Annotated in this window: 41 protein-coding genes (1 of these 41 running past the window's edge); 22 read left to right on the top strand and 19 right to left on the bottom strand. The window is 66.7% G+C overall.

Annotated elements, in window-relative coordinates; genetic code table 11:
* On the top strand, positions 1-1090 hold the 3' portion of the coding sequence (locus U4Y88_RS30215) for a methyltransferase domain-containing protein (protein WP_321788439.1). Its footprint begins 161 nt before the window's first position; 1090 of the gene's 1251 nt are visible here — the last part of the coding sequence; its start codon lies beyond the left edge, outside the window; its stop codon occupies positions 1088-1090.
* Between the two features lie 467 nt (positions 1091-1557).
* Complete coding sequence (locus tag U4Y88_RS30210) at positions 1558-2436, top strand: peptidylprolyl isomerase (protein WP_321788437.1); 879 nt, start codon at positions 1558-1560, stop codon at positions 2434-2436.
* A gap of 136 nt (positions 2437-2572) precedes the next feature.
* Here U4Y88_RS30210 and U4Y88_RS30205 read toward each other — a convergent pair whose 3' ends face one another.
* Both U4Y88_RS30205 and U4Y88_RS30200 read right to left on the bottom strand, forming a co-directional pair.
* Positions 2573-4594: a Cache 3/Cache 2 fusion domain-containing protein gene (locus U4Y88_RS30205; protein WP_321788435.1), complete on the bottom strand. Its 2022-nt coding sequence runs from the start codon at positions 4592-4594 to the stop codon at positions 2573-2575.
* Positions 4595-5003: 409 nt separating this feature from the next.
* Positions 5004-7601: a heavy metal translocating P-type ATPase gene (locus U4Y88_RS30200; RefSeq protein ID WP_321788433.1), complete on the bottom strand. Its 2598-nt coding sequence runs from the start codon at positions 7599-7601 to the stop codon at positions 5004-5006.
* Between the two features lie 330 nt (positions 7602-7931).
* Here U4Y88_RS30200 and U4Y88_RS30195 point away from each other — a divergent pair, with 330 nt between their 5' ends.
* Both U4Y88_RS30195 and U4Y88_RS30190 read left to right on the top strand, forming a co-directional pair.
* Positions 7932-9365 carry a DUF1254 domain-containing protein gene (locus tag U4Y88_RS30195; RefSeq protein WP_321788431.1) on the top strand — a complete coding sequence of 478 codons (1434 nt, stop codon included), beginning with the start codon at positions 7932-7934 and terminating at the stop codon, positions 9363-9365.
* 343 nt (positions 9366-9708) lie between these two features.
* Positions 9709-13503, top strand: a complete 3795-nt coding sequence (locus U4Y88_RS30190) for a DUF748 domain-containing protein (protein ID WP_321788429.1) — start codon at positions 9709-9711, stop codon at positions 13501-13503.
* Between the two features lie 82 nt (positions 13504-13585).
* Here U4Y88_RS30190 and U4Y88_RS30185 read toward each other — a convergent pair whose 3' ends face one another.
* Positions 13586-14074, bottom strand: a complete 489-nt coding sequence (locus tag U4Y88_RS30185; protein ID WP_321788427.1) for a GNAT family N-acetyltransferase — start codon at positions 14072-14074, stop codon at positions 13586-13588.
* Positions 14075-14269: 195 nt separating this feature from the next.
* Entirely contained in the window at positions 14270-15799 is a 1530-nt protein-coding gene (locus U4Y88_RS30180; RefSeq protein WP_321788425.1) for a PLP-dependent aminotransferase family protein, read from the bottom strand.
* A 173-nt stretch (positions 15800-15972) separates the two neighbouring features.
* On the opposite strand from U4Y88_RS30180, the gene U4Y88_RS30175 reads away from it, so the two are divergent.
* The 4 genes from U4Y88_RS30175 to U4Y88_RS30160 all read left to right on the top strand — a co-directional run bounded on the left by U4Y88_RS30175 (position 15973) and on the right by U4Y88_RS30160 (position 20434).
* Positions 15973-17076: an ABC transporter ATP-binding protein gene (locus U4Y88_RS30175; protein WP_321788423.1), complete on the top strand. Its 1104-nt coding sequence runs from the start codon at positions 15973-15975 to the stop codon at positions 17074-17076.
* A gap of 88 nt (positions 17077-17164) precedes the next feature.
* Positions 17165-18190: an ABC transporter substrate-binding protein gene (locus U4Y88_RS30170; RefSeq protein WP_224013785.1), complete on the top strand. Its 1026-nt coding sequence runs from the start codon at positions 17165-17167 to the stop codon at positions 18188-18190.
* A 113-nt stretch (positions 18191-18303) separates the two neighbouring features.
* Positions 18304-19581: an ABC transporter permease subunit gene (locus U4Y88_RS30165; protein ID WP_321788605.1), complete on the top strand. Its 1278-nt coding sequence runs from the start codon at positions 18304-18306 to the stop codon at positions 19579-19581.
* A gap of 13 nt (positions 19582-19594) precedes the next feature.
* Positions 19595-20434: an ABC transporter permease gene (locus tag U4Y88_RS30160; protein ID WP_224013763.1), complete on the top strand. Its 840-nt coding sequence runs from the start codon at positions 19595-19597 to the stop codon at positions 20432-20434.
* Between the two features lie 86 nt (positions 20435-20520).
* Here the strand turns inward: U4Y88_RS30160 and U4Y88_RS30155 are convergent, their stop codons facing one another.
* Positions 20521-21996 (bottom strand): amidase, encoded by a 1476-nt coding sequence (locus U4Y88_RS30155; RefSeq protein WP_321788421.1) that lies wholly within the window; start codon positions 21994-21996, stop codon positions 20521-20523.
* Between the two features lie 382 nt (positions 21997-22378).
* Between U4Y88_RS30155 and U4Y88_RS30150 the strand changes: the two genes are divergently transcribed.
* Together U4Y88_RS30150 and U4Y88_RS30145 are read left to right on the top strand one after the other, a co-directional pair.
* On the top strand, positions 22379-23110 hold the full coding sequence (locus U4Y88_RS30150) for an AzlC family ABC transporter permease (protein ID WP_224013759.1): 732 nt from the start codon (positions 22379-22381) through the stop codon (positions 23108-23110).
* Positions 23103-23402, top strand: coding sequence for an AzlD family protein (locus U4Y88_RS30145; protein WP_321788419.1), 300 nt, complete (start codon positions 23103-23105; stop codon positions 23400-23402). Before U4Y88_RS30150 ends, U4Y88_RS30145 begins: the two co-directional genes overlap by 8 nt.
* 13 nt (positions 23403-23415) lie before the next feature.
* Here U4Y88_RS30145 and U4Y88_RS30140 read toward each other — a convergent pair whose 3' ends face one another.
* The 4 genes from U4Y88_RS30140 to U4Y88_RS30125 all read right to left on the bottom strand — a co-directional run bounded on the left by U4Y88_RS30140 (position 23416) and on the right by U4Y88_RS30125 (position 30324).
* Complete coding sequence (locus U4Y88_RS30140; RefSeq protein WP_321788417.1) at positions 23416-26043, bottom strand: fused MFS/spermidine synthase; 2628 nt, start codon at positions 26041-26043, stop codon at positions 23416-23418.
* Positions 26044-26105: 62 nt separating this feature from the next.
* Positions 26106-27803, bottom strand: a complete 1698-nt coding sequence (locus U4Y88_RS30135) for an arylsulfatase (protein WP_321788415.1) — start codon at positions 27801-27803, stop codon at positions 26106-26108.
* 76 nt (positions 27804-27879) lie between these two features.
* Entirely contained in the window at positions 27880-29007 is a 1128-nt protein-coding gene (locus tag U4Y88_RS30130; RefSeq protein ID WP_321788602.1) for an HAD family hydrolase, read from the bottom strand.
* 75 nt (positions 29008-29082) lie between these two features.
* Positions 29083-30324, bottom strand: coding sequence for a formylglycine-generating enzyme family protein (locus U4Y88_RS30125; protein WP_321788413.1), 1242 nt, complete (start codon positions 30322-30324; stop codon positions 29083-29085).
* Between the two features lie 384 nt (positions 30325-30708).
* Here U4Y88_RS30125 and U4Y88_RS30120 point away from each other — a divergent pair, with 384 nt between their 5' ends.
* From U4Y88_RS30120 to U4Y88_RS30075, 10 genes are all read left to right on the top strand, one after another.
* Positions 30709-31668 (top strand): MoxR family ATPase, encoded by a 960-nt coding sequence (locus U4Y88_RS30120; RefSeq protein ID WP_321788411.1) that lies wholly within the window; start codon positions 30709-30711, stop codon positions 31666-31668.
* Positions 31665-32678, top strand: a complete 1014-nt coding sequence (locus U4Y88_RS30115) for a DUF58 domain-containing protein (protein WP_321788409.1) — start codon at positions 31665-31667, stop codon at positions 32676-32678. Before U4Y88_RS30120 ends, U4Y88_RS30115 begins: the two co-directional genes overlap by 4 nt.
* Entirely contained in the window at positions 32675-33190 is a 516-nt protein-coding gene (locus U4Y88_RS30110; RefSeq protein ID WP_321788407.1) for a DUF4381 domain-containing protein, read from the top strand. The genes U4Y88_RS30115 and U4Y88_RS30110 overlap by 4 nt, the downstream gene beginning before the upstream one ends.
* Complete coding sequence (locus U4Y88_RS30105; RefSeq protein WP_321788404.1) at positions 33177-34226, top strand: VWA domain-containing protein; 1050 nt, start codon at positions 33177-33179, stop codon at positions 34224-34226. The genes U4Y88_RS30110 and U4Y88_RS30105 overlap by 14 nt, the downstream gene beginning before the upstream one ends.
* Positions 34216-35805: a VWA domain-containing protein gene (locus tag U4Y88_RS30100; RefSeq protein WP_321788402.1), complete on the top strand. Its 1590-nt coding sequence runs from the start codon at positions 34216-34218 to the stop codon at positions 35803-35805. The genes U4Y88_RS30105 and U4Y88_RS30100 overlap by 11 nt, the downstream gene beginning before the upstream one ends.
* Positions 35806-35834: 29 nt before the next feature.
* A complete protein-coding gene (locus U4Y88_RS30095) occupies positions 35835-37160 on the top strand; it encodes a hypothetical protein (RefSeq protein WP_321788400.1) in 1326 nt (441 codons plus the stop codon).
* An 84-nt stretch (positions 37161-37244) separates the two neighbouring features.
* A complete protein-coding gene (locus U4Y88_RS30090; RefSeq protein WP_321788398.1) occupies positions 37245-38168 on the top strand; it encodes a LysR family transcriptional regulator in 924 nt (307 codons plus the stop codon).
* Between the two features lie 115 nt (positions 38169-38283).
* Positions 38284-39741: an FAD-dependent tricarballylate dehydrogenase TcuA gene (gene tcuA / locus U4Y88_RS30085; RefSeq protein ID WP_321788396.1), complete on the top strand. Its 1458-nt coding sequence runs from the start codon at positions 38284-38286 to the stop codon at positions 39739-39741.
* Positions 39728-40963: a tricarballylate utilization 4Fe-4S protein TcuB gene (gene tcuB / locus U4Y88_RS30080; protein ID WP_321788394.1), complete on the top strand. Its 1236-nt coding sequence runs from the start codon at positions 39728-39730 to the stop codon at positions 40961-40963. The genes tcuA and tcuB overlap by 14 nt, the downstream gene beginning before the upstream one ends.
* 101 nt (positions 40964-41064) lie before the next feature.
* A complete protein-coding gene (locus U4Y88_RS30075; protein WP_224013733.1) occupies positions 41065-42375 on the top strand; it encodes an MFS transporter in 1311 nt (436 codons plus the stop codon).
* Positions 42376-42379: 4 nt separating this feature from the next.
* On the opposite strand, the gene U4Y88_RS30070 is transcribed toward U4Y88_RS30075, so the two are convergent.
* The 5 genes from U4Y88_RS30070 to U4Y88_RS30050 are packed head-to-tail and all read right to left on the bottom strand — an operon-like array spanning position 42380 to position 47692.
* Positions 42380-43876, bottom strand: a complete 1497-nt coding sequence (locus U4Y88_RS30070; protein ID WP_321788392.1) for an efflux transporter outer membrane subunit — start codon at positions 43874-43876, stop codon at positions 42380-42382.
* Positions 43877-43883: 7 nt separating this feature from the next.
* Complete coding sequence (locus U4Y88_RS30065) at positions 43884-45026, bottom strand: ABC transporter permease (RefSeq protein ID WP_321788390.1); 1143 nt, start codon at positions 45024-45026, stop codon at positions 43884-43886.
* Positions 45023-45976, bottom strand: a complete 954-nt coding sequence (locus U4Y88_RS30060) for an ABC transporter ATP-binding protein (protein ID WP_321788388.1) — start codon at positions 45974-45976, stop codon at positions 45023-45025. Before U4Y88_RS30060 ends, U4Y88_RS30065 begins: the two co-directional genes overlap by 4 nt.
* A 31-nt stretch (positions 45977-46007) precedes the next feature.
* Entirely contained in the window at positions 46008-47009 is a 1002-nt protein-coding gene (locus U4Y88_RS30055) for an HlyD family secretion protein (RefSeq protein ID WP_415774519.1), read from the bottom strand.
* Positions 47006-47692: a TetR/AcrR family transcriptional regulator gene (locus U4Y88_RS30050; RefSeq protein ID WP_321788599.1), complete on the bottom strand. Its 687-nt coding sequence runs from the start codon at positions 47690-47692 to the stop codon at positions 47006-47008. Before U4Y88_RS30050 ends, U4Y88_RS30055 begins: the two co-directional genes overlap by 4 nt.
* A 291-nt stretch (positions 47693-47983) precedes the next feature.
* On the opposite strand from U4Y88_RS30050, the gene U4Y88_RS30045 reads away from it, so the two are divergent.
* Positions 47984-48586 (top strand): response regulator transcription factor, encoded by a 603-nt coding sequence (locus tag U4Y88_RS30045; RefSeq protein ID WP_310632597.1) that lies wholly within the window; start codon positions 47984-47986, stop codon positions 48584-48586.
* Positions 48587-48805: 219 nt separating this feature from the next.
* On the opposite strand, the gene acnA is transcribed toward U4Y88_RS30045, so the two are convergent.
* The 5 genes from acnA to U4Y88_RS30020 form a co-directional block, all read right to left on the bottom strand.
* Positions 48806-51523, bottom strand: a complete 2718-nt coding sequence (acnA, locus tag U4Y88_RS30040) for an aconitate hydratase AcnA (RefSeq protein WP_224015713.1) — start codon at positions 51521-51523, stop codon at positions 48806-48808.
* Positions 51524-51610: 87 nt separating this feature from the next.
* A complete protein-coding gene (locus U4Y88_RS30035) occupies positions 51611-53083 on the bottom strand; it encodes a bifunctional 2-methylcitrate dehydratase/aconitate hydratase (protein WP_321788386.1) in 1473 nt (490 codons plus the stop codon).
* 19 nt (positions 53084-53102) lie between these two features.
* A complete protein-coding gene (locus U4Y88_RS30030; RefSeq protein WP_224015709.1) occupies positions 53103-53636 on the bottom strand; it encodes a hypothetical protein in 534 nt (177 codons plus the stop codon).
* A 289-nt stretch (positions 53637-53925) separates the two neighbouring features.
* Complete coding sequence (locus U4Y88_RS30025; RefSeq protein WP_321788384.1) at positions 53926-54942, bottom strand: HpcH/HpaI aldolase/citrate lyase family protein; 1017 nt, start codon at positions 54940-54942, stop codon at positions 53926-53928.
* A 243-nt stretch (positions 54943-55185) separates the two neighbouring features.
* The gene (locus U4Y88_RS30020) at positions 55186-56169 is read right to left on the bottom strand and encodes a malate dehydrogenase (RefSeq protein WP_224015706.1); all 984 of its coding nucleotides are present in this window, start codon (positions 56167-56169) and stop codon (positions 55186-55188) included.
* 557 nt (positions 56170-56726) lie between these two features.
* Here U4Y88_RS30020 and U4Y88_RS30015 point away from each other — a divergent pair.
* A complete protein-coding gene (locus U4Y88_RS30015) occupies positions 56727-57530 on the top strand; it encodes a GntR family transcriptional regulator (RefSeq protein ID WP_405045083.1) in 804 nt (267 codons plus the stop codon).
* The last annotated feature ends 141 nt before the right edge of the window (positions 57531-57671 follow it).

Genomic DNA, 57671 nt, shown 5'->3' with positions numbered 1-57671 from the left:
GTATCTGTCGCGCGAGCCCGTCATGCCGATCGAGGAGCGTCCCGTCGATCTGCTGTTTTTCGGCAGCATGAACGAGCGGCGCATGGCCATGCTCCAGCAGATCGAGGCCGGCGGATGCCGTGTCGCCGTGCTGCCGTACGGCATCTTCGGCCCGGAGCGCGACGTGGAAATCCGGCGCGCGAAAGCCGTGTTCAATTGCCATTTCTACGAGAGCGCGCGCTTCGAACAGGCACGCGTGTTCCAGTGTCTGTCGCTGGGGACGCCGGTGATCAGCGAACGCTCGGCGCGCGCCGCGCCGCCGCAGCAATTCGAGGACAGTGTGTTTTGGGTTGCGCCCGATGCGATCAAGCCGTTTTTCGAGCGCGATTTTCGCGCGCCGGAATTCGCGGATGCGGCGCGTGCGAAGCTGCGGAATTTCACATCACACGATGTGCTCGATCAGTACGCCGAGGTGCTTGCTCGGGCTGAGCGCCACTTCGCGACGCGAACCGGGGCCAGCACGCCGTGGCGGCCCGAGCGTTTGCATATCGGTTCGGGCAAGGACTATATGCCGGGCTGGTTCAACGTCGATATTCTCGAACAGGCGCAACCGGATGCGCTGCTTGATCTGTCCGCGCCGCTCGAACTGCCTGCGCGTATCGATTGCGCGACGGTCGGCCCGGTGGAGTTGTGCGCGGATTCGTTGTCGTTCATCTACGCGAATAACGTGCTCGAACACGTTGGCGATCTGCCGCGGCTCATGACGAACTGTTTGCACTTGTTGAAGCACGGTGCGCAGATGTTGATCGAGGTGCCTTATGAAAAGGCGCTCGCCGCGTGGCAGGACCCGACACACGTGCGCGCGTTCAATGAGCGGTCATGGATCTACTACGCGGAGTGGTTCTGGTATCTCGGCTGGTTCGAGTCGCGGTTCACGGTGGTGAGCCTGGAGTATCTCGATGAGCGCAACGCGATCGTGGAGCGTGAGCAGGCGAGTTTCATGCGCGTGCGCCTGGAGAAAGTGGCGACGAGCGCCGTCGAGCGAACGATTGCGCGAGCGATGCGGGCGGATTTTGGTGGGGTGGAGGAGGATGGCGAGGGGGAGTATTGAAAGGGCGGATTAGCTTGGGGGAAGCGCAGCCCCACCGCAGCACACAAAGTTCTCCACAGTTTTCGTTGATAGCCCTGTGAGTAACCTTTGGGTGACTTGGCCAACTCGCTGATCCGACTGAGTTTTTTAAAGCGATGCCAGGATTTGGCACACAGCACACACTGACCAGAAAACAGGCACCTGGTTGTCCACAGAAATTGTTGGCAGCCCTGTGGACAAGCTGTCCGCATCTTCGCCAGGGCCTTGATCCTTAAGCCGTTCTTCAAAACGGCCACGAAGCAGGCCACGAAGCAGGCCGATTTTTATGCTGACCTAAGTCACGCTCAAAGTAGGAACTCGCGCGCTTTGACAATTGCTGACGCATTCCGAAACGAATCTCCGCTAGATTCGCTCGATTCGCCGTGACAATCCGGCCAGCGCCGCGAAGCGCCTCCGCATTCAAACCTTGGAGTTCCGAAGTGATCCGCATGTCCAACCTGATCCGCACCCTGTGCGTGACCGCTTTCACCTCCGTGGCGGTCAGCACCGCGCTGCCCACGCTCACGCACGCGGCGGGCGAACCCTCCGCCGCGTCGTCGTCGGCGCTGCCTGCCGGGGCGATTGCCGTCGTCAACGGCGTGGCCATTCCGCAGTCGGCGCTCGACGAGCTTGCACGCAAGGTCGCCGCCAATGGCGCGCCCGACGCGCCGCAACTGCGCGTTGCCTTGCGCGATGGCCTGATCGCGCGCGAGCTGCTGCGTCAGCAGGCCGTGCACGACCATTTCGACACGCGTCCCGAAGTCGCTCAGGCCGCCGAAGGCGAGAAGACCGACGTCGCGGTCCGCGCGTGGCTGGAAGCGAACGTGCACCCGGCTGAGCCGACCGAGCGCCAGATCAAGGCGCGCTACGACGCCGTGAACGCGGAACTCGGCCAGAACGAGTTCAAGCCGCAACTGATCGTCGTCGCCGATCAGGCCGCCGCGCAGAACGTGATCGCGCAGTCGAAGGCGGGGCAGGCATTCGACGCGCTCGCACGTCAGTACAGCGTGGCGCCGTCGAAGGCGAACGGCGGCCAGATGCCGTGGGTGAGCTTCAAGACGCCCGTGGTCGACGGCAAGACGCGCGGCGTGCCGACCGAAGTCGCGCAGGCCATCTCGCAATTGCAGGTGGGCGGTGTCGCGCCGCAACCGGTCAAGTCGGGCGACGCGTGGGTCGTCGTCAAGCTGCAGGACAAGCGTCCGATGAAGGTGCAGAGCTACGCCGAGGTGAAGGAGGAAATCCGCCGTCAACTGAAGGCCGAGTCGCTGGACGCTGCGGTGAACCAGCGCGTGCAGGCGCTCGCGAGCCGCGCGACGATCGTGCGCTAAGGCGCGAGTCGCGAAGCGGCGTGCTTCGCATCGAATAAAAAAGCCGGACGGCGCATCGCGCACCGTCCGGCTTTTTTCGTTTCAGCAGGCGCGCATTCAAGCGCACCTGAGCGCACCTAAGCTCACCTAAGCGCCGTTATCCCCGCACCTTGAACACGCTCACGAGTTCCGCGAGGGTCGCGGCCTGCTCGGAGAGCGCGGCGGCGGCGCGTTCGGCGTCGCCGACCAGCACGGCATTTTGCTGCGTGGCTTCGCCGATCTGCGAGACGGCGATATTCACCTGCTCGATGCCGCCCGACTGCTCGCGCGACGCCACGCTGATCTCGGCGATGATCGAGCGCACTTCCTCCACGCGCGTGACGATGTCGCGCATCGTCGTGCTCGCTTCGCCCGCGATGCGGTAGCCAGTATCGACGGTCGAGGTCGATTCGGTGATCAGTTCGGCGATCTCCTTGGCGGCGGCCGCGCTGCGCTGCGCGAGCGCGCGCACTTCGCTCGCCACCACGGCGAAGCCCTTGCCGTGCTCGCCCGCGCGCGCGGCTTCGACGGCGGCGTTCAGCGCGAGGATATTGGTCTGGAACGCGATGCCGTCGATCACGCTCGTGATGTCGCCGATCTTCTGCGAGGCGCGGCTGATGTCCTGCATCGTCGCGACCACGCGTTCGACGGCGCGGCCGCCTTCGAGCGCGGCGTCGGCGGCGCCCGTCACCACGGTGTTGGCGCGTTGCGCGTGATCGGCGTTCTGCTGCACGGTCGAGGTGATTTCTTCCATGCTCGCCGCCGTTTCTTCGAGGCTGCTCGCCTGGCTCGCGATCCGTTCGGCGATTTCGCCGCTGCCTTGCGCGATGCGCGAGGTGCCGTCGCTCATCTGCGCGCTTGCGCTGCGCACCTGCGACACGATTTGCGCGAGGCCCACGCCGATGCCGTCGATCGCGCGCGTGAGGCGGCCGATTTCGTCGGCGCCTTGCGTTTGCGAGTCGTCGTGCGCCACGGATGAAGCATGCGTCGATTGCGTGCCGCGCGAATCGAGCGATGCGCCGATGCGCACCGTGAGGTCGCCCGCCGCGAGACGGCCCGCGGCGTGCGCGGCGGCGTCGAGCGGCTGGCTCACCATGCGGCGCGCCGCGTAGATCGAGAGCGCGGCGAACAGCACCACGAGCACGAAGCCGATCGCGGCGAAGCGGTTACGCGTGGCGTTCACCTCGGCCATGATCTCGTCGCGCGGCACCACGCCGCCCACCAGCCATTGCCATTGCGGCGCGCTCACGAACGAGACCAGTTTCGCGCGCGAGTCGCGCTCGCCGAGCGAGGCGTCGGCGCCGGTGAACTCGAACGTGCCTTCGCCCGCGTCGAGCATGCGCGTGTACGGCGCGTTGGCGTCGTCGTAATGCTTGCCCGCGTCGGCGGGATGCACGAGGAAATTGCCGCGCGTGGCGCCGTTCGACGCATCCAGCACGAAGTAATAGCCGGTTTCGCCGAGCTTGAGCTTGCCGATTTCCGACTTGATCGCATCGATCTGCTTGTCGACGTCGACGCCCACGAACAACGCGCCGATCACCTTGCCGCTCGCATCCGTGATCGGCCGGTATTCGGTGATGTACTGCTTCCCGAACAGCTGCGCGAGGCCCGCGAAGCTGCGCCCGCCGACGATCGGCTCGTAAGCCGGGCCTTTGCGGTCGAGCAGCGTGCCAATCGCGCGCGAGCCGTCCTGCTTTTTCAGCGAGGTCGTCACGCGCACGAAGTCGTCGCCGCTGCGCGCGAACACGGTCGCGATGGCGCCGCTGCGCGCGAGGAATTGATCGGGAATCGAAAAGTCGAGGTTCAGCACATGGTCGCCGACCTTGAAAGTCGGCGTGGCCTTGCCGTTGATGTCGACGGTCTGGGTGGGATCGAGCGCGAACTCGCCGGGCAGGAAGCTCGCAAAGAGCGACATCGAGCGGTCGACTTCGGCGTCGAGCGCGCTGTCGATGAGGGCGATCGTCGAGGCGACCGAACGGTCCTTCTCGGCGATGCGCGCGCGCACCTGGTCGCCGACCTGCGTGGCGGCGCTGTGAGTGAGCGCCCACGTGAAGGCCGCGAAGATCGCCGCGACGAGCACGCACGAACGCAGCGCGAGCCGCACGCCGACGCTCGTGCGTCGCTGGACGGATGGAATCATTGAAGCGGTTCCTGAAAAGAATAAAGCGGAGGGACCGGGCGCTTTCGAAGCGCTGGCAAACGATTTACGGCCAGCTTTTTGAATCCTTGAGGGGTGAGCGAAAAAATGCACGCGCGCGCAACGAAAATCGGCGTGGAGAGCAGGAAATGCGCGGGAAAAGCGCGATTTTTGCGTTATATCTTCAGATGAATAACGCGCCGCACTGCGCGTGCACAATGCATTTGTCGCAATAATCGCGCGTTAGCGCGGCGTTAGCACGCAACCGCGAATACTTCGCACACGAAAATAACGCATTGCAATCTGTGCAATAAATGGGAAAGCGAAATAGTGGGACGAAAAAAAGCGCGCGACGGCGGTGGCCATCGCGCGCTTGACTGGAAGAGGTGAGCGCTTGGGGAAGCGGGGCGCTTCAGCGTCTGTCGCGCCAGGTTCGCAGCAGCAGCGCGTTGGTCACCACGCTCACGCTGGAGAACGCCATCGCCGCGCCCGCGAGCATCGGATTGAGCAGGCCGAAGGCGGCGAGCGGAATCCCGATCAGGTTGTAGATGAACGCCCAGAAGAGGTTCTGCTGGATCTTGCGCCACGTGCGCCGCGAGATGTCGATGGCGGCGGCCACGAGCGCCGGATCGCCGCGCATCAGCGTGATGCCCGCCGCGTTCATCGCCACGTCGGTGCCCGTCGCCATGGCGATGCCGATGTCGGCGGCGGCTAGCGCGGGTGCGTCGTTGATGCCGTCGCCGGCCATCGCGACGATCGAGCCGGTGCGGATCTTGAGGTCGCGGATCGTGCGCGCCTTGTCGTCGGGCAGCACCTGCGCGTGGACTTCGTCGATGCCGAGTTCCGCCGCGACGGCTTGCGCGCTGCCCGCGTTGTCGCCGGTCACGAGCACGCTGCGGATGCCCATCGACTTCAGACGCGCGATGGCGTCGCGCGCGGTCGGCTTCACGGTGTCGCCGAATGCGAGCAGGGCGAGCACGGTGTCGGGTTGTGCGTTCGGTTGTGCATCGGGCTGTGCAGCGGAACGCGTCCCGATCAACCACGAAATCGTGTTGCCTTCGGCCTCCAGCGACCTGGCGCGCGCCGCGAGCGCGGACGGCACGTCGAGCGCGAGTTCCGCGACCCAGCGCGCGCTGCCGATCGCGAGCCGCCAGTCTTCGACCTGCGCCTGCACGCCGCGACCGGGCACCGCGCGCGCCTCGGCGGCGGCGGGCAGCGGCGCGCCTTGCGAGGCGTCGGCGTAAGCCTTCACGACGGCCTTCGCGAGCGGATGATCGCTGTGCTGCTGCACGGCGGCGGCGAGCGCGAGCGCCTCGTCGCGCGCGAAGCCGGCGGCCGGTTCGAACGCCGTGAGCGACGGCTGGCCGAGCGTGAGCGTGCCGGTCTTGTCGAACGCGACCACGCCGACGTTGTGAGCCGTTTCGAGCGATTCGGCGTCCTTGATCAGCACGCCGTGGCGCGCCGCGACGCCGGTGCCCGCCATGATCGCGGCGGGCGTGGCGAGCCCGAGCGCGCACGGACAGGCGATCACAAGCACGGCCACGGCGTTGAGAATCGCGGTTTCGGCGGAAGCGCCCGCGAGCAGCCAGCCGCCCAGCGTGATCGCGGCGATCACGAGGATCGCGGGCACGAACACGGCGCTCACGCGGTCGACGAGACGCTGGATCGGCGCTTTCTCCGCCTGCGCGCTTTCCACGAGGCGGATGATGCGCGCGAGCGTGGTTTCCGCGCCGATCTTCGTCGTGCGCACCGCGATCAGCCCTTCGCCGTTGATCGAACCGGCGGTGACGGGATTGCCCGGCTCCTTCGGCACCGGCAGGCTTTCGCCGGTGATCAGCGATTCGTCGATATGGCTGCGGCCTTCGAGCACGACGCCGTCGGTCGGCAGACGCTCGCCGGGCCGCACGACCACGATCGCGCCGACGCGCACCTGCGCGAGCGGCACCTCGCGCTCCGCGCCGTTCTCGCGCAGACGCGCGCGCTCGGGGCGCAGCGCGTTGAGGGCGCGGATGGCGTCGGTGGTCTGGCGCTTGGCGCGCGCTTCGAGCCACTTGCCGAAGCGCACCAGCGTGATCACGACCGCCGACGCCTCGAAGTAGAGATGCGCGGTCTCGCCGGGATGCGCGAGCATCGCGTAGACGCTCACGCCCCACGCGGCCGAGGTGCCGAGCGCGACCAGCAGATCCATGTTGCCCGCGCCCGCGCGCACGGCCTTCCAGGCGGCGCGGTAGAAGCGCGCGCCGAAGCCGAATTGGACGATCGACGCGAGCACGAACTGGGCGGCGGCGGGCAGCATCCCGTGCAGGCCGAGCCAGTGGCCGAACATCGGCACGACGAGCGGCGCGGTGAGCACGGCGGCGATCAGCACGGCGCGCAGTTCGCGGCGCGCGGCGTCCTCGGCGGCGGCGGCGCGCGACGGGGCGCCGCCGTGGGCGGGGGAGTCCGTGGCGGCATCGGCGGCTGAGCCGGCGGGCGCGTCCTTGATGATCGGCGTGGCCTCGTAACCGGCCTTTTTTACGACGGCGACGAGTTGGTCGCTCAGTTCGCCGGACAGCGGCCCGTTCAGCGTGACGGCGGCCTCCTCGGTCGCGAGATTCACGCTGACGCTGGCCACGCCGGGCACTTTGGCGAGCACTTTCTCGACGCGGTTCGAGCACGCGGCGCAGGTCATGCCGCCGATGGCGAAATGCGCGGTGGCGGGGGAGTCGGAGGGGGCGTCTTCGCCGGGGACAGGCGCGGCTTCGTAGCCGGCCTTTTCGACGGCGGCGACCAGGCGGTCGACGAAAGACGAGGACGCGGCGGCGTCGGCATCGGCATCGGCATCGGCGTCGGCCGTGGCTTCGACGGTGGCCTTTTCCGTCGCGAGATTCACCGACGCGCGCGTGACGCCCGGCACTTTCGCCAGCGCTTTTTCGACACGCATCGCGCACGAGGCGCAGGTCATGCCGTGGATTTCAAGCTCGGCGACGCGGCTGGCGGCGGCGGTGTCGGCAACGAGAGGTTCGTTCATGATGGTGGGGCGCGAACACGATGACGCGCAATAACGATTCGACCTGACGCAGTATCTACGTTCCCATGATGGGAAGGTCAAGGGGGCGATTTTGCCGCACGGCGCGCGTTTTGGCGCCAGTTCGCCGCCCGCCAATCCCCCCACGCCCCACAAAGCATATTTACGTCCGTCAGACTTTTCACGGCAAGGCGCGGGCGATACGATACCACCCGGCGGCATGGCACCCTGCTGCGCGCACGAGACCACGGCCCTTGGGGGGGCCGCGCGCCGCGTCGGAAGCCGGTCGACGTCACTTCATGGACCGCCCCTGCTTCGCACCTATATCTACAAATGAAAAGAAAACGCCGAGAGTTTCCCTTTATCCGCACCTGCGCCGCGTTGGCGGGGATCGCGCTGATTGCCGGTTGCGCCTCCGCGCCCGCGGGCGTCGCGCCCAAGAGCAACGGCTGGGTCAAGGACGAGGTGTCGGATTCCTACGTGTTCGGCTATCCGCTCGTCCTGATGGACGTCTCGCGCGAAGCCGCCACCGGCAGCGCGCCCGGCCAGGCCGCGCCGAACACGCTGCGCCACGCGCAATCGCTGCCGCCCGTCGGCGCCTCCAGCCCGCCCGAACCGAATCTCGACACGCTGGCCTCGTCCGGCTGGTTCGACGTGAGCCGCGAGCCGGTGATCGTCGCGCTGCCCGACACGCACGGCCGCTATATGGATGCCCGCGCGCTCGACATGTGGACCAATGTCGTCTGGTCGACGGCTGCGCCGCCGAAGGAGCGCGTCGCCGGTCAGAAGGCGCAAACGATTGCGTTCGTGCCCGCCGGCTGGCAAGGCACGCTGCCCGCGCGCGTGAAGCGCATCGAAGTGAGCACGCGCTACGTGTGGTTCCTCGCGCGCATCCAGACGCGCGGCGGCGGCGATCTCGCGGCGGTGCGCCGTCTGCAACATGGCATCCGCGTGGCGCCGCTGTCGGCCTGGGACGAACGCGGTAAGCGCGGCGCGCAAGCCGACGCCGACGCGGGCGCTGGCCTGAGCGGCGATCCGGTCGCCACGGGCACGCCGGGCGCGCAGGTCGCGGCGCTCGATGCAAACGGTTTCTTCACGCGTCTCGCGCAGGCGATCGACGACAACCCGTCGATGCCCGACGATCCGCACGCGATCAAGATTCTCGGTGACATCGGCGTGCACGCGGGCGAGACGGCGCAGCTGCCGTCGGGCTCGAAGGACGCCGCGCTCGTGGCGGCGGGCTTCGCGGACGGCCGCACGCGCGTCGCCACGCCGCCCGCGAATCTGCTGGCGGGCAACGGCTGGCTCTGGATCGGCGACGACTCGGGCAACTACGGTCCCGACTACGCCCTGCGCGCCTACGCGGCTTACACGTCGCCGGGCCTGCCGACGAGCCTCGACGAAGTGCGCGCGCGCGTCGCCCAGGACAGCGACGGCCACGCGCTCAACGGCGCGAACCGCTACGTGATCCACTTCACGGCGAAGCAGTTGCCGCCGGTGCGCGGCTTCTGGTCGATCACGGCCTACACGACGGACGGCGCGCTCGACGGCGACGGCCCGGTGCGCGTCGCGTTCGGCGACCGCAACGGCGCGCGCCGCAACCGCGACGGCTCGCTCGACGTCCACGTGAGCGCCGAGCGTCCGCGCGGCGGCGTCAACTGGGTGCCGGTGCCGAAGGGCGATTTCCGCCTCGTGCTGCGCCTCTACGCACCGAAGCCGCAAGCGACCGACGGCTCGTGGCAGCCGCCCGCGGTCGAGCGTCAGTGACCTGTCAGTGACCTTCGCGAGTCGATGACTCGCGCATGAAACGGCGGCGCCATCCTTCCTGGGATGTGCGCCGCCGTTGCATTTCATCTCGACGAACGTCGCCGCTCCGAAGCGCGCCTCGTCCGCTCGCTGACGCCAACAAACCTCTTACCTGGCCGCGCGCTGCATGCGCGCAGAGAGCGCCGCGCCGCACTGTGCCATGCGCAAAACCCACGACGCCGCGCGTTTTACCGCCGCGTGAAATGGCATCGGGCCTATACTTCCGGCTGTCGGACTTTTCCGACAAAATCGCCCCAGTCTTTCACTCCGCGGCAATCGCTTGCCGCGTCATTGGCCAGCAAGCATGGCAAGCATCAACAAAGCATCGCTGACGACTTCCCTGCAATCGGTACGCGCCGTTGCGCGCGCGCCCCGCACCCGGCGCATCTTCACGGGCGTCCTGATCTTCCTCGTGGTGTTCGGCCTGCTCGGCTTCTTCGCCGCGCCGCCGCTGATCCGCCACCTGGCCGAACGACAGTTGAGCGAGCAGCTCGACCGCCCCGTCACGATCGGCCGCATCGCGCTCAATCCGTACACGCTGCGGCTCGAAGCCGATCGCGTGCATATCGGCGAGCGCGGCGGCCAGGGCGACTTCTTCGACGTCGAACGGCTCGTGGTGAAGCCGTCGTGGTCGTCGCTGTTCCGCCTCGCGCCCATCGTCGACGAAGTGCGGCTCGACTCGCCGCGCGCGACCATCGTGCGTCTCGATGCGCAGCGCTTCAACTTCTCGGACCTGATCGACAAGTTCTCGAAGCCGTCCGCCAAGCCGGACAGCAAGCCCGCCGAGTTCTCCGTCTCGAACATCCGCGTGGAGAACGGCCAGATCACCTTCGACGACCGCCTGCTCAACGAGAAGCACGTGATCGACCGCTGGACGCTGGGCATTCCGTTCATCGCCACGCTGCCGTCCAAGACCGATATCTTCGTGCAGCCGATGCTGCGCGCGCGCATCGACGGCGCGAGCACGCTCGCCATCGACGGCAAGACCAAGCCGTTCGCCGCCTCGCGCGAGTCGGAAGTCGAACTGCAGCTCGCCGATCTCGACGTGCCGAAGCTGCTCACCTACTCGCCGTCGAAACTGCCGGTCACGCTGAAAAGCGGCAAGCTCTCGACGAATCTCAAGCTCGATTTCGTGATGTCGGGCGAGAAGCCGACGCTGCGCGTCTCGGGCACGACCGACCTCAACGATATCGACGCCAGCGACAACGCAGGCGCGCCGCTACTCAACGCGCGCAGCCTGCACGTGGCGGCGAATGCGCTCGAGCCGTTCGCCAATCGCTATCAGTTCGACCAGATCCGCATCGACGCGCCGACGCTCTGGGTCGCGCGCGACAAGGCCGGCGTGCTGAGCCTCGAAAAGCTCGCCAACGCGCCCGCCGCGAAGGCCGAGGCCGCTGCGGCGGCGAGCGGCGCGTCGGCCAGCGTCGCGGCTGCGGCGTCGGGCGCGCAGACCGCCGCGAACGCCGCGAGCGCTGAAAAGGCGCCGCCGCTCGATCTCTCGATCCGCCAGTTCGCGCTCACGGGCGGCACGCTGCACGTGGACGACGAAGCCGCCGCGCGGCCCGTGCGGCTCGACCTCGGCAACGTCACGGCGACGCTCGCCAATTTCTCGTCGACGGCAAAGCAGCCCGCCGCCTACACGCTCGCGCTCGCCGCGCCCGATGGCGGCACGGTGCAGGTCTCGGGCAACTTCGGCATGGCTGCGAAAACCGCCGACGCGAAGATCGCGCTCAACGCGATCGGCCTGCCGCCGCTCCAACCGTATATCGACAACGTCACGCCCGCGCAGGTCGTCGACGGCAAGCTGAGCCTCGATTCCACCATCAACGCGAACTGGGCGAAGCAGCCCGCCGCCGTGACGGTCGGCACGAGCACGCTCAATCTCGACGCGATCAAAGTCGCCGCGCGCGGCGCGAAGACGCCCGCGCTCGCGCTCACGAAGGGCACCGTGAAGCTGACCCAGGTCGATCTGGCGGCCCGCACGGCGCAGATCGCGTCGGTGGATGCGACGGGTCTCGCCGTCAACGCCGAGCGCCTGAAGAACGGCAAGATCGATCTGATGGCGCTGGCGGACACGCACCAGGCCGCGCCGCAGCGCACGGCGATCCGCGCGGCGCAGAAGTCGGTCGAGGAAGGCCCGACGTGGCACTACAAGATCGACTCGGTGAGCGTGAACGGCGGCTCGGTCAACTTCACCGACAGCACCACGCCGCGCCCCGTGAAGCTTTCGATCGCGCCGCTCGACCTCAAGGTCCAGCAGATCAGCGACGACATGAAGCATGCGCTGCCGATCGAGCTGAAGGCGACCGTCAACAAGAAGGGCACGCTGGCGCTCAACGGCGACGTGAATCCCACGCCGCTGAAGGCGCAACTGAAGATCGACGCGAACCGTCTGGACGCCGCCGCGTTCGAGCCGTATTTCGGCAGCCAGCTGAACGCGGTGATCGCGAGCGCGCTGCTCAACATGAAGGGGCAACTCTCGGTCGAGCAGGGCAAGGCGACGCGCGCGAACTATCGCGGCGACGCGGCGCTCGTGGACGTGCGCATGCTCGACAAGGCGACCTCCGACCCGTTCGCGGGCTGGCGCTCGCTCGCGCTCACGAACCTGAAGGCGAATTACGACGACGCGCGCGGCACCGATGTCGACGCGAGCCGCGTGACCTTCTCGGGCTTCTACGGGCGCGTGCTGCTCGACGCGCAGGGCAAGCTGAACCTCAGGGACGTGGTGGCGCACGAAAGCGGTCAGGCGCAGTCGCTCACGCGCGACACCAGCGCCGCGCAGCGCGGCGGCCGCGAGCCGGTGCCGCTCACGCCGCAGGCCGCGAGCGCGCCGGTCGAGACGGCGTCGGCGCCCGCTGCCGCGTCGGGCGCGGCCGCGACCGTGACGGCCGCGCAGCCGCCGAAGAATCCGGTGCGCCTGCACTTCGGCCAGCTTGTGCTGCAAGGCGGCCGCGTGAATTACACTGACAACTTCATCAAGCCGAACTACACCGCCGATCTCGTGCAGATTCAGGGCACGGTGGGCGCGTTCGGCACCGAGTCGACCACGCCCGCGCCCGTCGATGTCTCGGCGAAGCTCGCGGCCAACGGGCCGATCACGATCAAGGGCACGGTGAATCCGCTGATCGCCAAGCCGTCGCTCGATCTCACGGCGAGCGCGCACGACATCGAGCTGACGAACCTCACGCCGTATTCCGCGAAGTACGCGGGCTATCCGATCACCAAGGGCAAGCTCAACGTCGACCTGCATTACCAGCTCGCCGACGATCAGCTCACGGCGAACAACCATATCTTCATCGACCAGCTGACGTTCGGCGATCACGTCCAGAACGACACGGCCACGAAGCTGCCGGTGCGGCTCGCGATCTCGCTGCTCAATAACCGGCGCGGCGAAATCGACGTGAACATTCCAGTTTCGGGCTCGCTCGCGAATCCCGAGTTCAGCATCGGCGGGCTGATCTGGAAGGCAGTGCTGAACCTGATCGCGAAGGCCGTGACCGCGCCGTTCTCGCTGCTCGCGAATGCGTTCGGCGGCAGCGGCGAGGAACTGGGCTACGTGGAGTTCGCGCCGGGCACGGCCACGCTCAGCGACGCCGACACGAAGAAGCTCGACACCATCGCCAAGGCGCTCGACGACAAGCCGTCGATCAAGATCGATTTGATCGGCCGCGTCGATCCGGCTGTCGATACGCCCGCGCTGCGCGAGCAGTACGTGGATCGTCTCGTGCGCCAGCAGAAGGTGAAGGACACCGTGGGCAACGGCGAAAGCGTGGATACGTCGGAAGTGAAGGTCGACTCGAAGGAGTACGGCAAGTATCTGGAGAAGGCCTATAAGGCGGGCGATTTCAAGAAGCCGCGCAATATGATCGGGCTGACGAAGACGCTGCCCGAGGACGATATGAAGCAGGCGCTCGCGGAACACGCGCCGGTGGACGACGCCACGCTGCGCGAGCTGGCGCAGAAGCGCGCGCAGGCGGTGCAGCAGTATTTTGAAGGGAAGGTCGATCCGAGCCGCGTGTTCGTGGTGGCGCCTAAACTCGATGCGAAGGGTATCGACGATAAGGGCGCGACGACGCGGGTGGATTTTGGGTTGAAGTAAGCCGATCAGGATGAAAAAAAGCGCGCCAATTTTGGCGCGCTTTTTTTTGTGGAATGCGGGGGAGTGGCGGTTGAATCCGTCGTTAATCAGTCAGGAAGCGATGCATGACATAGGCATCGACGTAGCCCAATTTTCGGTGGCGAAATACCTTGGGCAGCGTTCCCACAATCGAAAAACCCAGCTTCTGCCAAAGCGCGACTGCGGCTTCATTGGTGCTGATCACAAAGTTGAATTGCATCGCCTCATAACCGGCTTTCCTGGCCTCCTGCAAGCAGTGCAATCCCAATCTCTGGCCAATACCTTTACCGCTGTGTCCAGGCGAGACCATGAACGAGGCGTTGGCGACATGGTTGCCCAGGTCTCGCCGGTTGGCCGTCAGTAGATACATGCCCACGATTTGCCCATCATCCTCTGCGACGTAGGAGACAACGCCAGGACCAAACCAGTAGGCGAAAGCGTCCTCGTAAGGGGTGTCCGGGGCAAACACGTAAGTGGTTTCGTCACTGACAACCTGCTGAAAGATGGGCCACATGGCGTCAAAATCAGCTTTAACGGCTAAGCGAATATTCATACTGGGCGTCGTCCCTTCACTTCCACTCTCCAGGCTTAAACATAGTCGTCCGCATCGGTCCTGCCGACGAGTCGCAGTTTCTGATCGACCCAACCTTCCTGTCGTTTTTGAGTCTATCACTTAAAAAAATGACGGATGGGCTGCTCCAGAAACCACAATAGCCGCTGTCAAGGCACCGCCGCACAACCACCGAATTCAAGCCGCCCGCTTCCCAAACGCATACTTCTCGATCACCCTTGCAAGCGTAGCGAACGCGGGCTCGATATGCTCATGCGGCACACACGCATAACCTGTTAGCAATCCTTTACGCTGCTGCTTGCCGAGATAATAAGAAGCCAGCGGCCGCACGATCACACCTGCGTCATAAGCCGCCGCCGTGACCTCGCGATCATCGCAATGCTCGGGCAGACCTAACACGAAATGCAGCCCGGCTTCATCACCCATCACGGGTAACGCGTCACCGAAATGCCGCGTCACCGCATCGATCAGCAACTGCCGCCGCTCGCCATACAGCGTGCGCATCCGGCGCACATGCGAAGTCAGATAACCATCCATGATGAACTCCGCGAGCACGGCCTGCTGCATCAACTGCCCCTCGCGATACAGCTCCGCCACGCCCGTGCGAAACGTGGCCGCAAGCCGCTCCGGCACCACCATATAGCCCATGCGCAAGCCCGGAAACAGCATCTTCCCCAGACTGCCCACGTAAATCACGCGATCCGATTCATCGAGCCCCTGCAGCGACGCAAGCGGCCGGCTGCCGTAGCGAAATTCGCTGTCGTAATCGTCCTCGATGATCCACACTTTGTGTTGACGCGCGTATTCGAGCAACGTGCGCCGCCGCGCGAGGCTCATCACCATGCCGAGCGGATACTGATGCGACGGCGTCACGAGCGCCATGCGCGGCGGATGGCGCAGATCCGATTCGCGCGGATTCAATCCTTCGGCATCCACAGGAATCGGCGCGAGCTTGATGCCCGAGGCTTGCAGCACGCTGCGTGCGCCCCAGTAGCACGGCTCCTCGACCCAGGCGCGGTCGCCGTGGTCGGCGAGCAGGCGCACGGCGAGGTCGATCGACTGATGAATACCTGTCGTGATGATGATCTGGTCCGGCGTGCAGCGCACGGAGCGCGCGACGCGCAGATAGTCGGACAACGCGCGCCGCAGCGGACGATAGCCGCCGCCGGGCGCGTAGGTCAGCAGGTCGTGGCTCGCCGACTTCCAGAGCCGCGATTGCAGGCGGCTCCAGGTGCGCGCGGGAAACTCGGCCACGTCCGGCACGCCGGGCATGAACGCGCCCCATTGCTTGGCGGAGACGCCCGCTTCGTCGATCAGGCGCTGGCCGCGCACGGACATGTCGCCGCGCGGGCACGTCGCGGGTTCGGCGGAAGCGGCGCTGCCTTCGGCGCCGTCCGGCGCAGGCGCGGCGACGCGCGGGCCGACGGCGGCGGAGTCCGGGCGTGTATCGGCCACATAGGTGCCGCTGCCGGTGGTCGAGAGCACGTAGCCTTCGGCGCTCAACTGGTCGTAGACGTGCAGCACCGTATTGCGCGCGATGCCGAGGTCGCCCGCGAGCGTGCGCGAGCTGGGCAGCTTGGTGCCGGGCGCGAGCTTGCCGGTCAGGATGGCCTGCTGCATCAGCCGCAGCAGTTGGCGGTAGACGGGTTCGACGTCGTTCTTATCAAGCTGCGCGGCCAGCCAGTCGGACAAAATGACCATGACCAAGTGGTTCCATCAGGAATAATGAAATGGCTCCATTGGATAGAGCCGGGACCGACTATAGTAATCCGCACGTCAGATCCGGTTAATGGTCGCGACAGAATTTATTTAATCGCGCCGGATCGGCGGTTCGCGGCAAGGTTCGCGGCAATACGGGAATAGAGACAGGAGACTGGGCGATGAAGCACTCGGACGTGATCGTCAGCTTTCGCGGCGTGCGCAAGACCTACGACGGCGAAACGCTGGTCGTGAAGCAACTCGATCTGGACATCTATCAGGGCGAGTTCCTGACGCTGCTGGGGCCGTCCGGCTCGGGCAAGACCACGTGTCTGATGATGCTCGCCGGCTTCGAGTTTCCCACCGGCGGCGAGATCCGCCTCGAAGGCAAGCTGCTCAACAACGTGCCGCCGCACAAGCGCGACATCGGCATGGTGTTTCAGAACTACGCGCTGTTCCCGCACATGACGGTCGAGCAGAACGTGGCGTATCCGCTGGGCGTGCGCAAGGTGCCCGCCGGCGAGCGCGCGGCGCGCGTGAACGACGCGCTCAAGATGGTGCGCATGGAAAGCTTCGCGAAGCGTTATCCGGCGCAATTGTCGGGCGGTCAGCAACAGCGTATCGCGCTGGCGCGCGCGCTGGTGTTCCAGCCCAAGCTCGTGCTGATGGACGAGCCGCTCGGCGCGCTCGACAAGCAACTGCGCGAACATATGCAGTACGAACTGAAGTCGCTGCACGAGAAGCTCGGCGTCACCTTCGTCTACGTCACGCACGATCAGGGCGAGGCGCTCACCATGTCGGACCGCGTCGCGGTGTTCGACAAGGGCATCGTGCAGCAGCTCGACAGCGTGGACCGTCTGTATGAATCGCCGTGCAACGAGTTCGTCGCGAACTTCATCGGCGACAGCAATCGTCTGCGCGGCAAGATCGCTTCGGTCGAAGGCGAGTTCTGCGAAATCCATCTGGCCGACGGCACGCGCCTCAAAGGCCGCAACGTCGCGGGCGCGCAAGCGGGCGCCGACGCCATCGCGTGCATTCGTCCCGAGCGCATGAAACTCTCCGCGAATGGCGCTGTGAACGGCGCTGTGAACGGCTCGAACGCCATCGCGGGCGAGGCGCGCAGTCTGATCTATTACGGCGACCACGTGCGCATGCGCTGCGGTTTGCCCCAGCAGGACGAGTGCTTCGTGAAGGTGCCGCTCGGCACCGAAGCGCTCGCCGGTTTCGCGCCCGGCCAGCCGGTCGCGCTCGAGTTTGCGCCCGAACATCTGCGCGTGTTCGCGTGAAGACGACCGGGCCACGCCTCTCGTGCTGAAGGGCCCGGCAAGACAAACCACCAAGGAGAAGGGACTCACCATGAAGAAGATCGGCAACATGCGCGTTGCGGCGGTCGCGGCCACGCTCGCACTCTCGTTCGGCGCGGCGCACGCGGCGGAACTCACGGTCGTGAACTTCGGCGGCGCGAATGGCAACGCGCAGAAGGCGGCCTTCAACGAGCCGTACCAGGCACAGTCGGGCACCAAGATCACGGTCGTCGAGTACAACGGCGAGCAGGCCAAGGTCAAGGCGATGGTCGAAGCCAAGCACGTGAACTGGGACGTGGTGGAAGTCGAAACCGGCGACATCGCGCGCGGCTGCGACGAAGGCCTGTACGAGAAGCTCGACTGGTCGAAGCTCGGCAACAAGAGCGACTTCATGAAGGCCGCGCAGCAGCCGTGCGGCGCGGGCTTCTTCGTGTGGTCGACGGCGCTCGCCTATAACGCCGACAAGCTCAAGACCGCGCCCACGAGCTGGGCCGACTTCTGGGACACGAAGAAATTCCCGGGCAAGCGCGGCATGCGCAAGGGCGCGCAGTACAACCTCGAATTCGCGCTGATGGCCGACGGCGTCGCGCCGCAGGACGTCTACAAGGTGCTCTCGACGAAGGCGGGCCAGGACCGCGCGTTCAAGAAGCTCGACGAACTGAAGCCGAACATCCAGTGGTGGGAAGCGGGCGCGCAGCCGCCGCAGTTCCTCGTCGCCGGCGACGTGGTGATGTCCACGGCCTTCAACGGCCGTATCGACGCGGCGCAGCGCGAAGGCAAGAACCTCAAGGTCGTCTGGAACGGCAGCATCTACGATCTGGACTACTGGGCGATTCCGAAGGGCTCGCCGAACAAGGACGCGGCGCTCAAGTACATCGCCTACACGCTCTCGCCGAAGCCGCAGCAGGAGTACGCGAAGCACATCGCCTACGGTCCGGTGAACCAGAACGCCATCAAGGCGCTCGACGAGAAGACGCTGGCAAACCTGCCGAACTCGCCGGCCAACGGCAAGAACGCGGTGCAGCAGAACCTCACGTTCTGGACCGACCACGGCGACGAACTGGAGCAGCGCTTCGCCTCGTGGGCCGCGAAGTAACAGCCTGAATCGGCGCATGAACCGTTGAAGTATCCGTGGCGCGGCGCACCTTGCAACGAGCAGGGCGCGCCGCGCGGCAACGGAGGCAGTGCAGGAGACTTGATGTGACAACGATGACGACCGCGACCAACGTCGCCGACAACGCAGGCGAATCGAGCGCGCGCCTCAAGCGCGAATTGCGCCTCGCGCAGGCGAAGAAGCGCACGATGGCGCTGCTGCTGATCGCGCCGCTGGCGATCTTTCTGTTGCTGATTTTCGTCGTGCCGATTGCGGCGCTGCTCACGCGCGCCGTGCAGAATCCCGAAGTGGCCACCGCGCTGCCGCACACGGTCGCGGCGCTGCACAGCTGGGACCGCAAGAGCGCGCCGCCCGACGCGGCTTATGCCGCGCTCGCGCAGGACCTCACGGCGGTGCAGGACGGCGACGCCATGGGCGCGCTCGCGCGCCGCCTGAACGTGGAAATCGCGGGCTACCGCTCGCTGGTGGCGAAGACCGCGCGCGCCATGCCGCTCGCCGACGACGACGGCAAGCCGCTCACGCTCACGCCCGCGCAGACGCGCGCCAAAATCGTCGAACTCGACGACCGCTGGAACGACGTCGCGTACTGGCAGGCCATCGCGAAGAACAGCGGGCGCTATTCGCCGTTCTATCTGCTCGCCTCGCTCGACCACAAGCAGGACGCGTTCGGCAGCATCGTGCCCGCCGATCCCGACCAGCAGATCTACCTCTCCGTCTTCGGCCGCACCTTCGTGATCAGCGTGTTCGTCACGTTGTTCGCGCTCGCGCTCGGCTATCCGCTCGCGTACTGGATCTCGACGCTCTCCGAGCGCCGCGCGAATCTCGTGATGATCCTCGTGCTCATTCCGTTCTGGACATCGATTCTCGTGCGCGTGGCCGCGTGGATCGTGATCCTGCAAAGCGAAGGCCTCGTGAACAAGGCGCTGATCGGCACCGGCATCATTTCGTCGCCGCTCTCGCTGCTGTTCAACCGCGTGGGCGTCTATATCTCGATGACGCACATTCTGCTGCCCTTCATGGTGCTGCCGCTCTACAGCGTGATGAAGGCGATTCCGCCGACGTATCAGCGCGCGGCCGTCTCGCTCGGCAGCCATCCGTTCGCGGCCTTCTGGCGCGTGTACGTGCCGCAGACCTATCCGGGCATCGGCGCGGGCGTGCTGCTCGTGTTCATCCTCTCGATCGGCTACTACATCACGCCCGCGCTGCTCGGCGGCCCGGCCGACCAGATGGTGAGCTACTACGTGGCGTACTTCACGAACGTGTCGATCAACTGGGGCATGGCGTGCTCGCTCGGCGCGCTGCTGCTCGCGGCCACGACCGTGCTGTATTTCGTCTACGTGCGCTTCACGCGCACGAACCTGAGCCTCGGCTAACGGAGGCCACGCCATGAAATTCGCGAAACCGCTTTTTGCGCCGCATACGTCGGGCATCGAACGCATCTGGTACTTCACGCTGCGCGGCCTCGCCGTGCTCACGCTGCTGTATCTGATCCTGCCCGTGCTGGCGATCGTGCCGCTCTCGTTCTCGTCGAGCACCTTCCTCGTCTATCCGATTCCGGGCTGGTCGATGCGCTGGTACGAAAACCTCGTGATGTCCGACGAGTGGCGCATGGCCGCGAAAAACAGCTTCATCGTCGGGCCGCTCGCCACCGTGGTGGCTACGGTGCTCGGCACGCTCGCGGCCATCGGTCTGAACAAGGCCGACTTCCGCGGCAAGTCGGTGCTGATGGCGATCCTCATTTCGCCGATGATCGTGCCGGTGGTGGTGGTGGGCGTCGGCATGTATCTGTTCTTCGCGCCGCTCGGTCTCGCCAACACGTATATCGGGCTGATTCTCGCGCACGCGTCGCTGGGCGTGCCCTTCGTGGTGACGACGGTGTCGGCCACGCTCGCGGGCTTCAATCACAATCTCGTGCGCGCGAGCCTCTCGCTGGGCGCGAATCCGGTGACGACGTTCTTCCGCATCACGCTGCCCGTGATTGCGCCGGGTGTGATTTCGGGCGCGCTGTTCGCGTTCGCGACCTCGTTCGACGAAGTTGTGGTCACGCTGTTCCTTGCGGGCGCCGATCAAACGACGCTGCCGCGTCAGATGTTCACCGGCATCCGCGAAAACATCAGCCCGACGATTGCCGCGCTCGCGACGATCCTGATCGTGTTTTCGACCTGCCTGCTGCTGGCGCTCGAGTGGCTGCGCGGGCGTAATGCGGCGCGCGCGGTCAAGGCCTGAAAATAACTTGAAACAGGCGGTGAAATAGAAAAAGCGGCGCAGATGCGCCGCTTTTTCATTGGCCGGCACACACACATTCGATCGCGTTATGCGCCCAGGCTGGCGGGCACGCGCCGCTTCACCCAGCGCGTGGCTTCGTCATAGGCATTCGCGAGTTGCAGCACGGCGAAATCGGCGCGCGGCTTGCCGATCAGTTGCAGACCCATCGGCTGGCCCTGCGCGTTGAAGCCGGCCGGCACGCTGACCACGGGCAGGCCCGCGAGACTCGCGCCGATCACCACTTCCATCCAGCGGTGATACGTGTCCATCGCGCGGCCCGCGATCGACTTCGGCCAATGCTCGTTCGCATCGAAGGCGAACAGTTGCGCGCTCGGCAGCGCCAGATAATCGTAGCGCTCGAGCAGCGCGAGCAGCGCGTTGTACCACTGGCTGCGCGCGACCGACGCGTTCCACACGTCCTCGCCCGAGAGCGCGAGCCCGCCTTCCACTTCCCATTGCGCTTCGGGCTTGAGCAGCGCGCGCTTCGCCGGGTCGCGCCAGAGCGCGCCGAGCGTGCCCGCCACGGAGAAGTGGCGCAGCGTGCGCCAGCAATCCCAGAGTTTTTCCATCGGATAGTCGGGACGCGCGGCCTCGACCGCGCAGCCGATCGCGCCGAAGTCCTTGAGCGCCGTCTCGCAGAGCGCGAGCACGCCGTCCTGCATCGGCAGATAGCCGCTGTAATCGCCGAGCCAGCCGATGCGCGTGCCGCCGAAATCGCGCGCGAGCGGTGCCGTGAACTGCGCGGGATCGTCGCCGAGCGAGAGCGGCGCGCGCGCGTCGTAGCCCGCTTGCGTCGCGAGCAGCATGGCGAGGTCGGGCACGCTGCGGCCCATCGGCCCCGCGCTGCCGAGCTGGTTGTAGAACAGATCGACGGCGGGCGCGTTGGGCACGCGGCCTTGCGACGGACGGAAGCCGAACACGTTGTTCCAGCCCGCGGGATTGCGCAGCGAGCCCATCATGTCGCTGCCGTCGGCGACCGGCAGCATGCGCAGCGCCAGCGCGACGGCGCTGCCGCCGCTGCTGCCGCCCGCGCTGCGGCTCGGATCGTAGGCGTTGAGCGTCGTGCCGAACACCGTGTTGTAGGTGTGCGAGCCGAGCCCGAACTCCGGCGAATTCGTCTTGCCGATAAAGATCGCGCCTTGCGCGCGCAGGCGCGCGACCATCAGCGCGTCGGCCTTCGGCACTTCGTCGCGGAAGATCGGCGAGCCTTGCGTCGAGACGAGGCCTGCCGTTGCCGAGAGATCCTTCGGCGCCTGCGGGATGCCGTGCAGCCAGCCGAGATACTCGCCGCGCGCGAGCTGCGCGTCGCGCTCGTCCGCTTCGGCCAGCAGCGCGCCGCGTTCGCGCATCGACACGATGGCATTGGCCGGCGTGTTCACGCGCGCGATGTGGTCGAGGAAGGCCTGCATCACTTCGCGGCACGAGACTTTGCGCAGGCGGATCCATTGCGATAGTTCGAGCGCATCGGCGGCGACGATGTCGTGCGGCGTGAGCGGGGCGGAGGAGGGCAATGCCTGATTCATGCGTGACTCTCGGTGAAGATGGTGACGGATGGGGCGGCTGGAGCGGGGTCCGGTTCATTGTCGCCTGGCCCGCGTGCGAGCGAAAGCGCACGGCTGGTTGCCGCGTGAATCAACGGTTGCCGCCTGGCGGGCCTTGCCGGCCTGCGTCGTCTGCGCCTGCCTGCACCGTTTGCATTTTGTAATCGCGGTGACGACAATAGCGCCTCTCGCGGATCGGCCGGCCCCGGAATTGGGGCGCATGCGTCGCCGCGAAAACGGAAACAACGCGCGAGAGCGCCGCACGAGCACGCGCCGACCGCAGGAATGTTCAAGCCAGACGCCCGGACGGCGTGCCAGGCTTCGTTCTCGTCGCTTGATTGAAGATCTGGTTGAAGGAAAGGTAATGAGCAGTTTGTATTCGCCCTCGGTGGCATCGCGCGCCTCGCTGGTCCGCGCCGAAATGGCCCGAGGGATGCGCGCCGCGCTGCCCGTGATGCTGGGTTTCGTGCCGTTCGCGCTCGTGCTGGGCGCGCAGGCCGCCCAGAAAGGCCTCAGCGCCCTCGAAGTGCCGATGATGACGGGGATGAATTTCGCGGGCGGCTCGGAATTCACGGCCGTGCGCCTGTGGACCTCGCCGCCGCATATCGCGCTGATCGTCCTGATGTCGGTGCTCGTGAACGCGCGCCATATCCTGATGGGCGCCGCGCTCGCGCCCCGTATGCGCCACGTGCCGCTGCCGCGCGCGCTGGCGGCGCTGTTCCTGATGTGCGACGAGAGCTGGGCGCTCGCGCTCGCCGACGCCAACGCGCGCAAGCACGAATCCATCAGCCTCGCCTACTACCTGGGCGCGGCCGTGAACCTGTGGCTCACCTGGGTGGCGTTCACGGCGCTCGGCGCCGTGTTCGGCCCGGTGCTCGGCGACGTCGAGCGCTACGGCTTCGACATGGCCTTCACGGCCGTTTTCCTCGTGCTGCTCAAGGGCATGTGGAAGGGCGCGCGCGCATCGAGCCCGTGGTTCGTGAGCCTCGTGGTGGCGGGCATCACGTACCGGCTCGTGCCGGGCGCGTGGTATGTCGCGGCGGGCGCGTGCGCCGGTCTGCTGGCGGCGGTCGCGATGGAGAAGCGCGATGCTTGACTGGACCACCGCATTGACCATCGTGCTGATGGCCGCGTCGACCTACGCGACGCGCGTGGTCGGTTTCATCGTGCTGCGCGACCGCACGCTGAGCCCGCGCATGCAGGCCATCATGCAGAACGTGCCAGGCTGCGTGCTGATTTCGGTGATCGCGCCCGCGTTCGTCTCCAGCCGTCCCGCCGATCTGCTCGGCCTCGCGGTGACGCTCGTCGCCGCCATGCGGCTTTCGCTGCTGCCGACGGTTGTGATCGGCGTGGTGGCGACGGGGCTGCTGCGCTACTTCGTCGGCTGATTTTGGCCTGGCGTTACTCCGTATCGCCCGTGAACCAGCGGTAATACGGGTTTTGCGGATCGGCGCCGATCACCTGCTCGATCGACTGCGACCAGCCATCGCGATTGCCCGAGTACGCGTCGAGCGACGCGTGATAGAAGGTTTCGAGCACCGCGCCCTGTTGCGCCAGATCGGCGAGAAAGGCCGCGTCGGCGCCGACGAGCGGCGGCGTGCTGCGTAACTCCATCATGTGCGAAAGCGTCTGCGGAAACGCTTCGCGGCGCAGCCAGCGCGCGTATTCGATGCGCGGACGGTCGTCGGTGACCGGGCGCGCGTCGGCGGCGTAGTATTCGAGTCCGGCGCGATCGGTTACGTAAGTCGCGAGCAACGCGGCCAGCGACGCGATGCCGACCGCGCGAAATGCTTCGGAAACCGAAGGATTATCGAAGCGTGCGCGAATGCGCGGCACGTCGAGTTCGATCGGCTGCATCGAGCCGATCAGCAGCGTTTCGTGCAGCTCCGTGGTCCAGAGCGTGGCATACGGAAACACCTGCGTGAAGCTGCGGATCAGCGCGCGCGTGTCGTCCTCGTTCTGCGTGGCGAGCGGCAGCCATTGCGCGACCAGTCCGCCCGGCTGCAAACGCGCCGCCGCGAGCGCGTAGAAATCGGTTGAATAGAGATTGGCGACGCCCGCTGCCGAAGGCGGCGGCGGTTCCAGCGTGATCAGGTCGTAACGCTGCGCGCTCGACAGCAGTTCGCGGCGGCCGTCGCGCGTGTGGATCTGCACGCGCGGGTCGCGCGTCACGTCGAAGTTGCCCGCGAAACGCGGCGCAGCCCGCACCACGGCGGGCAGCAATTCGGCGATCACGCGTTTTTCGAGGCCCGGATACGCGAGCAGCGCGCCGCCCGTGATGCCGGTGCCCAGGCCGATCACGAGCGCGGAGCGCGGCGTCTGCCGGTCGATCAGCAGCGGCAGCAGCGCTTGCAGACGCATATAGCGCTGCGAGGTCATCGCATCGCTGGAATTCGATACGCCCTGAATGTAGAGGCGCTTGAAGCGATGCTCGCCCGCGCTTTGTTCGAGCACGGCGACGGTCGATCCGGCGCTCTCCTCGTAGGCGCTCAGCGTGCCGCCGTGCGTGCGCGCGAGCAGCGTGGCGAAGCGGTCGGGCGGCGTGAGCAGCGCGGCGCAGGCGGTGCCGAGCACGAGCGCGCCGACGGCCCAGCGTCCCACGCGGCGCACGTCCGGTCCATTGATGACGGCGATCACGCCGAGCGCGGCGGCCAGGATCGCGAGCACGGCCAGCGCGCGCACAAGGCCGAGCGCGGGCACCAGCACGAAGCCCGCGAGCACGGCGCCCGCGATGCCGCCCGCCGTGTTGAGCGCGAGCAGCGCGCCGACGCTGTGGCCCACGCGCCCGCGTTGCGCGCCGAGTCGCACGGCGAACGGAAAGGCCGCGCCGAGCAGCAAGGTCGGCACGAACACGACGACCAGCGCCGCGAGCGCGAAGCGCGCACACATCGCGGCGAGCAGGCTGCCGGTGTGGCTCATGACCGTCTGCGCGAGTTGGGTTTGCGCGTGCGGCAGCCATGCGCCGATGGCGGCGATCTCCAGCAAGGCGACGAGTCCCGCCGCGACGATCAGCGTGGCGAAGCGGCTCCACGGATCGCTTGTGCGCGCGGCGTGACGGCTCGCGCAGGCGCTGCCGAGCGCGAGGCCGAGCAGATAGGTCGCGAGCACGACCGAAAACGCGAATGCGCGCGTGCTGATGAACTGCACGATGGCCTGCGACCAGACCACTTCGTAGCCGAGCGCGACGCCGCCCGCGAGCGCGTAGAGCGTGACCGCGAGGCGCGCGGCGGCGGTGTTGGTATCGGCATCGTTGACGGTGCTGGCGGCGGTTGCGCCTGCCGCCGACGTTGCTGACGTTGCGGTCATTGCTGAAAACGTCGCCGCATTCCCGCGCGCAAGCAGCAAGGCCACGCCGCCCGCGACGGCGTTGAGCAGCGCGGCGGCGCACGCACTCATCTGCACGCCGAGCAACGGAATCAAAACGAACGACGCGGCAAGCGTGCCGATCACTGCGCCCGCCGTGTTCGCCGCATAGAGCCAGCCGCCGCGTTTCGCCACGCCGCTCGCGCCGCCTTGCCGAGCGTCGCCGATTACGCGCGCGAGCACGGGCAGCGTGCCGCCCATCGGAATCGCAGGCAGGCCGACGAGCAAGAACGGCACGACCCACGCGAGCGCGCCCGCGCGCGCCTCGATCGCCGCGAACGGCGCGGCGGCATGCGCGAGACCGAAAGTCGCGAGCGGCGCGAGCACGAGCGTCGCGGCTTCGAGCAGCGCATAGAGGCGCAACGGATGCGCGCTGCGGTCGGCGCGCGCGCCGAGCAGCGCGCTGCCGAGCGCGAGACCGCCAAAGAACGCGCTCACGCCGGTCGTCACCGCATGAACGTCGATGCCGACGACGAGCGCGAGCTGCCTGACCCAAAGCACCTGATACACCAGCGCCGCGCAGCCCGAGAAAAACAGCAGCAACGCGAGCGACACCGGTGACGCCAGCGCACGCGCCTGCGCAGGATCGAAGGCGGCGGCCTGGACTGCATCGCGACGCCGTTCGCGGCGCGCGGCTTGATCGGGGGAAGTCGAGACTGGGATCATCGGCGGACGTAACTTGAGGCCGGGCGCACGCGGCCTGCACGCGCGCCCGGCGGGAGCGGCCCTTACTGCTGACCGCGCTTCTTGAAGGCTTCGTCGATCTTCTGGTCGACCTGCTTGCGCACCTGGTCGATGCTAAAGCTCGCGGGCCGCTGGCTCGGCGGATACGCCACGAAGGTCTGCAGGAACACGCTCGCCTTCATCGTCGCGATGGCCGTGAGGTAGGAGTTCTTCGCGAGCCAGTCGTTGTACTGGTCGGACGTGATGTCCGCGCGCTCGTACGGGTCCATGCGCAGGTTGAAGATCTTCGGCACGCGCAGGCAGACGAACGGGTCCTGCCAGATGTTGAAGTTGCCCGGCGCGCGCTGCTCGCAGAACACCGCCTTCCACGCCATGCCGTCCGAATCCCAGCGCATCGCGACGAGTTCGCCGTCGTCGTTGAAGTAGTAGAACTCGGTGCGCGGATCCTTGTTCGTCTTGCCCGTGAGGAAGGGCAGCTGGTCGTAGCCGTCGAGGTGAACCTTGAAGTTCGTGCCGCCGCCCTTGGGTGTCCAGCCCTTGAGCAGACGATCCTTCACGCCCGCGTCGCCGGCTGCGTCGAGCAGCGTCGGGAACCAGTCCATGCCCGAGAACATCTGGTTCGAGACTTCACCCGGCTTGATGTGGCCCGGCCAGCGCACCATCGCGGGCACGCGGAACGCGCCTTCCCAGTTCGAGTCCTTCTCGCTGCGGAACGGCGAGACGGCGGCGTCGGGCCAGGTGAATTCGTTCGGGCCGTTGTCGGTCGTGTAGACGACGATGGTGTTGTTGGTGATCTTCAAATCGTCGAGCAGCTTGAGCAGTTTGCCGACGTCCTGATCGTGCTCCCACATGCCGTCGGCGTACTCGTTGCCGGGCATGCCGCTCTTGCCGCGGAACTCGGGCCGCACGTGCGTGTAGATGTGCATGCGCGTGAAGTTCATCCACACGAAGAACGGCTTGTTGGCCTTCACCTGACGCTGGATGAAATCGGCCGCCTTCGCGCCGGTTTCGTCGTCGATCGTTTCCATGCGCTTCGTGTTGAGCGGGCCGAGATCCTGCACCTTGCCGTCGGCCGTGCTGTGGATGATGCCGCGCGGCGAAAAGTTCTTCACGTACGGATCATTCTTGTCCTTCGGCCAGTACGGGCGCTCGGGTTCTTCCTCGGCGTTCAGGTGATACAGGTTGCCGTAGAACTCGTCGAAGCCGTGACTGGTCGGCAGATATTCGTTTCGGTCACCCAGGTGATTTTTGCCGAACTGGCCGGTGGCGTAGCCGAGCGGCTTGAGCGCCTGCGCGATGGTGATGTCGCCCTTTTGCAGCCCGACAGCCGCGCCCGGCGCGCCCACTTTCGAGAGCCCGGTGCGCAGCGGCGACTGACCGGTGATGAACGACGAACGGCCCGCCGTGCAGCTGTTTTCGCCGTAGTAGTCGGTGAACATCATGCCTTCGTGCGCGATGCGGTCGATGTTCGGCGTGCGATAGCCGACCAGACCCTGCGTATAGGCGCTCACGTTGCCGACGCCGATATCGTCGCCGAAGATCACGAGGATATTGGGCTTGCCCGAGTTCTGCGCGGGCGGCGGCGTGGCCGGTTTTTGCGGCGGTTGTGCCGGTTTCGCGGGCTGCGTGGTCTGCGCCGGGGAAAGCGTGGGCGGCGCGACGATCAACACCGCACACACCGCGCCGAGTGCGAGCAAGGACCCCCATGTTGCGATGCGTTTTCTGCTTGGCAAGCTTGTCATCGTTATGCTCCGGTGCCAGGGCGATTCGGTCATGCCGCCTGCCTGCGCGGGCGGTCCGGCTGCTGCACGCTTGCTGCTACGGATTCGTCGGCTTCGGTGGATTCGTCGAGCTTGTGGAGTTCGCCGGCTTCGTCGCCTCAGGCGTGCGGTAGACGGTGCTCCAGTCCTGCTTCATGCTCACGACGATCCAGCCGCGCGCGTTCGCTTCATCCCAGGCCTTGTCGAGCCGCGCCCATTTCGACGCGCGGTCGTAGGCGAATTCGCGTTCGGCGTCGTCGTGATGCAGAAGCAGTTCGAGCGTCTCGCCGGGCGACGACGCCGTGTATTCGAGCATCTCGCGGTCGCCGTCCGAGTTGCCGAACGCGAGGATCGGGCGGCGGCCGATGGCGCGGTAGATGGCGACCGGCTTGCCCGCGCCGTCGTTGACGAAGTCGAAGCCCGGCTCGCGCACGAGCGCGGCATGGCCGTCGCGCGCGCTGTACCGCAGGCGCTCCGTGCTGCCGATCACCTGTTCGGGCGCGATGCCATAGGCGTCCTCGGTCCACACGCGCATGAACTCGCTGGTACCGCCCGAGACGATGTAGACCTTGAAGCCGTTGGCGCGCAGCAGCGCGAGCAGTTCGAGCTGCGGCTGATAGACGAGGTCCGTGTAGAGCCGGTCGAACTTCGGATGCCGCGCGTTCGCGAGCCACGCGTGGATCGTCGCGTCGTAGGCGTCGGTCGTCATGCCGCTGTTGGCCTCGGAAAGCAGTTGCAGAAACGCTTTCTGATTGCGGGCGAGCGCCGCGTCGTCGTGCGCGAGCAGCGCACGGTACGCGGGATTGCGCCGCCATTGCGGATGATGCGGCGCGGCGGCCTTGAGCTGATCGGTCATGAACATCAGCTGGAACGGCTGCGGCTGCTCGCTCCAGAGCGTGCCGTCGTTGTCGAACACGGCGATGCGCGCCTCGGGCGCGACGTAGGTGGGCGAGCCGGGGCGCGTGACGTCGCCGATGAACTTGAGGATCGCGGCGCGCGCGTTGCTGTCCTGCCACGAGGGCAGCGCCGATGCGGACGGCTGAATCGCCGACGTCTGCGCGGACGCATCGCTCGCGGCCGGCGCGCCGTGCTGGCTCGCGCAGCCCGCGATCAGCAGGCTGGCGGCGAGCAGGGCGGCGCAAAGTCGGCGTGCGCGGGCGTTCCGTCGTGGTGGCGTGGCGGGCATCGAGGTCATCGGAGGCTGCCTGTCTCTCGTTCGGGTTGTGGTTGTCTGCGCAACGTTCTCAGCGTGATGCGCGTTTCAGCTGCCGCTCGGCGCAGCGCTCGCGGCGCGCGCCTTCAACTGCGGATCCTTCCAGGCGCTTTCGTCCATCACTAGGCGAAAGCCCAGATGCGACATGCTGTTGTACGGATCGGTGCCGCGCCGTGCGCTCGGGCGATAGCTCAGGCAGTAGGCTTCGTTGCAGAGGAACGAGCCGCCGCGCGTGACGCGCTTGGGCGCTTCGACCGGCACGCCGGGATCGGCGGGGTCCCACGAACTGGACGGGCCATGCGGATTGTCGACGACGCTGGGCGAGGCCTCGCGGCGGAACGCGTCGGCGCGATACCAGTCGGCGACCCATTGCCAGGCGTTGCCGGTCATGTCGGAGAGGCCGTAGGCATTGGCCGGAAAGCTGCCGACCGGACTCGTGCCGATCGCGCCGCCCGCTTTCGCGCTCACCACCGGGAACGGCTGCGCCTGCTGGCCTTGCCACACGTTCGCCATCTGCTTGCCGCCCGGCGCGAAGTCGTTGCCCCAGGCGTAGGTGGCCTGATCGAGCCCGCCGCGCGCGGCGAATTCCCATTCGGCCTCGGTGGGCAGGCGCTCGCCCGCCCACTTCGCATAGGCCTGCGCGTCCTCGTACGAGACCTGCACGACGGGATGATCGTCCTTGCCCGCGAGGCTGCTCTGCGGACCTTCGGGATGACGCCAGTTCGCGCCCGGCACGTAGCGCCACCAGCGCGAGTAATCGGCGAGCGACACGGGCTGGTCGGTGCCGACGAACACCATCGCGCCGGGCACGAGCTGGCTGTCGGGCGGACGCGCCGTGCCGGGCGGAAGCTGGACCTTGAGCGTGTCCCAGTCGGGCTTGCGCTCGGCCGTGGTGACGTAGCCCGTGGCCTCGACGAACTTGCGGAACTCGGCGTTCGTGACGTGATGCGCGTCCATCCAGAAGCCGTGCACGCGCACCGCGTGCGCGGGCCGCTCGTTGGGCTGCGCCTGACGCGCGTCGCTGCCCATCTGGAATTCGCCGCCGGGCACCCACACCATGCCGCGCGGGCCGTTCACGCCGTTGCCGCGCACGACCTCGATGGATGCGGCGCTCGCGCCCGCGTGTGCGCGCACGTTGAGCGTCCAGCCGACGACGCCGCCCGCGAGCGCCGGCACGAGCACGAGCCCGGCGCCCCATAGCAGCAAACGGCGGCGCGCGCCGTCACGCGCGACACTTTGCGATGCCGCGGCCTTGCCCGTTCCAACGATGACGCGATCCTGAGTAGCCATGAGATGTCCGGCAATGGCGCGCTGCAATAAAGCCCAATATGGGCGGATATGGCAGGCGTCAAATTGAAATGCTAATGGCAATGGCGTATTCGATGCCGATTGAATCAAATGCAATTCGCATTGCTAATTCATGCTCGAATACCATGAATAACATAATTCAAAGGAAAGGGCGTTTCATTGTTCAAGGCGAAAAAACATGCGTGTCGCAGCGGTGAAATCGCCTTGGCTGCAATTAGGCTAACATTATTTTGGGAATCTTTCATACAACTTGCGATGTTAGATAACAAATTAATCGGCGCATGAGGCAGCGCATTGTTTTTGTAATGATTGGCGTGTCGCGCATTCAATTTATAAAGAAACTATTTGAGGCCGGAAGCGAAAACAATGCGAGAGACTATTTTGCGTTTTGAAACGGGCGCAAACGAAGCGGTAATCGGCCAGCAGGACGTGGTGCGCCACGTGCTGATCGCGCTGCTCGCCGACGGCCACGTTCTGCTCGAAAGTCTGCCGGGCCTCGCGAAGACGCGCACGGTCAAGGCCATCGCGGCGCGCCTCGCCGCCACCATGCGCCGCATCCAGTTCACGCCCGACCTGCTGCCTTCCGACATCACCGGCGGCGAAACGCTGTTGCAATCGGGCACCGAGCGCATGCTCACGTTTCAGCCCGGCCCGATCTTCGGCAATCTGATCCTCGCCGACGAAATCAACCGCGCGCCCGCCAAGGTGCAGTCGGCCTTGCTCGAAGCGATGGAGGAGCGGCAGATCTCGGTCGCGGGCAAGACGCATCGCATGGCCGATCTGTTTCTCGTGATGGCGACGCAGAATCCCATCGAGCAGGAGGGCACGTATCCGCTGCCCGAGGCGCAGATGGACCGCTTTCTGATGAAGGTGCTGATCGGTTATCCGTCGCCGCAAAGCGAGGGCGAGATGCTCAGGCTGCTGCGCCGCGAGACCACCGGCACGCCGCCTGAAGTCGAAACGCTCGCGCAGGACGTGGTGTTCGCGGCGCGCCGCGCCGTCGCGCAAGTGGAGGTCGCGCCGGCCATCGACGACTATATCGTGGCGCTCGTCAACGCCACGCGTCATCCGAAGGCGCTCGACGAAGGGCTCGCGCGCTGGATCGAGATCGGCGCGAGTCCGCGCGGCGCGATCGGCCTCGACCGCGCGAGCCGCGCGCACGCCTGGCTCGACGGCCGCGCCTATGTGACGCCCGACGACGTGCGCGCCGTGATCGGCCCGGTGCTCCGGCATCGGCTGATTCTCTCGTACGACGCCAGCGCGGAGCGCGTGAGCGCCGACCAGGTGATCGAGCAACTGGTCGCCGCCGTGGCGGTCCCGGCATGACGCGCGGCGCCGATGCGGACGTCGTACCGGGCGTTGCGGCGCTGAGCGCTGACGACGACGCCATCGGCACCGTCTACGTGAATGCCGCGCATCTCGCGAAGCTGGAGTTTCAGGCGCGCGGGCTGAGCTTCGTGCCGCCCGCGCCGGTGCGCAGCGTGCTCGCGGGCGCGCACGCATCGCGTCTGCGCGGACGCGGCCTGAACTTCGAGGAGATCCGCGCGTATCTGCCCGGCGACGACGTGCGCCATCTCGACTGGCGCGCCTCGCTGCGGATCGGCAAGCCGCTCGTGCGCACCTATACCGAGGAGCGCGACCGGCCCTTGCTGATGGTGGTCGATCAGCGCATCGGCATGTTCTTCGGGTCGCGGCGCGCGTTCAAGTCGGTGGTGGCGGCGGAGCTGGCGGCGCTCGCGATCTGGATGGGCTTTCAGGCGGGCGACCGCGTGGGCGGCGTCGTCTTCGACGATACGCAGACCGTGCGCCTGCGGCCCTTGCGCAGCCGCTCGCGCATCAAGACGCTGTTCGCGGTGATCGAGCGGATGAACCGCGCGATGCACGCCGAAAGCGCCGCGCGCCCAGCCTACGGTCAACTCGATGCGGCGCTCGAAGGCGTGCTGCAAATTGCTTCGCATGACTATCTGATTTGCGTCGCGAGCGATTTCGCGGGCGCGGGCGAGCGCACGCGCAAGTTGCTGCGTCAGCTATCGGCGCATAACGACGTGGTGGCGGCGATGATCTACGACCCGCTCTGGCAGCACATGCCCGCGCATCGCGCGCTCGTGGTCAGCGAAGGGCGGTTGCAGGTCGAATTGCGCATCCAGAACGAGCGCGTGCGTGCGCCGCTCGCGAGCCTGTTCGAAGGGCGCAGCGCGGAGGTCGCGCAGTTGCTCGCGACGAGCGGCGTGCCGTTGCTGCCGGTCTCGACGGCGGAGCCGGTGGTCGAGCAGGTGCGCCGATTGTTCGGCGAGCGTGCGCGGCCCGAGCGGCCCGTGCAAGGGAGCGGGTTGTGAGCACGCCGATCTCCGCGCCCGCCAACACGCCCGCCGACCTGCAGGCGTTGCGCGAGCTTGCATTGCCCGCGCCGGTGCCGTACTGGCCGCAGACGGTTGGCTGGCTGATCGTGCTCGCGTTGCTGCTTGCGGTGGCGCTGGCGATTGCCTGGTTTGCATGGCGTCGTCATCGGAAGCAGCGTTATCGGCGGCTCGCGCTCGCGGAACTCGCGAGCATCGCCACGCGCATCGGCGATGGCGCGCAGCGCGCCCCGGCACTCGCGGACCTCGCGAGCCTGCTCAAGCGCACGGCGCTTGCCGTGCTGCCGCGCGAGCGCGTGGCGGCGCTCAGCGGCGCGGCGTGGCTCGACTTTCTTCAGCGCACGCACGGCTTCGATGCACAGAGCGGCGCGCTGCTCATGCTCGTGAGTTACGGACCCGAGTCGCAGCGCGCGGCCGTGGCGAGCGCCGACGCACAACGTCTCGTCGATGCCGCGCGCGACTGGATCGCCCATCACCATGTGGAAATTTGAGCTTCCGTGGCTGTTCGCGCTGCTGCCGCTGCCCGCGCTGGTGTGGTGGCTGTGGCCCGCGTACCGCACGAAAGCGCAGGCCGTGCGCGTGCCGTTCTTTCACGAGATGGCGGGCGCGGCGGGCGAGCGTCCGGCGCCTGGCGGCGTGCGGCTGCGGCGCAACTGGCTGCAGCGCGCGATGGCGCCGCTGCTCTGGTGCCTGTTGTTGACCGCCGCCGCGAAACCCGTGTACGTCGAGCCGCCCGTCACGCACGATTCGCCTGGACGCGACCTGATGCTCGCGATCGATCTCTCGCAGTCCATGTCGACGCGCGACTTCGCGAACGCCGCCACGGGCGAGCGCATGGATCGGCTCACGGCGGTGAAGCGCGTGGTCGCCGACTTCATCCGCAAGCGCACGCAGGACCGCATCGGCCTCGTGGTGTTCGGGCAGGCCGCGTATCCGCAGGCGCCGCTCACGCTCGATCACGACGCCGTGCTCACGCTGCTCGATCAGATGCAGATCGGCATGGCGGGCGCGCGCACGGCGATCGGCGATGCGATCGGCGTGAGCGTGAAGCTGATGGACGCCTCGCCCGCGCCGCAAAAAGTGCTGATCCTGCTGACCGACGGCAACGACACGGCCAGCGCGATTCCCCCTGAAAACGCGGCGCAGATCGCGAAGCATCATGGGCTGACGATCGACACCATCGGCATCGGCGATGCGGCCGCGTCGGGCGAGGATCGTGTCGATCTGGAGGCGCTTCAACGCATCGCCGATACGACCGGGGGCCGCGCCTTCCGCGCGCTCGGCGACGAAGCCGAACTCGCGGACGTCTACGCTACGCTCGACCGCATCACGCCGGTCGCGGTGAAGCACGAGATTTACCGGCCGCAGCGCGATTTTTACTGGGTGCCGTTGGGCGCGGGGCTGCTGCTGCTCTCGCTGTATCACGTGGTGGCGTTGGGCGTTGCGCTGCTGCGCGCCCGCACGCGCACGACTGCCGAAGCGGTTCAAATCGACGCCGCAAAAGCGGAGCCCGATCATGTCCATTGACCTGACCGCGTTCCACTTTCTGCGTCCGCACTGGCTCTGGCTGCTGCTGCTCGCTGCGCTTTTGCCTGTGATCTGGCGCCGTCGTCACGATGTGCGCGGACGCTGGCGCGGCATCGTCGAACCGCATCTGCTCGACCATCTGATCGTGGGCGGACGCACGCAGCGCCGCTTGCGTCCCGTCGATACGCTCGCGCTCTGCATCGCACTCGCCGCTGTCGCCGTCGCGGGTCCGGCGTGGCGGCAGGAACGCCCGCCGTTCGATCAGGACAAGGCGCCGCTCGTGATCGTGCTCGAACTCGCGCCGTCGATGGACGCGAGCGACATCGCGCCGACGCGCCTCGAACGCGCGAAGCAGAAGGTGCTCGATCTCGCCGCCGCGCGCAAAGGCGCGCGCACGGGGCTCGTCGTATTCGCCTCGACCGCGCATCTCGTCGTGCCGCCCACCGACGACCCCGAGATGCTGCAACTCTATCTGCCCGCGCTCTCGCCCGCCCTCATGCCCGACGACGGCAAGAATGCCGCCGCCGGTCTCGCCGCCGCCGAGTCGCTGCTCGCACACGATCCGGTGCCGGGCACCATCGTCCTCATCAGCGACGGCGTCGGTCCCGCGCACGCCGAGGCCTTCGTGCAAGCGGTGAAACGCTCGCGTCAGCAGGTCTTGTGGCTGGCGGTCGGCACGCGCGACGGCGGCGCGCTGCGCGGCGCGGATGGGCAAGTGGAACTCGACTCACAAGGCCACGCGCGCACGGGCGCGTTCGATCCCGACGCGATCCGCCGTGTCGCCGACGAAGCGGGCGTGCCGCTCGCCAGCCTGCGCAGCGACGGCGACGACATCCGCTGGGTCCAGCATCGCGCGCAAACCTGGCTCGACGCCGCCGACGAAGCGAAGCGCACGCCGCGCTGGCGCGAGGACGGCTACTGGCTCGTGCTGCCGCTGATCCTGCTCGGGCTGTTGAGCTTCCGGCGCGGCTGGACCGTCAAGTGGCTGCCCGCCGTGTTCGCGGTGCTCGTGCTGCAAGGCCTGCCGCAGCAGGCGCACGCGGCCGCATGGAACTGGCTCGACCTGTTCGCGACGCACGATCAGCAAGGCCGCTGGTACTTCGAGCACGGCGACTACGCGCGCGCGGCGCAGCGTTTCGACGATCCGGTGTGGAAGGGCCGCGCGCAATATCAGGCGGGCGATTACGAAGGCGCGCTCGCGACCTTCGCGGGACAGCGCGGCGCGCAGGCGCGCTTCTACATGGGCAATGCGCTCGCGCATCTGCAGGACTACGGCAACGCGATCAAGGCTTATGACGAAGCACTCGCGCTCGCGCCGCGAATGCGCGAAGCGACGCAAAATCGCGACCTGATGCGCACGCTGCTCGCGAAGCCGAAGCAGGAACCGCAGCAAGACGAAGAAGACGAGGAATCGGACGATATCAAGAAGCAGAAGAAGCACGGCCAGATCGAGCGCAGCACGCTGATTGCGCAGCCGTCCGACGATGTGTGGATGCGCGGCCTCAACACCTCGCCCGCGCAATTTCTGAAGCAGCGCTTCGAGCAGGAATCCGGCAATACAGCGGGAGCATCGCCATGATGGGGCGCGGGTTCGCAAGATACTTCGTCATGCTGATGATGTTGGCGATGACGGCGTTCAACGCACACGCGGATGCAGACGCGCCGCCGCAAGTCCTCGTGCGTGCGCATCTCGAACCGTCGGGCAGCGTGGTGGCGGGCACGCAGGTGAAGCTCGTTGTCGATTGCCTCACGACCACGTGGTTCACCGATGCGCCCGACTGGCCGCTGCCCAACGTGCCCGACGCCTTCGTCACGCTGCCCGACGAGAACGCCCAGAACCTCGACGAAACGATCGACGGCGTCAAATGGTTCGGCGTGAGCCGCGCGTATCGCATCACGCCGCGCGCGGGCAAGCGCTATGTGATCGCGCCGTTCGCGATCACGCTGCATCCTGGCGGCACCGACACGCCCGTGCAGGCGAAAACGCCCGCGCTCGAACTGGTGGCGACGCTGCCACCCGGCGCGCAGGACATGACGGTGTTCTTCCCCGCGCCGCAATTGAGCGTCTCGCAGACGATCACGCCGCGCGGCACGCGCGTGAAGGTCGGCGACGTCGTCACGCGGACCATCACGCAGCGCGCGGCGGGAACCGAGTCGATGCTGATTCCCCCCATCGCGCCCGTGGACGTGGCCGGTTTGAAGCGCTACGGCACGCAGGCCGCGACGAAGAATATCGTCGATGACCGGCAGGGACTCGTGGCGGGCGAGCGCACCGATACCGTGAGTTATGTCGTCGAGCGCGCGGGGGCGGTGCGGCTGCCGGAGATATCGGTCGAGTGGTGGAATACGAAGACGCAGCGCAAGGAAACGCTCGTGCTTCCCGCCGTGAAGATTTCGGCCGAAGCGGCGCATGAGAAGCCCTTGTTTGCCATTCCCGCCGATCCGCTCGGCAAGGGCGCGGCGCATCGCGTGATTTATCTCGACGGCGCGCGCATTGGCTGGGGCATCGCCTGCGTCTTGGCGGTCTTGCTGGCCGTCTGGGCGTGGCCGTGGCTCGCAGCGCGATGGCGGGCGGCGCGGCGCGCGGTGCATGTCGCCGTCGAACGCTATCGCGGCGGCGAGCATCCCGCATGGCGCGCGCTGCTGCACGCGGCGCGGCGCGGCACGCAGGCGCAAACGGTCGCCGCGCTCTATCGCTGGCTCGATCGTCGGCGCGATGTGGCGCATCCCGCGCGCGTGGACGCGCTGCGCGAGCGTTGCGACGATGCCGCGAGCGCGCAGGTGATCGACGCGATCGACCAGACCTATGCCGCGCCCGCCGACGCGCGCATCGGCACCCAGCCGTTGCGCGCGCTGCGTCGCGCGTTGCGGCGCACGCAGCGCATCGCGCTCGAAAAGGCGCGCTCGCATCTGCCGCCGCTCAACCTCGACTAGCGCCCGCGCTCGCGGCGTTTGCGTTTTGCGTTGGCGCTATCGACAATAGCGCCTGTCGCAACCGGAGCCGCGAGCGGAGAAACGATGGAGCTACGCCAACTGCGCTATTTCGTCAGCGTGATCGAACACGGCAGCATGGGCCGCGCGGCGCTCGAACTGGGCATGGTCACCTCGGCGCTGAGCCAGCAGATCAGCCGGCTCGAAAGCGAACTCTCGACGCGCTTGTTGCAGCGCACCTCGGGCGGCGTCGTGCCCACCGACGCGGGCCTCGCGTTCTGGCGTCAGGCGCAGCTCGCGCTGCGTCACGTCGATGCGGCCGCCGCCGCCGCGCGCGAGAAGCGTCTCTCGGGCCAGGTGAGCGTGGGCCTGCCACCCAGCACGAGCGGCGTGCTCGCCGTGCCGTTCATGCGCGCGATGCAGGCGCGCTATCCCGATGTGCGGCTACGCATGGTCGAAAGTCTCTCGGGTTATCTCGGCGCGATGCTGGGCGCGCGGCAGATCGATCTGGCGGTGATTTTCCGCGAGGAACCCGCGCAGCGCTGGAGCGTGATGCCGCTGCTCGACGAACGTCTGTTCGTGATCGGCGCGAAGGATCTCGCGGGCATGCCCACGGGTTCGCGCGTGGCGCTCGCGAAGCTCGGCGATCTGCGGCTGATTTTGCCGAGCGGATCGCACGGCTTGCGCAGTCTGCTCTCGAAGGCGTTCGAGCGGGCGCGCAGCGCGCCGAACGTGGTCGCGGAAGTCGACGGCCTCGCCGTGCTGATGGACGCCGTCTGCCATGGCCTCGCGGCGACGATCCAGCCGGGCGCGGCGCTCGCGCGTGTGGCGCCCGGCGCGCTCGCGAGCGTGCGCGTGTCCGACCGCGACGCGCTGCGTCCGAACCTGCTCGCCAGCGTCTCCGACGACGAACTCTCGCCCGCCGCGCTCGCGGCCCGCGTCGTGCTCGCCGATGTCGCGCGCGAACTCGTGCAGGCCGGTCGCTGGCCCGGCGCCGTGCTGCGCGCATAGACAACGCGGCCGGTTGGCCGCAGGTCTTCACGAATCGTGAAGACCCGTTGCCGTGCGCCTGCTGGCGCGCGCGGCGCGTGCCCTCTAGAGTGCGTCTCGAAGGAGACAAACGAAGATGGCCGAACGATCCAACGCGATCCCCAGCGCGCAAACCCCTACCGTCGTCGCCGACGTCCTCGTGATCGGCGGCGGCAATGCCGCGCTCTGCGCCGCGCTGATGGCGCGTGAAGCCGGCGCGTCGGTGCTGCTGCTCGAAAGCGCGCCGCGCGAATGGCGCGGCGGCAATTCGCAGCACACGCGCAATCTGCGCTGCATGCACGACGCGCCGCAAGACGTGCTCGTCGACGCTTATCCCGAGGAAGAATACTGGCAGGACCTGTTGAAAGTCACGGGCGGCATCACGAACGAGGCGCTCGCGCGACTCGTGATCCGCGCGTCGTCGACTTGCAGGCCGTGGATGCGCAAGCACGGCGTGCGCTTTCAGCCGCCGCTTTCGGGCGCGCTGCACGTGGCGCGCACCAACGCGTTTTTCATGGGCGGCGGCAAGGCGCTCGTCAACGCGTATTACCGCAGCGCCGAAGCGCTCGGCGTGCAGATCCGCTACGAAACGCCCGTCGATCGCATCGAGATGGACGGCACGCGTTTCGTCGCCGCGTACAGCGGCGCGCAGCGTTTCGCGGCGCGCGCCTGCGTGCTCGCGGCGGGCGGCTTCGAGTCGAACCGCGCGTGGCTGCGCGAAGCGTGGGGGCAGAACGCGCGCGGCGAATGGCCCGCCGACAACTTCCTGATTCGCGGCACGCGCTTCAACGAAGGCGTGCTGCTCAAGCACATGATCGAGGCGGGCGCGGACGCGATCGGCGACCCGTCGCAATCGCACTGCGTGGCGATCGACGCGCGCGCGCCGCTCTACGACGGCGGCATCTGCACGCGGATCGACTGCGTTTCGCTGGGCGTGGTCGTGAATCGCGACGCCGAACGCTTCTACGACGAAGGCGAGGACTTCTGGCCCAAGCGCTACGCGATCTGGGGCCGCCTCGTCGCGCAGCAGCCGGATCAGATCGGCTATTCGATCATCGATTCGAAGGCCGTGGGCCGCTTCATGCCGCCGGTGTTTCCCGGCGTGCAGGCGAATACGCTGCCCGAACTCGCACGCCAGCTCGGCTTGCCCGAGGCGCGCTTCGTCGAGACGGTGCAGCGTTACAACGCGGCGTGCCGCGTGGGCACCTTCGATCACACGAAACTCGACGACTGCCACACCGAGCAGTTGCAGCCGCCCAAGACGCACTGGGCGCTGCCGCTCGATACGCCGCCTTTCTACGGCTACGCGCTGCGGCCCGGCATCACGTTCACGTATCTGGGGCTCAAGGTGAACGAGCACGCGCAGGTGCACTTCGACGGCGAGCCGAGCGCGAACCTCTACGTGGCGGGCGAAATGATGGCGGGCAACGTGCTCGGCCAGGGGTATACGGCGGGCGTGGGGATGTCGATCGGCACCGCGTTCGGGCGCATCGCGGGCACGCAGGCCGCGCGCGCCGCATTCGATTCGAAGGGAGCAGCACGTGCAGCAGCTTGAAGCATTGACGCGCGAGGCGCGCGAACTGGCCGCGCCCGGCGCGCGCGCCGAGATGGGAACGGATGCGGGTGCGCGCGAACAGGTGATCCGCTTCGCGCCGCTGCAACAGATACAGACGATGACGCCGCACGAAACCGAAGTCGCGCGGCAAATGCAGATCTGCAACGCGTGCCGCTATTGCGAGGGTTTCTGCGCGGTGTTTCCGGCGATGACGAAGCGTCTCTCGTTCGCGAAAGCCGACGTCAACTATCTCGCCAATCTCTGCCATAACTGCGGCGCGTGTTATCACGCGTGCCAGTATGCGCCGCCGCACGAATTCGCCGTGAATGTGCCGCAGGCGATGGCGCAGGTTCGTCTGGACACCTACACGGAATACGCGTGGCCGCGTGCGTTCGGTGCGCTCTACAAGCGCAACGGTTTGACGGTGGCGTTCGCGCTGGCGCTCGGCCTCGAGTTGTTCATCGCGCTGGGCGCGGTGCTCGGCGGCAGCACATTCGGCAGCGCCATCGCGGGCGGCAACTTCTACGCGATCTTTCCGCACAACGTGCTCGCGGCGCTGTTCGGCGCGGTGTTTCTGTTCGCGATGCTGGCGCTGGGCGTGGGCGTCACGCGTTTTCTGCGCGATATCTCGACGGGCGAGGCCACGCCGGGCGCGCTCGCCGAAGCCGCGCACGACGCGCTCACGCTCAAGTATCTCGACGGCGGCCACGGCGACGGCTGCAACGAAGCCGATGACCGCTTCACGCTCGCGCGCCGCCGCTTCCACCATCTGACCTTCTACGGATTCATGCTGTGCTTCGCGGCCACGGCGGTCGCGACGCTCTATCACTATGCGTTCGGGCTGGAAGCGCCGTATCCGTTGCTGAGCGCGCCGGTGCTGCTCGGCACCGTAGGCGGCGTGAGTCTGCTAGCGGGCGCATCGGGTTTGCTGTGGCTGAATCTGCACCGCGATCCGGCGCGCACGGACCTGCGTCAGCGTCCGATGGACCGCGCGTTTATCGCGCTGCTGATCATGACGAGCGCAAGCGGACTCGCGCTGCTCGCCTGGCGAGAAACCAGTGCGATGTCCGCGCTGCTCGCCGTGCATCTGGGCGCGGTGATGGCGCTGTTCGCGACGATGCCGTACGGCAAGTTCGCGCACGGCATCTTTCGTAGCGCGGCGCTCGTGAAGGCCGCCATCGAACGACGCACGGCGAAGGCGCCCGCCACGGCCGCCGACTGAAGGCAGCACGAGGCAGCAAAAGCAGCACGAGCAGCGCAAGCAGCGCAAGCAGAACCCGCAACACCCGCAGCACCCCACAAAATCACAAGGAGACACGCATCGTGACCCCGTCCACCGTCGCCGGGACGCGCCCGGCCCGCACGCGCGCATCGACGGCCGCCGCCGTGTTGCGCGTGACGAGCGGCAACTTCCTCGAACAGTTCGACTTCTTTCTGTTCGGCTTCTACGCCACGTCGATTTCGCACGTGTTCTTCCCGGCGGACAGCGAATTCGCCTCGCTGATGCTCACCTTCGCGGTGTTCGGCGCGGGCTTTCTGATGCGGCCGCTCGGTGCGATTTTCCTCGGCGCGTATATCGACAAGGTCGGCCGACGACGCGGCCTGATCGTCACGCTCGCGATCATGGCGAGCGGCACGATCCTGATCGCGGCGGTGCCGGGCTATGCGGCCATCGGCGTGGCCGCGCCCTTGCTCGTGCTGCTCGGGCGCTTGCTGCAGGGCTTTTCCGCGGGTGCGGAACTCGGCGGCGTCTCCGTCTATCTCGCCGAACTCGCGACGCCGGGCACCAAGGGCTTCTACACGAGCTGGCAGTCGGCGAGCCAGCAGGTGGCGATCGTGGTGGCGGCGGCGCTCGGCTACGCGCTCAACACGTGGCTCAGCGCGAGCGCGATTGCGGCATGGGGCTGGCGCATTCCGTTCCTGATCGGCTGCGCGATCGTGCCGTTCCTGTTCCTGCTGCGCCGCACGCTCGCGGAAACCGAGGCGTTCGCCGCGCGCACGCATCATCCGCGCGTGCGTGAGGTGTTCGCGCTGCTGCTCGCCAACTGGCGCGTCGTGATCGCGGGCATGCTGCTGGTCGCGATGACCACGACGACGTTCTATCTGATCACCGTCTATACGCCGACCTTCGGCAAGACCGTGCTCAAGCTCACGACCGCCGAGAGCCTGATCGTGACGCTCTGCGTGGGCGTGTCGAACTTCTTCTGGCTGCCGATCGGCGGCGCGATTTCCGACCGCATCGGACGCAAGCCGATTCTCGTCGGCATCACCGTGCTCGCGTTGCTCACGGCGTATCCCGCGCTGTCCTGGCTGGTGGCGAGCGCGAGCTTCGCGCGCATGCTCGCGGTGCTGCTGTGGTTCTCGTTTTTCTTCGGCATGTACAACGGCGCGATGGTCGCCGCGCTCACGGAAGTGATGCCCGCGCAGGTTCGCGTGGCGGGCTTCTCGCTCGCGTTCAGTCTTGCGACGGCGCTGTTCGGCGGCTTCACGCCCGCGGTCTCGACGTGGCTGATTCAGGTCACGCACGATAAGGCCGCACCGGGTTACTGGCTGTGTTTCGCGGCGGCGTGTGGATTGGGCGCGACGTTGACGCTGTATCGGCGCGGCTCGACGCTCGCGGTCGCGCAATCGTAGGCGTTCAGGGCGACGATGCGTGCTCGCGCGCCGCGTCGCCGGGCAGCGCCGCGCCGCCGAGCGATTGATAGAGCGCGGCGGTGTCCGCGAGTCGCGTGGCCTGCGCGCGCGTGCGGTCGAGCGCGGTTTGCAGCGCCTGGCGCTGCGCATCGACGAGATCGAATTCGCTCACGCCGCCCGCCGCATACCGATTGCGCGCGATATCGGCGCTCGCTTGCGCTTCGCGCGCGGCGCTGTCGCGTGCCTGCAAGGCGAGCGCGTCGTCCTGCAACGCGTGTAGCGTATCGGCGACCTGTTGTAGCGCCAGCAGCACCGTTTGCCGATAGTCGGCGAAGGCCGCGTCGTAGGCCGCCTGCGACGCGCGCCGCTTCGCGCGCAACTCGCCGCCATGAAAGATCGGCTGCGTGAGGCCGAGCCCGACGTTCCAGATATTCAGCCCCTCGATCACATCGGCGACGCGCGTGCGCTGCGAACCCACGCCCGCCGAGAGCGAGATTTGCGGAAACAGATTCGCCGTCGCCACGCCGATATTCGCGCTCGCCTGATGCAGCAGCGCCTCCGATGCGCGGATATCCGGGCGCTCGCGCGCGAGCGTGGCGGGCAGCGTGAGCGCGACGGTGTCGGGCAGATGCAGCGCGTCGAGCGTGAGGGCGTCGAGTTGCTGCGCGTAGGCGTCGCTCGACGGCGGCGCGCCCAGCAGGATCGCCAGTTGATCGTCGGTCTGCGCGAGCTGCGTGGTGAGCGGCGGCAGCGTGGCGCGCGTCTGCGCGAGCAGCGTGCGCTGGCTGTGCACGTCGAGCCGCGCGACGCCGCCCGCCGCGAGCCGTGCATCCATGATCGCGAGTTGGCGCGTTTGCGCGTCGACCAAGTGTTGCGTCGTCTCGATCTGGCTGCGCAGCGACGCGCGACGCAGCGCGGCGGCGACGACGTTGCCCGCGACGCTCAGCTGAGCCGCTTCAAGTTCGTATTCCTGATAATTGACCTGCGCGAGCGTGGCTTCGAGCGCGCGCCGGTTCGCGCCGAAAATATCGAACACGTAGGAAATGCTGACCGACGCGTCGTAGAGCGTGAACGGGCCGGGATTCGGCACCTGCGTGATGCCGAACGCGGCGAGGTCGATCTGCTGACGCGTGCCGGAGAGCTTCGCGTCGATCGAAGGAAACAGCGTCGCGCCCGCTTGCGCGTTGTAGTTCTCGCGCGCTTCGACGAGCTTCGCGCGCGCCGATTCGAGCGTGGGGCTCGCGTGCAAGGCTTCGTCGACGAGGCTGTCGAGCGCGGGGCTGCCGAACTGCGTCCACCACGCGCGCGGCGCGTGATCGGCGCTCGCGAAGGTTTGCGGCGCACCGCCCAAGCCTGGCGCGGATGCGGTAGCGGCGGGCAAGGCGTCGCGCGTGTAATTCGGCGCATCGGGCGCGGCCGGCGCATGAAAATCGGGGCCGACGGCGCACGCGGCTAGCGCGAGGCTCGATGCGAGAACAAGGGAGCGGGCGGGCGTCGTCATCGCGGCCTCAATCGAGCGTGCGCCGGTAGAAGCGCACGGCGATCGCCATCACGATCGCCGTGAAGACCGCGAGCGGCCACACCGAAGGCCACAGATCGGCCCAGCCGTTGCCCTTGAGCAGAATGCCGCGCACGAGGCGGTTGAAGTAAGTGAGCGGCAGCAGCCCGCCGATCCACTGCGCCCAGCGCGGCATGCCCGCGAACGGAAACATGAAGCCGGACAGCAGCAGGCTCGGCAGAAAATAGAACACCGTGAGTTGCATGGCCTGCAACTGGTTCTGCGCGAGCGAGGAGAGCGTGATGCCCACCGTGAGATTGGCGGCGATGAACAGCAGCGCCGAAAGATAGAGCGCCACGAGGCTGCCCGCGAACGGCACATGGAACACGAAGCGCGCGGCCAGCACGATGATGGTCGCCTGCACGAGCCCGATCGCCACGTAAGGCACGATCTTGCCCGTCATGACCTCGATCGGCAGCACGGGCGTGGCGAGCAGATTCTCCATCGTGCCGCGCTCGCGTTCGCGCGTGATGGCGAGGCCGGTCATCATCACCATCGTCATCGTGAGGATCACGCCCATCAGGCCGGGCACGACGTTGTACTGCGTGATGCCCTCGGGGTTGTAGAGGCGGTGGATCTGCACGTCGAAGGCGGCGGGCGTGCCGTTCAGGCGCGCGAGTGGTCCCGTGAGGTCCTTCGCGGCGGCTGGCGCGACGAGGCCCGGCAGCGCGGCGAGCGCGGTGGTGATGGCGGTGGGATCGGCGGCGTCGGCTTCGACGAGCAGCGAAGGGCGTTCGCCGCGCAGCAGACGCCGCGAAAAATCGACGGGAATGCTCAGCACGAACTGCACGCTGCCGCGCGCGAGTGCGTGTCGCGCGGCGGCTTCATCGGGCAGCGTGTCGACGACGTCGAAATAGGCCGAGTTCTTCATGCCCGCGACGAAGCTGCGCGCGAACGGGCTGTCGTCGTAGATCACGACGGCGGTGGGCAAGTGCTTGGGGTCCGTGTTGATCGCATAGCCGAACAGCGTCAACTGGATGATCGGCAGGCCGACGATCATCGCGAAGGTCACGCGGTCGCGCTTGAGTTGCAGAAACTCCTTGAGGACGATGCTCCACCAGCGCGTGACGGAGAACGCGAGCGCGTGATTCATCGCGTGACTCCGTAGTTATCCTGAGCATGTCCCATCATGTAGATGAAGACGTCTTCGAGTCCCGTGTCGATGCGTTCGGCGCGCAGCGGCTTGCCCGCGACGGCGTGTTCGATGGAGGTGGCGAGCGCGGCGTGATCGCGTCCGCTCGCATGCAGCGACGAGCCGAACACCACCGTCTGATCGACGCCTTGCTGCGCGCGCAATTGCGTGGAGAGTTCGCTGAGCTTGTCGCCGTGGATCGCCCAGGTTTCGAGGTTTTGCGAAGCGATCACGTCGGCGGCCGTGCCCTGCGCGAGCAGCTTGCCGTAGGCGATATAGGCGAGCTTGTGGCAGCGCTCGGCCTCGTCCATGTAGTGCGTGCTCACGAGCACCGAAATGCCGCGCGCGGCGAGGCGATGCAGTTCTTCCCAGAAGTCGCGGCGCGCGGTGGGGTCGACGCCCGCGGTGGGCTCGTCGAGCAGCAGCAATTGAGGCTCGTGCAGCATGCACGCCGCGAGCGCGAGGCGCTGTTTCCAGCCGCCCGAGAGCGCGCCCGTGAGCTGGCTCGCGCGGCTCGCGAGGCCGAGGGATTCGAGCGCGCGGTCGACGGTTTCGCGGCGGTTCGGCATCTGATAGATGCGCGCGACGAAGTCGAGATTTTCGCGGATGGTGAGATCGTCCCAGTACGAAAAGCGCTGCGTCATATAGCCGACGCGCCGCTTGATCTGCGCGCTCTCGCGCACGATGTCGTAGCCGAGGCAGGTGCCTTCGCCCGAGTCGGGCGTGAGCAGGCCGCACATGAGACGGATCGAGGTGGTCTTGCCGCTGCCGTTCGGCCCCAGAAAGCCGAAGATCTCGCCGGGCGCGACGCGCAGCGAGACGTCGTTGACCACGTGCTTGTCGCCGAAGCGCTTGTTCAGATGGCGCACGTCGATGGCGTAGCGGACCGGATCGCTTGTTGGTGCATTCATCGGCACATTCATCGGCGTATTCATCCGCGCCTCACTGCAGCCGCACTTCCACCGGCTGGCCCGGATGGAGTTTGGGCGCGTCGGCGGTGCTCGGGCGCGCCTCGATCATGAACACGAGCTTGCTGCGGTTCTCGTTGCTGTAGATGACGGGCGGCGTGTACTCGGCAGCGTTCGAGACGTAGCTGAGCGTGGCGGGCACGTCGGCCGCGCAGCCGTCGCAGTGGACGAGAATCTTGCGGCCCGGCGCGAGCGCGCCGACCGCGCTTTCCGGCACGAAAAAGCGCAGCTTCACGTTCTGCGGCGGCAGCATCTGCACGACCGGGCTGCCCGCCTGCACCCATTCGCCGACGCGATAGAGCGTGTCGTAGACGAGCCCCGCGCGCGGCGCGGTCACGCGCTTCTGGTCGAGCTTCCACTGCGCCTGCGCGAGCGTGGCCTGCGCGGCCTTCACCTCGGCGGCCTGCGCGTCGATCTGCGCCGAGCGGCCGGGCAAGTTGGCGACGCGCACCTGATTGCGCAGTTCGCGCACCTGCGCGGCGGTGCTGGCCGCCTGCGCGCGCGAGTCGTCGAGCTGCGCCTGCGCGATGCCGCCCGCGCGCCATTGCGCCTCGTCGCGCGTGAGCTGGAGCGCGGCCTTGTGCGCGTTGGCTTCGGCCTGCGCGAGCTGCGCCTCGGTCACGCGCACTTCGGGCGGACGCTTGCCCGTCTGCAGATCGGCGAACTGCGCCTGCGCGGCTACGAGGCGATGACGCGCTTCGTCGAAGGCGGCGGTTTCGTCGACGGATTCGAGTGCGAACAGCGGTGCGGCGGCGTCGACCTGCTGGCCGCGCTGCACGTGGAGTTCCGTGAGCGTGCCGGATTGCGACGAGGCCAGATAGACGTACTCGCCTTCGACATAGCCCTGATAAACCGGCGTTTCGTGGTGCGAACAGGCCGAGAGCGCGACGAGCGCAGAAAGCGAGGCAAGCGCGAAGAGAGCGGGGAACGCGCCGCGTACCGGGCGGCGATGGCCTGTTGAGATTCGCGGGTTCACGTGGATTCTCCCGGCGTGCGCCGCGAGCGCGGGCGCGCGGCGGTGTCGGTGCGATCGCGGCGGAGGTGCGCGCCTTCCGGCACGCGCATCGCGCCCGCGAGCAGGGCGGTGACGTGTCGGCGCAGCGCTTCGCGCTCGACCTTCGGCAGCCCGCGCGTGCTTTGCCAGAGCTTCGAAGTCGCGAGCGGCAGCATGACGAGCGCGAGGATCGACATGAACAGCAGCGGCGCTTCGAGGTCGGGATTCACGGCGCCCGCCTGCTGCGCCGCGCCGATCTGCGCGGTGAAGCGCTGCAATTGCTCGATGGGCAGACGCTTGAGCATGCGCTCGCGCAGCAGACCGCCTTCGTTGACGATCTCGCGCAGCCAGAGCGGCGGCAGCCAAGGCAGTTGCGCGGTGACTTCGAACAGCCGTTCGACGAGCGCCTGCACGAGTGCCTGCGGATGCGCGTCGGCTTCACCGGCCCCGCCGACCTCGCTGTTTTCGCTGCTCCACACGTAGGCGATCGAGCGCGCGATGCGCTCGTCGACCACGGCGTCGAGCAGCTTTTCGCGATTGGTGAAGTAGTAATGGACCATGGCCGACGTGACGCCCGCTGCGGCGGCGATCTGCGCCATGGTGGTGGCGGCGATGCCCTGTTCGGCGAACAGTTGCGTGGCGCTGGCGAGCAGGCGCTCGCGCATGTCGAGGTCGGCGTCGTGGCGGCGCCGGCCGCGCGGTTTCACGGCGGCGCGGCCCGACGTTGCGGCTGTTCCGGTGGCGGCTCCGACAGTGACGGCGCGCGTACTCATCGTTTCAGTCTAATTCACGCATTAGTTAAATCCAATGCGCTCGCGCAAGGGGTTAACCCGTTTATCGATACGCGCGGCCTTTCGGAACTTTCCTATACAAAAAGAAGAGGGGGTCGTTCAGTCTGTGAGTTTGTGCCGCAAGGCACGCCCGGTTCACGCCCCCAAAAAGAAATGGAACAAAAAATGAAGCGCATCGTGGTTATCGACGATCATCCGATCGTCCTCAAGATGCTCGCCAACGTGCTGAACACCGAATATGCACTCGTGGGCGAGTGCGGTGACGGCGAAGAGGGCCTCCATCTCGTCCAGACCCTGCAACCCGACCTTGTGATCCTCGACCTCGAATTGCCGAAGCTCGACGGCCTGTCGGTCATCCGCGGCATCCGCGCCAAGCAGGCCACCACGCGCGTCATCGTGCTGTCGGCCAAGCCGGAGCAGGTCATGGCGAACCACACGCGCATCGCGGGCGCGAACGGTTACGTGAGCAAGAGCCGGGGCGTGGAAGAGTTGTGCGGCGTGGTCAAGGCGGTGTTGCTCGGTTACGACTGCTTCCCGGCGGGCAGTTGCGGCGGCGGCCGCGACGTCGCGCTCAACGGGCTCTCGCCGCGCGAAGTCGAGGTGCTGCAATATCTCGCGCGCGGCATGAGCAACAAGGGTGTGGCGGCGCGGCTCGGCTTGTCGGATAAAACCGTGAGCACGTACAAGACGCGTGTGCTCGACAAGCTGGGCGTGTCGTCGCTGGCGGCGCTGATCGAATTCGCCACATTGAACAAGCTGATCGATTGACGAGTGCCCGTGCGCTGTCCGGCGCACATCGTGAAAAGCGCGTCGCGGGTGGCGCGCTTTTTTATTGGCCGCGCGCTTTGCCATGCGGCGCAATCGCGAAAATAGCCAGGAAACAGCCGAAAAAAAAGCCCGACTTGCGTCGGGCCCCAAGTGTAACCGCACCCGTTGCCGGGCGCGGTACCTGCAAAAACTGCGGTGCGTCGCTGCGCGCTGGTGCGCTTAAGCGGCCAGCAGCGAACGCAGCACGAACGGCAGGATACCGCCGTGCTTGTAGTAGTCCACCTCGATCGGCGTGTCGATGCGCAGCAGTACTTGCACGCGTTCGTCCTTGCCGTCCTTGCGATGGATCACGAGCGTCAGATCCTGCTGCGGCTTGAAGTCGTCCGTGAGACCTTCGATGTCGAAGGTTTCCTCGCCGGTCAGACCGAGCGTCTGCACGCTGTCCGTGCCCTTGAACTGCAGCGGCAGCACGCCCATGCCCACGAGGTTCGAACGGTGGATCCGCTCGAAGCTGCGTGCGACCACGGCCTTCACGCCCAGCAGCTGCGTGCCCTTGGCCGCCCAGTCGCGCGACGAACCCGTGCCGTACTCTTCGCCCGCGAACACCATCGTGGGCGTGCCGGCGTCGATGTACTTCATCGCAGCGTCGTAAATCGACAGCTGTTCGCCGCTCGGCTGATGGATCGTCAGACCGCCTTCCACGCGCGTGCCGTCGGCCTTCGCCGGGATCATCAGGTTCTTGATCCGCACGTTCGCGAACGTGCCGCGCATCATCACGTCGTGGTTGCCGCGGCGCGAGCCGTAGCTGTTGAAGTCGGCCTTCTGCACGCCGTTGTCCTTCAGCCACTTGCCTGCGGGCGAGTCTTCCTTGATCGAGCCGGCCGGGCTGATGTGGTCGGTCGTGACCGAGTCGCCGAAGATGCCCAGTGCGCGCGCGCCCTTGACCTCGGCCACCGTCGACGACGGCGTCATCGAGAAGTCCGAACCAAAGAACGGCGGCTCGGCGATGTAGGTCGATTTCGGCCAGTCGTAGACCTGACCTTCCTCGCCCTCGATCTTGCTCCAGAGGTCGCCCTTCTTCGTGAGCTGGCTGTAGTTCTTCTGGTAGACGTCGGCATCCATCGCGAACTTGAGCAGCGCGTTGACTTCGTCGCTCGTCGGCCAGATGTCGCCGAGATAGATGTCGCGGCCGTCCCGGCCCTTGCCGACCGGTTCCGTCATCAGGTCGCGCGTGATCGTGCCCGCGATCGCGTAGGCGACCACCAGCGGCGGCGAAGCCAGGAAGTTCGCGCGGATGTTCGGGTGAATGCGCGCTTCGAAGTTGCGGTTGCCCGAGAGCACCGCCGCCGCGACCACGTCGTTCTTGACGATCGACTCGTTCAGTTCCGGCGTGAGGTCGCCCGCGTTGCCGATACAGGTCGTGCAGCCGTAAGCCGCGAGTTCGAAGCCGAGCTTCGAGAGGAACGGCAGCAGGCCCGTCTTCGTCAGATATTCGGTGACGATGCGCGATCCCGGCGCGAGCGAGGTCTTGATGTGCGGCGCGACCGTCAGGCCCGCTTCCACGGCCTTCTTCGCGAGCAGGCCGGCGGCGAGCAGCACGCTCGGGTTCGACGTGTTCGTGCACGAGGTGATCGCGGCGATCAGCACGTCGCCGTTATGCAGCTTGACCTTCTCGCCCGCCGTGTATTCGGCGGCGAGGTCGGCGGCCTTCTTGTTGAAGCCGTTTTCGGCGACCGGCTTCGAGAACAGGTCCGTGAAGGTCGACTTCACGTTGCCGATTTCGATGCGGTCCTGCGGGCGCTTCGGGCCGGCCAGCGACGGTGCGACCGTCGCGAGGTCGAGCGTGAGCGTCTTGGTGTAGTCGATGTCGCCGGCCTTCGGCACACCGTACAGTTCCTGCGCCTTGAAGTAGTTCTCGAAGGCGGAGATTTCGGCTTGCGTGCGGCCCGTGCCCTTGAAGTAGTCGATGGTCTTGTCGTCGACCGGGAAGAAGCCCATGGTCGCGCCGTATTCCGGCGCCATGTTGCCGATGGTCGCGCGGTCCGGCAGCGACAGCGAGGCCGTGCCTTCGCCGAAGAACTCGACGAACTTGCCGACGACCTTCTCCTTGCGCAGCATTTCGGTGATCGTCAGCACGAGGTCGGTGGCCGTGCAGCCTTCGCGCAGCTTGCCCTTCAGTTCCACGCCCACCACATCCGGCGTGAGGAAGTACACCGGCTGGCCGAGCATGCCGGCTTCCGCTTCGATGCCGCCCACGCCCCAGCCCACCACGCCGATGCCGTTGATCATCGTGGTGTGCGAGTCGGTGCCGACCAGCGTGTCCGGGTAGTAGACCGTGTCCGCGCCGTCGGCCTTCTTGTGCACGCCGCGCGCGAGGTATTCGAGGTTCACCTGGTGAACGATGCCGATGCCCGGCGGCACGACCTTGAACGTGTCGAACGCCTGCATGCCCCACTTCATGAACTGGTAGCGCTCGTTGTTGCGCTGGAATTCCAGCTTCATGTTCAGGTCGAGCGCGTCCTTCTGGCGGAAGTAGTCGATCTGCACCGAGTGGTCGACCACGAGATCGACCGGCACCAGCGGCTCGATGACCTTCGGGTCCTTGCCGACCTGCTTGGCGACGCCGCGCATGGCCGCGATGTCGGCGAGCAGCGGCACGCCGGTAAAGTCCTGCAGCACGACACGAGCGACGACAAACGGAATTTCGTCGACGCGGCTGGCGGTGGGTTTCCAGTTCGCGAGCTGCTCGATGTGCTCTTCCGCGATCTTCTTGCCGTCGTAGTTGCGCAGCACGGACTCAAGCACGAGACGGATCGACACCGGCAGGCGGTTGATCTTCACGCCGAGTTGTTTGCCGAGTTGCGGCAGCGAGTAGAACTTGCCTTTGCCGGAACCGCTGTCGAATTCCTTTAGCGTTTTGTGGAGGTTGTGGGCCATGGTATTTTCCTTCGTTTAATCGCGGAAATAACGCTTACTGCACGTTTGCTGCGGGTACTTACAGGTACAAGACTGATCGGATCACGCTCATGTCACATACAAGTCGACGTACTCGTGCACCGGCATGGCCTCGAGCCGTGCCGCATCCAGCGAGACATCGAGAATCGCCTGCTGCTGCTTCGCGGCGAAGCGCCGCGCGAGGTGGGTCCTGAACTTTTCGATCAGCAGCGGGATGCCGGCTTCGCGGCGTCGCTTATGGCCGATCGGATACTCCACCACGACTTCGTCGAGCGTCGTGCCGTCGTTCAGCTCGACGGTCAGCGCATTCGCAATCGAACGCTTCCCGGGGTCGTGATAATCCCGCGTGAACTGCGGGTCTTCCACACATAAGGTTTTCGCGCGCAACGCGTCGATGCGCGGGTCGCCAGCGATGTCGTCTTCGTAGTCGGCGGCCGTTAGTCGTCCGAAGAGGATCGGCACGGCCACCATGTACTGGATGCAGTGATCGCGGTCCGCCGGATTCGCGAGCGGCCCGCTCTTGTCGATGATGCGGATCGCCGCTTCGTGCGTGCGGATGGTGATGCGCGCGATGTCGTCGGCCGTCTTGCCGCGCTGCGCGAGCTGGCCGTGCAGCGTCATCGCGGCTTCGGCGGCGGTCTGCGCGTGGAATTCGGCGGGGAACGCGATCTTGAACAGCACGTTCTCCATCACGTACGTGCCGTAGGGGCGCTGGAACCGGAAGGGCTGGCCCTTGAACGAGACGTCGTAGAAGCCCCACGTTTTCGCCGTGAGCGCCGACGGATAACCCATCTCGCCCGTTTTGGCGATGAGCGCGAGGCGCACGGCGCGCGCGGTGGCGTCACCGGCTGCCCACGACTTGCGCGAGCCGGTATTGGGCGCGTGGCGATAGGTGCGCAGCGCCTGGCCGTCGACCATCGCCAGCGAGACGGCGTTGATGAGCTCGTCGCGCGTGAGCCCGAGCAACTGGCCGACCACGGCGGTCGAGGCGAGCTTCACGAGCAGCACGTGGTCGAGGCCGACCTTGTTGAACGCGTTCTCGAGCGCGATGCAGCCCTGGATTTCGTGCGCCTTCACCATGGCTTCAAGCACATGCTTCATGGTGAGCGGCGGCTTGCCCTGGGTGCTTTGAGTGCCTTGGGCGACGGCGGTGCGCGAGAGCCAGTCGGCGGTCGCGAGAATGCCGCCCAGGTTGTCCGACGGATGGCCCCATTCGGCGGCGAGCCAGGTGTCGTTGAAGTCGAGCCAGCGGATCATGGCGCCGATATTGAAGGCGGCCTGAACCGGGTCGAGCTGGAATGCGGTGCCCGGCACCTTCGCGCCGTTCGGGACGATCGTGCCTGGCACGATGGGTCCGAGCAGCTTGGTGCAGGCGGGGTAGGAGAGCGCCTCGAGTCCGCAGCCGAGCGTGTCCAGCAGGCAGTAGCGCGCCGTCGTCAGCGCGTTGGCGCTGTCGCCGGGCAAGCCGCTCAGGACGTAGTCGACGATATCGACGAGAACCTGATCCGGCTGCGGTCTGACCTGGGAAATCGGCGCGGACATCGAGGCGTCCCGGCCGTTCTTACTGGCCCGAAGCGGCGCTCGCGCCCGCAGCCGGAGCGGCGTTGCGGTTCAGCGCGTTAGCCTGGGTCGGCGCCATCGCGCCTTGCTGCATCGCAACAGTCTTGCACTCGTCGGCCAGACGCGAGCTGTCCTTGTCCGAGAACAGCATGGCCTTCGTCGGGATCACGACCAGGTCGAGGCCGGTGGCGGCGTCGTGGAAGCGGTCGGCGCCCGTCGTCGTGGTCTGACGCGGCAGGTTGTAGTTCTTGTTCGCCCAGTGAACCGTGACGATCTGGTCACGCGCCATGTCGCCCTTCAGGTCGAACTGCATGCCTTCCGCGCAGCTCCAGTGCTCCGAGCCTTCCGGGATCGCATCGACCTTCGCTTCCTTGGCCGGATTCGGCTTGCGCTTGATGATGCGATGCTTCGGAGCCGGCTTCTTCGGCGTTTCCTTTTTCGCCGTGGTCGAGGTTTGCGCGGCGGCGTCGGTCGCGGCCAGCATCATCGTCGAGGACAGCGCGCCGATAACGGCAGCGATCAGCAATTTCTTCATGGAGTCAGACCTTTATGTCTCAAATCGGTTGAACAGTGCGCGGCTGCGCCTTGCAGCCGCCGGATGCACTGCGCGCGCCCCGAAAGCACGCAGCGAACGCTATTTTCACCTATTTATCGGTACGAACTTCAGATTTTGCGGTCTGTTGCAAATTGCCCTGCTGCGCCTCTTGTCAGGCTTCCATCGACTGTGTTGATCATCGGCTTTTGTCTCCTCGATGACTCACTGCGCGGCGGTCGCGCAAGAGGCGTGCGCGCCCGCCGAAAACGTTTTCAGGCCCCAGCCGCGCTCACGACGCGGCGGCTTGCGCCAGTTCGCCCGGCGCGAACAGCGGCGCGGCGTCCTGCGGTACGGCGCGGCCCGTCGAGCGCGCGCGGCGCAGCACGGACCAGTAATAGCGGTAGCTCGCGCGGTCGTGCAAGGTGTCGCCGTGACGCGTCGGACCCCACTGCGCGTTCTGCGCGGCGAGCAGGATCTCGGCGGCGGTGGCGATCTCCTCGTCGCGGGGCGCGAAGGCCGCCACGATGGCCGGAATCTGCGCGGGATGAATGCTCCACATGCGCGTGTAGCCGAATTCGTTGCGCGCGCGACGAGCGTCGTTGGCGACGACCTCCATGTCGCGCACTTCCGTACTCACATTGTGTGACGCAACCTTGCCGAACGCGTGGCAGGCGGCCGAAATTTCGAGCTTCGCGCGCCGCACGAGCGGGTGATCGAACTGGCCGGGCGAGCGCATGGCGGTGTCGGGGATCGCGCCGTCGTGCGCGGAGACGAAGTCCATCAGGCCGAAGCTCAGCGACTGCACGCCGCGCAGCGCCGCGAGATCGAACACGCGCGCGAGCGCGCCATGCGTTTCGACCAGCAGTTGCACGGGAATCGGCTCGCCGATGCCCATCTCGACGCGCGTGGCTTCGATAAACGCCGTCATTTCCGCCGCGTCGCCGACGGCGCGGATCTTCGGCAGCATGATGAACGCCGGTGCGCGTTTTGCGGCGCGCAGGATCAGGCGGACGTCGTCGCGCCAATGCGGATGATGGAAGTCGTGGATGCGCACCCCGACGCGCCCGAAGCGGTCGTGTTCGCTGCCGAGGAAGGAGGCGACGAGTTCGGCGTGCTCGGCCTCGCGGCCCACCTGGGCGCCGTCTTCGCAGTCGAGCGTGATGTCGAATACCGGGCCGAGCTGCTGCTGGAGCGCGAGCGACTTCAGCATCAGCTTCTCGCTGCCGGCGTAGTGGTCGCACGCGGGCAGAATGGTCGGCGGCGCTTCGCCGTCAAACAGCACTTCGGCGGGTGTGATGGCGCGCATCTTCGGCGGCGGGTGTCGGATATTGGAGGGGGAACCGGATTCGGACGCGTCCTGCGATGCGGATGCAAGGCGCGTGCGGATCAGGGGCGCGAGGCGGGCGGGGTAGCGGCTGTCGACGAAACGGTGTTCAACCGGCGACGCTCGCCCGCGCTCACGCACGCGCGCCAGCCATACGGAATGGAGATGGCGCGCGCAAGGCCTGTGCCCGCCGCGTGGCGACGGGAATCCGGCCGGTCTGCCCGATTACTTGAGCAGGTGAGCGACGCCGTCGCGCTCTTCGAGCAGCTCGTTGAGCGTGCCGTCCATCTTCTCGCGCGAGAATGCGTCGATTTCGAGGCCTTCGACGCGCTTGTACTCGCCGTTTTCGCAGGTGACGGGCACGCCGTAGATGATGTCTTCGGGGATGCCGTACGAGCCGTCCGACGGGATGCCCATCGTGACCCACTTGCCGTTCGTGCCGAGGACCCAGTCACGCACGTGGTCGATCGCTGCGTTGGCTGCCGATGCCGCCGACGACAGGCCGCGCGCTTCGATGATCGCCGCGCCGCGCTTGCCGACCGTCGGGATGAACGTGTTGCGGTTCCATTCGTCGTCGTTGATCAGCTTGGTCAGGTCCTGACCTTCAGCCGTTGCAACGCGGAAGTCGGGGTACATCGTCGGCGAGTGGTTGCCCCACACGGCGAGCTTTTCGATCGAAGCGACCGGCTTGCCCGACTTGGCGGCCAGTTGCGACAGCGCGCGGTTGTGGTCCAGACGCAGCATGGCCGTGAAGTTCTTCTTCGGCAGATCCGGCGCCGACTTCATGGCGATGTACGCATTCGTGTTGGCCGGGTTGCCGACGACCAGCACCTTCACGTCGCGGCTGGCGACGTCGTTCAGCGCCTTGCCCTGAACCGTGAAGATTTCGGCGTTGGCCGAGAGCAGGTCCTTACGCTCCATGCCCTTCGAGCGCGGACGTGCGCCCACGAGCAGCGCGACGTCGGCGTCCTTGAACGCGACCTTCGGATCGTCCGTGATGACCACGCCCGACAGCAGCGGGAATGCGCAGTCGTCGAGTTCCATCACGACGCCCTTGACGGCGGCTTGCGCCTGCGGAAGGTCGAGCAGCTGCAGAATGACGGGCTGGTCCTTGCCGAGCAGGTCGCCGTTCGCGATGCGGAACAGCAGGGAGTATGCGATCTGACCTGCGGCGCCAGTGACGGCAACGCGCTTTGCGGGCTTAGCCATTGAAAATCTCCAGGAAGGTGCGTTAGACGCCAGGGTAAAACGCCATTCTATATGCGCGTTACGCGAAGCGTTCATGAATCAGGCGGTCCTTTTACCGAACGCACGCGCGTGGCGGATGCAAGCAAGTTGCAAGCGCCGCGCCGCACGCCGGGAGGCGGGGCCGCGGACCGTTTACCGGTGCGACAATGCTCAAGGGAATGACGGGGACACCCTGGACAGGGACGCCTGACGCTGGCCGCTTCGCGTGTGCCGGCTCCTGCCACAGCTCGCTTCGGAAGGTCCACAGGCGCGGCGCGGGCGCTATATTGAATCAGGCAGCGGCGCGGGCGGGGCGGATCGAAACCTCTACTGCATGAAGGAACAGCATGTGCAAGGCGGCCCGCGGCGCAGTTGGCCACGAGGTGGATGCTGCCGGCGGCTCCCATGAGTCGCCCGCAAACCCTTGCTCGATCGGCAGTGTAGGAGCCGTAAGGTCCAAAGTCAACAGTATCTTATGTCTTATATAAGACATATCTATTGCAGCGAAAGGGTAGATTTCCGGGGGGCTTTATGTTGAAATGCGCGCCATGAGTGCGAACCCGGTCAGCAACGCGAATTCCACCGCTCCCGAGAGCGGCCCTTCGGCGTCTGCGCCCGCTTCGCCGTCCCCGACTTTCAGTCCGCTTTATCAGCAGATCAAGGGGCTCATTACCCAGAGCCTCGAGTCCGGCGAATGGAAGCCCGGCGAAATCATCCCTAGCGAAGTCGAACTGGCCGCCCGTTACAAGGTGAGCCAGGGGACCGTGCGCAAGGCGATCGACGAGCTGGCCGCCGACAATCTGCTGGTTCGCCGCCAGGGCAAAGGCACCTTTGTTGCAACGCACAACGAAGACCGCGCCCAGTTTCGCTTTCTTAGATTGCTGGCCGATGACGGCGCCGAGCATCCGCACATCAGCAAGCTGCTGGAGTGCCGGCGGCTGCGCGCGTCGGCCGAGATCGCCCGCCAGCTGGACCTCAAGCCCGCCGACCCGGTGGTGCTGATCAAGCGCCTCCTGCAGTTCGACGGCGAAAACACCGTGCTCGACGAAATCTGGCTGCCCGGCGGCGTGTTCCGCGGCCTGACGGCCGAGCGACTCGCCGAGTATAAAGGACCGCTCTACGCCATGTTCGAGGCCGACTTCGGCACGCGCATGATTCGTGCGACCGAGAAGATCCGCGCGGTGGGCGCCGAGCCCGCAGTGGCCGATCTGCTCAACGTGCCGGCGGGATTCCCTTTGCTTTCGGTTGATCGGGTGTCCTATACCTATGGTGACCGGCCGGTCGAGGTGCGCCGCGGTTGGTATGTCACAACCGGGTACTACTATCACAATGATTTGAGTTGAAAAGGATGCCTGCACATCGGTGCGGGCGGCCTTCCCCACGTGCCTGCGTTCGCGCGCAACAGCGTTCCCGGACGGCGTATTTCGCTGCAGCGCGAAATGAAAAGGCGGTAAAATTGCGTATTAGTGTTAACACATAGTAGG

Source organism: Paraburkholderia sp. J94, from assembly GCF_905220285.1.
Taxonomy (GTDB): domain Bacteria; phylum Pseudomonadota; class Gammaproteobacteria; order Burkholderiales; family Burkholderiaceae; genus Paraburkholderia; species Paraburkholderia tropica_A.
This window is presented reverse-complemented; position numbering and strand designations above follow the sequence as displayed.

What these genes read in the sequence shown, in the direction of transcription:
- acnA (WP_224015713.1), bottom strand. Translation starts at nt 51,523, where the DNA reads ATGGCCCACAACCTCCACAAAACGCTAAAGGAATTCGACAGCGGTTCC.
- U4Y88_RS30160 (WP_224013763.1), top strand. Translation starts at nt 19,595, where the DNA reads ATGAAATTCGCGAAACCGCTTTTTGCGCCGCATACGTCGGGCATCGAA.
- U4Y88_RS30205 (WP_321788435.1), bottom strand. Translation starts at nt 4,594, where the DNA reads ATGATTCCATCCGTCCAGCGACGCACGAGCGTCGGCGTGCGGCTCGCG.
- U4Y88_RS30200 (WP_321788433.1), bottom strand. Translation starts at nt 7,601, where the DNA reads ATGAACGAACCTCTCGTTGCCGACACCGCCGCCGCCAGCCGCGTCGCC.
- U4Y88_RS30020 (WP_224015706.1), bottom strand. Translation starts at nt 56,169, where the DNA reads ATGGCTAAGCCCGCAAAGCGCGTTGCCGTCACTGGCGCCGCAGGTCAG.
- U4Y88_RS30100 (WP_321788402.1), top strand. Translation starts at nt 34,216, where the DNA reads ATGTCCATTGACCTGACCGCGTTCCACTTTCTGCGTCCGCACTGGCTC.
- U4Y88_RS30210 (WP_321788437.1), top strand. Translation starts at nt 1,558, where the DNA reads ATGTCCAACCTGATCCGCACCCTGTGCGTGACCGCTTTCACCTCCGTG.
- U4Y88_RS30045 (WP_310632597.1), top strand. Translation starts at nt 47,984, where the DNA reads ATGAAGCGCATCGTGGTTATCGACGATCATCCGATCGTCCTCAAGATG.
- U4Y88_RS30015 (WP_405045083.1), top strand. Translation starts at nt 56,727, where the DNA reads ATGCGCGCCATGAGTGCGAACCCGGTCAGCAACGCGAATTCCACCGCT.
- U4Y88_RS30070 (WP_321788392.1), bottom strand. Translation starts at nt 43,876, where the DNA reads ATGACGACGCCCGCCCGCTCCCTTGTTCTCGCATCGAGCCTCGCGCTA.
- U4Y88_RS30105 (WP_321788404.1), top strand. Translation starts at nt 33,177, where the DNA reads ATGTGGAAATTTGAGCTTCCGTGGCTGTTCGCGCTGCTGCCGCTGCCC.
- U4Y88_RS30035 (WP_321788386.1), bottom strand. Translation starts at nt 53,083, where the DNA reads ATGTCCGCGCCGATTTCCCAGGTCAGACCGCAGCCGGATCAGGTTCTC.
- U4Y88_RS30150 (WP_224013759.1), top strand. Translation starts at nt 22,379, where the DNA reads ATGAGCAGTTTGTATTCGCCCTCGGTGGCATCGCGCGCCTCGCTGGTC.
- U4Y88_RS30175 (WP_321788423.1), top strand. Translation starts at nt 15,973, where the DNA reads ATGAAGCACTCGGACGTGATCGTCAGCTTTCGCGGCGTGCGCAAGACC.
- U4Y88_RS30135 (WP_321788415.1), bottom strand. Translation starts at nt 27,803, where the DNA reads ATGACAAGCTTGCCAAGCAGAAAACGCATCGCAACATGGGGGTCCTTG.
- U4Y88_RS30065 (WP_321788390.1), bottom strand. Translation starts at nt 45,026, where the DNA reads ATGAATCACGCGCTCGCGTTCTCCGTCACGCGCTGGTGGAGCATCGTC.
- U4Y88_RS30030 (WP_224015709.1), bottom strand. Translation starts at nt 53,636, where the DNA reads ATGAAGAAATTGCTGATCGCTGCCGTTATCGGCGCGCTGTCCTCGACG.
- U4Y88_RS30115 (WP_321788409.1), top strand. Translation starts at nt 31,665, where the DNA reads ATGACGCGCGGCGCCGATGCGGACGTCGTACCGGGCGTTGCGGCGCTG.
- U4Y88_RS30190 (WP_321788429.1), top strand. Translation starts at nt 9,709, where the DNA reads ATGGCAAGCATCAACAAAGCATCGCTGACGACTTCCCTGCAATCGGTA.
- tcuA (WP_321788396.1), top strand. Translation starts at nt 38,284, where the DNA reads ATGGCCGAACGATCCAACGCGATCCCCAGCGCGCAAACCCCTACCGTC.
- U4Y88_RS30170 (WP_224013785.1), top strand. Translation starts at nt 17,165, where the DNA reads ATGCGCGTTGCGGCGGTCGCGGCCACGCTCGCACTCTCGTTCGGCGCG.
- U4Y88_RS30145 (WP_321788419.1), top strand. Translation starts at nt 23,103, where the DNA reads ATGCTTGACTGGACCACCGCATTGACCATCGTGCTGATGGCCGCGTCG.
- U4Y88_RS30185 (WP_321788427.1), bottom strand. Translation starts at nt 14,074, where the DNA reads ATGAATATTCGCTTAGCCGTTAAAGCTGATTTTGACGCCATGTGGCCC.
- U4Y88_RS30195 (WP_321788431.1), top strand. Translation starts at nt 7,932, where the DNA reads ATGAAAAGAAAACGCCGAGAGTTTCCCTTTATCCGCACCTGCGCCGCG.
- U4Y88_RS30095 (WP_321788400.1), top strand. Translation starts at nt 35,835, where the DNA reads ATGCTGATGATGTTGGCGATGACGGCGTTCAACGCACACGCGGATGCA.
- U4Y88_RS30125 (WP_321788413.1), bottom strand. Translation starts at nt 30,324, where the DNA reads ATGGCTACTCAGGATCGCGTCATCGTTGGAACGGGCAAGGCCGCGGCA.
- U4Y88_RS30050 (WP_321788599.1), bottom strand. Translation starts at nt 47,692, where the DNA reads ATGCGCGAGCGCCTGCTCGCCAGCGCCACGCAACTGTTCGCCGAACAG.
- U4Y88_RS30090 (WP_321788398.1), top strand. Translation starts at nt 37,245, where the DNA reads ATGGAGCTACGCCAACTGCGCTATTTCGTCAGCGTGATCGAACACGGC.
- U4Y88_RS30120 (WP_321788411.1), top strand. Translation starts at nt 30,709, where the DNA reads ATGCGAGAGACTATTTTGCGTTTTGAAACGGGCGCAAACGAAGCGGTA.
- U4Y88_RS30130 (WP_321788602.1), bottom strand. Translation starts at nt 29,007, where the DNA reads ATGCCCGCCACGCCACCACGACGGAACGCCCGCGCACGCCGACTTTGC.
- U4Y88_RS30155 (WP_321788421.1), bottom strand. Translation starts at nt 21,996, where the DNA reads ATGAATCAGGCATTGCCCTCCTCCGCCCCGCTCACGCCGCACGACATC.
- U4Y88_RS30165 (WP_321788605.1), top strand. Translation starts at nt 18,304, where the DNA reads ATGACGACCGCGACCAACGTCGCCGACAACGCAGGCGAATCGAGCGCG.
- U4Y88_RS30140 (WP_321788417.1), bottom strand. Translation starts at nt 26,043, where the DNA reads ATGATCCCAGTCTCGACTTCCCCCGATCAAGCCGCGCGCCGCGAACGG.
- U4Y88_RS30025 (WP_321788384.1), bottom strand. Translation starts at nt 54,942, where the DNA reads ATGCGCGCCATCACACCCGCCGAAGTGCTGTTTGACGGCGAAGCGCCG.
- U4Y88_RS30060 (WP_321788388.1), bottom strand. Translation starts at nt 45,976, where the DNA reads ATGAATGCACCAACAAGCGATCCGGTCCGCTACGCCATCGACGTGCGC.